Here is a 55969-nt window from a genome sequence, read left to right as displayed (position 1 = left end):
GTTCGCGTCGTCTGCGGGTAGCGTTGACGCAACGGGAGGTCGATAACGGCGATGGACGTGGTACGAGACGAAAATACGGCTCTTGAGGAAACGTGGCACGACCATTACGGCCGTATTCGGCTCCAGGTCGAGCACCGCGACTCATGCCTTCTCATCAAGGTAGGCGGCGAAATCGACCATCTGACGGCGCACGCGTTCCGCGACCGTGTGATCTCCCATTGCGGCAGTTCTCGGCGCATCATCGTGGATTTGCAGGACGTGACCTTCTGCGACTCCTCCGGACTCGGGGCGCTGGTCGGCATCTGGAAGGCCGCGACGGCGCGCGACCGCCGGCTGGTGGTCAGCCGTCCGAGCCCGCTCTGCCACCGGATCCTGCAGCGGACCGGTCTCGACGAGCACATCGCGATCAGCGTCACCCTCCGGCACGCCTTCGCGAGACTCTCCGCCGACCACGCTGATCCGCGAGCCGCGGGGACGGGCCTCACGGCGCGCCGGCGCGTCTCTTGACCGGCGGGGAGCCGGGTAGGGTGGGACCAGGTTCCGCCCTGTGTCCGCGGATCGATGCAAAGGATCTGCGAGAGGACCATTGTGGCGATTGACGGCGGCGAGCCCGGAGACGGCCGGGTGCCGGGCCTTCCGGCCGGCCCCGCGTCCGACCACCTCCCCACCGAGACACGTCGGCGGCTGGCCTCGGCCGCCGGAAAGCTGTCTCGCGCGCTGCGCTCGATGGCGGCGCTCTCGGCGGCGGACGGTGCGGCCTTGATGCTGGCCAACGAGGCGAACGGGCTGCATGCCGTAGGCGGGTCCACCGCCGAAGGACTGGAGCTGGAATACGCCCAGGAGTTCGAACGGGCCGGCCCCGCCCGGGAGTCCGTGGCCGCCGATCAGCCCGTGGCGGTGAACGATCTCGCGGACGGGGCCGGCCCGGCATACGCGCAGCTGGCCCGCCGGGCGGCACCGGTGCGCGCCGTGCTGTCGGTTCCCGTCAGGCTCGACGGCACCGTCATCGGTGCGCTGGACTTCTACCGGCGCACGCCCGGCACATGGACGGACGAGCAGATCGCGCTCGGCGAGCACCTGGCCGGCACGGCCGCCGACCTGGTCGTCAGGCTCGCGGCGCACCCGCGAGCGCACGATCACGGTCTGCCGTAGTGCGTCCGTACCCCAGTGACCCCGGGCCCGCCGTCCAAGGATGTGGATCATGATGCATATCGACGTCGAAGCGTTGGGCGCCAGCCTTGAGCGGCTGCGCGAGACCCCGCACGAGACCGACGTCGCGCGGGCCCTGCAGCACGTGGTCAGCTCGGTGAACCGGCTGTTCGGCTACGACGGGGCCGGCATTATGCTCATCGACCAGAAGGAGCAGCTGCTCTCGATCGCGGCCTCCGACGAGGCGGGCCGCTCCCTGGAGGAGGCCCAAGCCCAGGCCGAAGAGGGGCCGTGTTACGACACGTACGTCCTGGGCCACCCCGTTCACACCAAGGACGTGCGCTCGGACGCCCGCTGGCCGCACCTCCCGGAGGTCCTGGACGCACGGGTGCGGGCGGTGGCGGGAGTGCCGATCCTGCTGGGCGGCAGCCCGGTCGGCACCCTGAACGTCTACCGGTCCCAGCCCTACGGGTGGGACGACTCCGACATGTCGGCGCTGCGCGCCTACGCCGGCCTCGTCGGTGAGCTGATGGCGGCCGCGCTGTCGTCCGAGGAGCACAGCGTCACCGCCGCCCAGCTGCAGTACGCGCTCGACTACCGCGTCGTCATCGAGCGCGCCATCGGCTACCTCATGGCCACCCACGGCGTGGACGCCGTGGCGGCGTTCAACCGGCTGCGCAAACAGGCGCGCGACAGCCGCCGCCGTGTCGCCGAACTGGCAGCAGAGATCCTCGGCGGTGACACCTAACACCACCACGACCGATCGACCCGATCTGTTTCACCGGCGCGTCCGCTCGGACGGTCGCGCCATGTTCGCTCCACCTCGGTCCGGCCCCTGACCCTGCCCGGTCCCGGAGATCCCCGCGCCCTTGGAGGCTCTGTGACCCCGGCAAACGATCACTTGTTCACCTCGGCATCGCCGCCCGGCGGACCGACGCCATCGGCCACGGCCGCCCCCGGCACCGTCTCCTGCGCCGGGGGCGCGTTGCTGGTGGCGGTCGACGTCCGCCCGCACGACTCCACGGCCGAGCTGCGCCTGCGCGGTGAACTCGACGTGGCCGCCTCCGAGGACCTGCGCCGCCACATCGGCGCGGTGATCGACCGGCACGACCCGCACCGGCTGCTGCTCGACCTCTCCGAGCTGAGCTTCGCCGACTCCAGCGGCCTGGCCGTCCTGGTGTGGGCGCACCAGGTCATGGCCGGCCACGGCCGCCAGCTGCGCCTGCACCACCCGCAGTCCCGGGTGCTGCGCATCATGAACATCGCCGGGCTGCACAACCGCCTGCACATCACCGAGGCGAACGCGGCCGTTCGCCGGCGTCCTCCCGGTTCCCACCGGACGCACGCCTGACGGAGCCGGTCCGCTCCGGGCGGATCAGGCGGTCGGCAGCCGGGCGTCCAGCGCCGCGTCGGTGGCCTCGCTCAGCTCCAGGCCGTTGCGGACGTGGTTGTCGAAGCTCCCGTAGGCCCGGTTTCAACGCGGACAGTGACCGCCCGTCACGCCGTGTCCGGGGTCCGTGTGGTCTCGCCGGCCGCTCCCGTGATGAGGGCGGCGGGACGGAAGCCCTTGATGAGGAGCCAGATGCCCAGCGACGCTTCCCAGACGATCTCTGGCGCCGTGAACAGGAAATTCACCGGGGACTGCTGCTCATAGGCGCCGAAAAGAACAGCGGTCGCGGTGGCGCATGCGATGGGACCTCCGACGAGGCCGATGAGGGCCATGGGGCGCGGCACCAGGCCCGACCGGTACATCAGGTAACCCAGCAGCAGGCCGTTGCCCAAGCCCGCGCAGAAAGCAGGACCGAGCAGGAACGTCTGATTCTTCAACGCCACCAGTGACTGGCCGATCCCCACGGCGTCCGCGCCGCCCCCGCCCGCCACATCCTGCCGCAACGCCACCACGGCGAGCACGCTGGCGATCCCCATCACGATGACGGTCGATTCCACGATCCGCAGGCCGATGTAGCCGAGGGCGATGCTCTCGCTCTGCCGTTTCAGGACCGGGAACAGCACGACCGCAGTGGCGATGTTCGCGACGGCGGTCAGGATCTCCAGGAGGGCTCCCGCCCGGACCTGCGCGTCCGCGCCCGCTCCCAGGATGTAGTTCGCGTCGTTGAGGACCGGGTCGTACAGCAACACCGCCGGGATCGAGAAGACGAAGGTGAGGATGAACCAGACACCCGCGATCCTGGCGGTCCGCTGAACGGCGTCCACCTCCACCGAGGTCGCCGGCATCCGGGATTCGGTCGCGTCCACGTCACTCCCCAAGGCTGTGATCGGCCCCGCCCGACTGCCGGGATAGTCGTAGACAACCACGCTCACCGCACGCTGTCCCCCACCCCCGGTGGCCGGATCAAGCCGCACAGAAGAACAGCCCTCCGCGATGGGACATGCGCGGGGCTCAACTAGACACTTGTCCAGGTCCGTCTGATCGTCTATTTTCGGCTCATGCGAACCCCGGCTCCGCGGTGTCGTGGACGTTCGATTGAGGCGCTTGCGGCGTAAATGTTGTTCTATCGATCGTCCATCGAGCAGGACGGAGGTAGTGGTCAATGGCGGCGTGCGCCGACATTGGCCCGATAGCATGGGCTTTCTTCAACCGGACTTTCCGCAGTTCGATCGTGCTGAATGGCAGGGCGGTACGCGTATCGAGCGGATGCGGCCGCTGATCCGGCACCTGTGCGAGGTCGGATTCGGCACTCCCGACGTGGTGTACCTCCTGTACACGGTCAAGATCGGGCTGTACGTGCTGGGTGCGATGGGGTTCGCGCTCGCGACCGAGGGGATCGACGGGTTCACCTCCGTCGGCCAGTGGTGGGCTGCGCCGGTCGTGTTCGAGAAGCTCGTGTTGTGGTCGATGCTGTTCGAGGTGCTCGGCTTGGGCTGCGGGTTCGGGCCGTTGAATTCGCGTATTCTTCCCCCGCTCGGGTCGTTTCTGTACTGGCTTCGGCCCGGCACCATTCGCCTGCCTCCCTGGCCCGGCCGCGTCCCTTTCACCCGCGGTGACGCGCGCACGCCGTTGGACGTGCTGCTGTACGGGTGCTGCTGGCCGCGCTGCTGCTCGCGCTGCTGTCGGACGCCGCCGCCGACGGCCTTCTACCGGACTGGAAGCCGGCCTTGGTCCTGGCCGTGCTCGGAGTCCTGGGGCTGCGTGACCGCACCGTGTTCCTGGCCGCCCGTTCGGAGGTGTACGCGGCGATCGCCGTGCCCTTCCTGTTCTCCGGGGTCGACGCGATCGTCGGTGCCAAGCTGATGATGCTGGTGATCTGGTGGGGTGCGGCCGCCTCCAAGCTCAACGGCCATTTCCCGTTCGTGATCCAGGCGATGCTGAGCAACAGCCCCGTCCTGCGGTTCGGCCGGTTCAAGCACCGCTTCCACCGGTCGTTCCCCGGGGACCTGCTGCCCTCACATCGGCGTCCTGTTCGTCGACAAGGCGTCCTACGGCGTCGGCGACCTGACACAGCCGTGGGTGCTGGCCGTTCCGCTTGTGAGCGCGACGTTCGTCGTGCTGGGCAATCTGTTCCCCGAGAAGATCTCGTTCCTGCCGGGGATGCGCTACTACGCCGGAAACTGGGACACGTCAGTGTGGTGCCTCACCGAATCGGCTGTGGACAAACTCGACAGGGGCACGAAGCGGGCCGCGATGCTGCCGCACCATCAATTGGAGAAGGTCTACGGCAGTGCCGCAGAGGCCGAGATACCGCTGTACAGCGGCTATGCGTTCCGGGCGCTGCACCCTCACGGCCGAGCACATTTCGCGCTCATTCCCAGGGCGTGCGGGCCCGCCCACGATACCGACTACCTGGTCCTGGACGGTGAAATGGTCGCAGGCGTCCTCCTGGGCTGGAACTTCGGCGACGGACATATGCACGATGAACGTCTGATCGCCGCGTTGCAGAAGCGCTGCCGTTTCGAACCCGGCGAGTTGCGGGTGATCATTCTGGACGCCCAGCCCGTTCACAAGCGGACCCAGGCCTACCGGCTCGTCGACGCCGCCACCGGAGAGTTCGAACGCGGCACGGTGGCCGTCAAGGACATGATCGCGCGGCAGCCGGGGGACGACGGCCTCCCGGTCACCATCGCCGCCCGAGCGGCCTCATGAGGCGCTACCTCTTTCCAGGGTTTTGAGGGCTTCGATGAGGTAGCCGCGGAACGCGGAGTGGTTCTCGCTCATCGGGAAGTGCCCGATCTTCTCCATCTTGACGAAGGTGCCGTTCTGGATCGCGTTCGCGGTGCGGGCGCTGTCCTCCGGGGTCGTCAGGTAGTCGTACTCGCCGGTGAGCATCACGACGGGGCACCGGTCGCCGTCGATCTCCTGGAGGCGGTCCCGCAGATCGTGGTCGACGGAGTAGAAGTACAGGTCGCCCTTGAACGCCTCGGAGCCCTGGGAGTAGTAGAACCAGGTCTTCCAGCGGTCGGCGTCGGGCGACTGGGGCGCCATCAGGTCCCATACGCCGCTCGCGCAGACCTGGGCGGCGTTGGCGTGCGGGTGCTGCCACCAGTCGAGGTAGAACCCGGGCGAGTAGTCGGCGCCCTCGACCGCCAGGACGCCCGCGAACCGGTCGGGCCGGCGCAGCGCGAGCTGCAGCGCGACGTTCCCGCCGAACGAGGAGCCCATGAAGATCGGGTCTTCGAGTCCGAGGGCGTCGCACAGGGCGACGATGAAGTTGACGAAGTGGTCCGCGGTGAGCCTGTACTCCTCCTTCCACCATTCGGCGTTCTCGGGCGGGTCGGACTTGCCGTGGCGGGGCAGGTCGTAGGCGATGACCCGGTAGTTCGCGGTGATCTCCTCGTCCTCCAGCAGACCGCGCCACTGGTGGTTGTGGCATCCGGCGGTGTGCTGGCAGACCAGGGGCCGCCCGGTGCCGTTCTCCAGGTAGAAGACCTTGTACTCCAGGCCGTCGACCTCGATGCTCACGTAGTGCCCGGTGACCGGGGATATGGCGCTCACGGTGGTCTCCTCCTTCAGACGGGCGAGCCGACGGTCCGGAGCAGTTCGATCTGCCGGGTGATGCAGCGCAGGTTCTGCATGAGGATCAGCACGTTCCCGTCCAGCCGCATGTCGCGCTGGAAGGTGGCGGCCCAGATCCCGTGGTGCATCGGAGGCGGTACCGGCTCACCGAACCCCCGCCACGTCTCGGGGCTCGCCCGGATCGCGAACTCGTACGGGACGTCGAGCGGGCCCGGATCCACCGTGACCTCGGTGACCCGCCCCGACTCCACCTTGATCGCGTAGGTGCGGTCGGCGGCGTCCAGCAGGTAAGTGCAGGTGAAGTACGTGCCGTGGGCCTGGATCTCGGGATCGTCGTTGCTGGCCGCCGCGAAGGCGTCGGCCCATTCCCGGGCCGGCGCGGCCTCGGTCGATGCAGTCATGATCTTCCTCCCCGCACTGGGCGCTTCGGCGATACCGCCCGCTCTACCCGGCGTCGGGGAACCCATCGCCCATGACGGCCAACATCAGGTCAAATCGGCTGATACCTGACGTTCGGGGGGACGTGCTGCCGAGCGCGTCGGTGATCAGCGGATCAGGCAGATCCGGGTGCCGGGGGTCACCGGACGGCCGGGGTCGGCGTTGAGGGCGGAGATGGTGCCCGCTTTGTGGGCGGTGAGGGGTTGCTCCATCTTCATCGCCTCCACCACGACGATGGTGTCGCCGGCTTCGACGGTGTCGCCCTCTTCGGCGAGGACCTTCACGACGGTCGATTGCAGCGGGCAGATCAGGGCGTCGCCGTCCTCCTCCTTGGCCCTGGCTCTGCGCGGCCTGGGCCTGGACGGTGCCGGGGCCGCGGATTCCGCGGCCGTGTGCAGGACGACCTCGACCCGCTTGCCGTCCACCTCGGCGATGACGGCCTTGCGGGCGGACGTGGCGGGGTCGGCCGAGGCGTCCGGCTGGGGCGGGATCGAGGGCGCGCGGTCGGACTCGATCCAGGCCGTGTGGACGTCGAAGGGCTCGGCGGTGAAGGCGGTTTCCTCGACGACCGCGCGATGGAAGGGCAGGACGGTCGCGACGCCGGCGACCTCGAACTCGGCGAGGGCGCGGCGGGCCCGCTGGAGGGCGATCTCGCGGGTCGCGCCGGTGACCACGAGTTTGGCGAGCATGGAGTCGAACTGCGGCGGGACCTCCTGCCCCTCGGCATAGCCGCCGTCCAGGCGGACGCCCGGCCCGGACGGCGGACGCCAGGTCGCGAGCGTCCCGGTCGAGGGGAGGAAGCCGCGGCCCGGGTCCTCGGCGTTGATCCGGAACTCGATCGCGTGTCCGCGCGGCTCCGGGTCGCCGTAGCCGAGGGGCTCGCCGTCGGCGATGCGGAACATCTCCCTGACCAGGTCGATGCCGGTGACCTCCTCGGTGACCGGGTGTTCGACCTGGAGCCGGGTGTTGACTTCGAGGAACGACACCGTGCCGTCCGCGGCGAGGAGGAACTCGCAGGTGCCCGCGCCGACGTACCCGGCGGCGCGCAGGATCTTCCGCGACGCCTCGTACAGCGTCCGCCGCTGGTCCTCGGTGAGGAAGGGCGCGGGGGCCTCCTCGACGAGTTTCTGGTGGCGGCGCTGCAGGGTGCAGTCGCGGGTGGACACCACGACCACGTCGCCGTGCCGGTCGGCGAGGCACTGCGTCTCGACGTGCCGGGGGCGGTCGAGGTAGCGCTCGACGAAGCACTCGCCGCGTCCGAAGGCGGCCTCGGCCTCCCGGACGGCCGACTCGAACAGCGCGGGGATCTCCTCGAGCGACCGGGCCACCTTCAGGCCCCGGCCCCCGCCGCCGAACGCGGCCTTGATCGCCACGGGCAGGCCGTGCTCGCGTCCGAACGCGGCGGCCTCGGCGGCGCCCGGCACCGGCCCGGCGGTGCCGGGGGCGAGCGGGGCGCCCTGCTCGCGGGCGATGCGGCGGGCCCGCACCTTGTCGCCGAGCACCTCGATGGCGGACGGCGGCGGACCGATCCACACGAGGCCCTGGTCGATCACCGCCTGCGCGAACTCGGCGCTCTCGGAGAGGAACCCGTAGCCGGGGTGCACCGCGTCGGCGCCGGCGTCCGCCGCGGCCTTGAGCAGCTTGCCGATGTTCAGGTAGGTGTCCGCCGGCGTCGCGCCGCCGAGCGCGTACGCCTCGTCGGCCATCCGCGCGTGCGGCGCCGACACGTCCGGGTCGGCGTACACCGCCGCGCTGGACAGGCCGGCGTCGCGGCAGGCACGCGCGACGCGCACCGCGATCTCGCCCCGGTTCGCGATCAGGATCTTGTGCACGGTCTCCTCCGGATCAGGCGCGGCAGGGCAGCGGGCCGCCGTGGTAGTCGATCATCTCGCCGAACATCGCGGCGACGTCCATGCGCTCGCCGGGCGGGGCGCCGGCCTCCTCGGCGCAGGCGCGCCGCAGGTTCGGGACGAGGCGTTCGGGGTCGAGCAGCCGCCCGTCCGGCTCGGCGCGGTGCGCGATCTCCAGGGGGTCCAGGCCGTCGGCGAGCCCCCGCCTGGCCTCGTCGCGCACCCAGCGGAGGTAGCGCTCGGCCTCGTCCAGGAGCCCGGGTCCGCCGACCGGCCCGTGCCCGGGGACGACGACGGCCGGGTCCAGTTCGCGCAGCCGCCCGATCGCGCGGAGGGAGCCCTCGACCGAGCCCATCATGCAGAACGGGGTGACGCCCGACATGACGAGGTCGCCGGCGAACAGGATCCGCTGGTCCGGCAGCCACACGACGGTGTCGTCGCGGGTGTGCGCGGGGCCGAGGCGGAACAGTTCGGCGCGCAGGTCGCCGGCGTGCAGCGTCATCCGCCGCTCGTAGGTGAGGCCGGGCGGCTCCAGCCGGAGGTCGCCCCACTCGACGTCCGGCCAGAGGCCCGTCAGGTGCAGGTCGGCCTGGATCGCCTCGGCGCGCGTCCCCTCGTGCGCCACCACGACGGCCTCGGGTGTGAAGACGCAGTTGCCGAACGTGTGGTCGCCGTGGAAGTGGGTGTTCACGACGAGGCGCGGCGGCGCGGGCGCCACCTCGCGCACCGCGTCCCGCAGGGCCAGCGCGCGTTTCATGGTCGCGGCCGTGTCCACCACGATCGTCGTGCCGCCGGAGGCGATGACGCCGGCGTTGTTCAGGCACCATCCGCCGTCCGGTTGCACGTAGGCGTGCACGCCGGCGGCCAGCCGTTGCAGGTGCGGCTCGGTCATCTCGGTCTCCTGGGGATCTGGTCGAGGAAGAACGCGCGGAGGTCGGCGGCGAGCAGGTCCGGGGCCTCCAGCGCGGGGAAGTGGCCGCCCCGCTCGAACTCGGTCCACCGGACGATCGTGTGCGCGCGCTCGGCGAACGGGCGGATGGCGTGGTCGGTGGGGAACACGGCCACCGCCGTGGGCACCGGGGAGCGGCCGCCGCGCTCCCACCCGGCCCGGTCGTGGAAGCGCTCGTAGTAGCTGTGCGCCGCCGACCCCGCCGTGCCGGTGAGCCAGTAGACGCTGGCGTTGGTGAGGACGGCGTCCGTGCCGACGGCGTCGTCCGGCAGGTCGGCGGTCCCGGTGAGGTCGCGGTAGCGCTCGGCGAACCAGGCGAGCAGCCCGGCGGGCGAGTCGTGGTGGGCGTGCGCGAGCGTCTGCGGGCTGGTGCCCTGGACGCGCAGGTACGCGCCCTCGTTCTCCTGCCACCGCCGCAGCGCGTCGAGCCTCGCGCGGTCGGCGTCGTCCAGCGCGTCGACGTCCTCGTCTCCGCCGGGCACCGTGACCAGGGCGTTGACGTGGACGCCCAGGACGCGGCCCGTGGCGTCCCGGCCCATGAGCGGTGCCACGAAGGCCCCGACGTCGCCGCCGTGCACCCCGTAGCGGGCGTAGCCGAGCCGGTCCATCAGGACGTTCAGCGCCCGGGCGGTGCGGCCGTCGGTCCATCCCGTCTCCGGCGGCGGCCCGGAGAAGCCGAAGCCGGGCAGGGAGGGCACCACCAGGTGGAAGTCGTCCCGGAGGGCGCCGATCAGGGCGTGGAAGTCGGCGACCGACCCCGGCCAGCCGTGCAGCAGCACCAGCGGGACGGCGTCCGGGTTCGCGGAGCGCACGTGCAGGAAGTGCACGCGGGTCCCGTCGATCTCGGTGGCGAACTGCGGGTGCGCGTTCAGTTCCGCCTCATGGCGCCGCCAGTCGTACGCGTCGGCCCAGTGGCCGGCGAGGCGCCGCAGGTAGGCGGTGGGGACACCGCGCGACCAGCCGGTGCCGGGCGGGTCGGGCGCCCACCGGGTGGCGCGCAGCCTGCACCGCAGGTCGTCGACCTCGGAGTCGGGGACGGCGACCCGGTACGGCCTGATATCGGACATGCGCACTCCTCGGTCGGACGGCGGCCTGAACACGGCGCGGCCGCACGGCGCGGCCGCACGGCGGGCCCGGACGGCGGCTACGGCGCGGTGAGCACCGCGGCCGACGCGAACCCGCCGCGCCCGCGGGCCAGGACGAGCGCGGTGCCGATCCCGGCCGGGCGCGGCTCCGCCACGACCAGGTCGATCCGGTCGTCGGCGCGCCCGGGACGGGTGCCGGTGGTCGGCGGGATCACCCCGTCGCGCAGCGCCAGCAGGGCGGTCGCCAGGTCCAGCGCCGCGCCGCCGGACAGCAGCCGCCCCGTCATCGACTTGGGCGCGGTGACCGGGACGGAGCGCGGCCCGAACAGCCGGGTCAGCGCCGCGACCTCGGCGTCGTCCAGGTCGCGGCGGCCCGCGGCGTCGGCGAACACCACGTCGACCGCGGCGGCGGGCCGCCCGGCGTCGTCGAGCGCGGCCAGCGCCGCGCGGTACAGCCCGTCGGCGCAGCCGGGCTCCGGGTCGAACGCGGCGCCGTGCCCGGCGACGGCGCCGTAGATCTGCGGGGCGCCGCGCTCCTCGGCGCCGGCGCGGTCCTCGACGATGAGGACGGCCCCGCCCTCGCCCGGGACGCAGCCCCCGGCCTCGGCGTCGAACGGCAGGTAGGCCGTCCCGGGGTCGGCGCACGGGCTCAGTTCCCCGCCGGCGGTCTGGATCGCCACCCCGTACGGGCAGAGCGTGCCGTCCACGCCGCCGGCCGCCATCGTGGTGGTGCCGGCCCGGATCTTCCGGCGCGCGAACGCCAGCGTGTCCAGCCCGCCCGACTGCTCGGACGCCAGCACCCCGCCGGGCCCGCGCATGCCGTTGTGGATGGAGATCTGGCCGGTGTGCACCGCGTAGTACCAGGCGAACGACATGTAGGCGCTCACGTCGCGCCAGCCGCTCCCCCACAGCTTCTGCAGCTCCCGCTGCCCGAACTCCAGGCCGCCGGACGTGCTCGCCGTGACGACGCCCATCTGGTACTCGGGCACGTCGCCGGGCTTGATCGCCGCGTCCCGCAGCGCCTCCCCGGCGGCGACGAGCGCCAGCCTGGTCACCCGGTCGCTCTGCGGCAGGAGCCGTTCCGGCAGCTCCCGCTCGGCCGGGCACTCGGGGATCTCCCCCGCCACGGCCACCGGGTAGCCGGACGCGTCGAACCTGGTGATCGCGCCGAGGCCGCTCCGGCCGTCCCGGACGGCGTCCCAGTACTCGTGGACGCCGATCCCGTTCGGCGCGGTCACGCCGAGGCCGGTCACCACCGCCTGGCCGCTCATGCGCTCCTCCCTTCCGAGGCGCTCTCCGGGTCGCGGAACACCATCGCGCTCTGGAACCCGCCGAACCCGCTGCCGACCGTCAGCGCCCCGCGCACGCGGTGCTCGCGCGCGTCCAGCGGGACGTAGTCCAGGTCGCATTCGGGGTCGGGCTCGCGCAGGTTGGCGGTGGGCGGCACCACGCCGTGCTCCATCGCCAGCGCGCACGCGGCGATCTCGATGGACCCGATCGCGCCGAGCGAGTGGCCGACCGCCGCCTTGATCCCGCTGACCGGCACGCGGCGGGCGTGCTCGCCGAGGGCGCGCTTGAACGCGGCGGTCTCGTGCCGGTCGTTCTGCTTGGTGCCCGAGCCGTGCGCGTTCACGTAGTCCACGTCGCCCGGGTCCATCCGGGCCTCACCGAGCGCGGTGGTGATCGCCTCGGCCATCTCCCGGCCGTCCGGTTTGAGGCCGGTCATGTGGAAGGCGTTGCACCGGGACGCGGCGCCCGCGAGCTCGGTGTAGATCCGCGCGCCGCGCCGCCGGGCGTGCTCGTACTCCTCCAGCACGAGCACGGCGGAGCCCTCGCCGAGGATCAGGCCGCGGCGGGTGCGGTCGAACGGGCGGCAGGCGCGGGCCGGGTCGTCGTTGTGCACCGACTGCGCCTTGATCACGTCGAAGCAGGTGACGGTGATCGGCGAGATCGGGGCGTCGCTGCCGCCGGTGACCACGACGTCGGCGGCCCCGTCCCGGATCACCTCGGCGGCGTGCGCCACCGCGTCGATCCCGGACGTGCAGCCCGTCGAGACGACCGTGGCCGGGCCGCGCGCGCCCGTGGTCAGCGCGACCTCGGCGGCCACCGAACTGGGCAGGAAGTAGTCGTACATGTGCGGGCTGACGTAGGCGGGGTCGACGTTCCAGTGCGCGCCGCCGTCGCTGAGCACGACGTACTCGGCCTCCATGCTCTTGGTGCCGGCGACCGCGCTGCCCATCGCGACGCCGGTGCGCGCGGCGAGCCGGTCGTCGACGGTGAGGCCGCTGTCGTCCACGGCCTCGCGCGCGGCCACCTTCGCGAGCTGGACGAACCGGTCGGTGCGCCGGATCTCGCGCGGGGTGAGCCCGGCGGCGGCCGGGTCGAAGTCGCATTCGGCGGCGACCTGGCAGCGGTGCCCGGACGGGTCGAACTGGGTGATGCGGCGCGTCGCCGTCCGCCCCGAGGTGACCAGCTCCCAGAAGGGCCCGGTGCCGATCCCGCCGGGGGCGACCACGCCGATCCCGGTGATGACGGTTCTTCGTCGGGACATCAGGCGGCCTCCCCGAGTGCCTCGGCCAGCAGGTCCAGCTGCTCGGGCCCGGACGCGCAGGGCACCAGCACCAGTTCGTCGCATCCGGCCTCGGCGAAGGCGCGGGCCGTGTCGCGCAGCCGGGCGGGCCCGGTCGGCGCTCCCTTGATCATCATCTCGGCGAGCCTCCCGGCGAAGGAGTAGTAGTCGCCGAGGTGCTCGCGGACGGCGGCGTCCGCGTCCGGGCCGAGGGCGTAGTACGCCTGCGCGACCATGCGCGGCTTGCCGCGCCGTCCGGACTCGCGCCAGCGGCGGCGGACGTCGGCGGCCCGCTCGGCGAACGTGTGCGGCGGTCCGGCGGCGGCGAAGTACCCGTCGCCGTGCGCGGCGACCCGGCGCAGCGCGGCCGGCGCCCGCCCGCCGACGAGGACCTCGGGATCGCCGCCGGGCGGCTCCGGCCCGATCTCGCAGCCCGCCCAGACCTTGCGCATCTCGGCGAGCATCGCGTCGAGGCGGCGGCCGCGGTCGCCGAACTCGGCGCCGGCCGCGGCGTAGTCGTCGGGCCTGGCGCCCGCCGCGACGCCGAGGGTGAGCCGCCCGCCGGACAGGTGGTGCACGGACGCGGCCTGCTTGGCGACCAGCGCCGCGCTGCTCCGGTACGGGGCGATGAGGATGCCCGTGGTCAGCCTGATCCGCTCGGTCGCGGCCGCGGCGGCGGCCAGCGTGACGAGCGGCTCGTCGTTGCCGTACACCAGCCGGTCGAGCACCGCGAGGTCGGCGAACCCGGCCGCCTCGGCCCGGCGCGCCCACTCCAGCAGGTCGCGGCCGCGCACTCCGCGGACCATGGTCGGCAGTGCCACTCCGTATTCCATCGTCGTCTCCTCTCGGGCTCCGTCAGGTCCGGACGCGCTCGGCGAGCGCCTCGACGAAGCCGGGCGCGGCGCGTTCGGGGCGCAGCGCGGCGTGCGAGCAGCCGACGGTGACGTCCCGCCAGCAGCGCTGCAGCGGGTCGCCGCGGTCCTGCGCGGCGGTGCCCGCCGACCTCATCAGCGTGTTGACCGCCTCCACCAGCAGGGACGCCGCGTAGGAGGCGCGGTTGGCGTTCTCGAACGCGCGGGCCCGGCCCTCGCCGGCGTCCAGCGCCGACACGACCCGGTCGACCAGCAGCCCGGCCGCCTCGATCCGCGCGGCGGACGTCGCGATGTCCAGCGAGGCCGCGTCGCCGGCGGGCGGCGGCCCCCCGGTGCGCGGCGCGGCGGCGGGCGGGGCCGCCGCGCGTTTGGCGGCGGCCGTGCGGGTCGCGGCGGCCAGCGCGCCGCGCGCCGCGCCGAGCAGCGCGGTGATGCAGGTCAGGCCGCCGACCGCGGGCAGCGGGACGTTGTGCTGCGGTGCCTGCGAGGTCTGGTTGAGGCCGCCCATCACCTCCTTGAACAGCACCGTCCGGTGGGCGGGCACGAAGACCTCGTCCACGATGAGGGTGTGGCTGCCGGTGGCGCGCATGCCGACCGCGTCCCAGGTCCGCTCGAAGGTGAAGTCGGCGCTGGGCACCGCGAAGAAGCGCGGCTCGATGCCGCCCGGCGCGGGTCCGGCGATGAGCGCCCAGTCGGCGAACTCGACGCCGCTGACATAGCGCCAGCGTCCGCGCAGCAGGAAACCGCCCTCGGTCTCCTCGGCGGACCCGGCGGGCACCAGGCCGGGGACGAGCAGCGCGCCCGGCGTGCCGTCCCACAGGTCGCGCTGCCCGTCGATCGGCAGATGCGCGGCGAACCGGCCGGTGTAGGCGAACATCGCGGCGCACCAGGCGGTGGACGCGCACGCCTCGCCGATCCGGGCGACCGCGCCGGTCAGCTCGTGGAACGTGGACTCCGCGCCGCCCCAGCGGGCGGGCGTGAAGTGCCGGGGCAGGGGGGTCGCGGCCACGGCGGCGACCGCCGCGCCGTCCAGCCGCCCGGTGCGGTCGGCTTCTCCGGCGTGCTCGGCGGCGGCCCGCACGGCGGCGTCGAGGGCCGTCCGCTCGTCGGTGGTGGTCATGGTCATGGGTTCATCACTCCAGCCGGGTCACCAGGTCACGGGCAGCGTCTCGACGCCGTACACCAGCCCGCCGTCCTTGAAGGACAGCTCCTCGAACGGGACGGCGAGCCGCAGCTCGGGCAGCCGGCGGTAGAGCGTGCGGAAGACGACCTCCAGCTCCAGCCGGGCCAGCTCGGACCCGAGGCAGAGGTGCCGGCCGTGGCCGAACGCCAGGTGCTTGCGGGACCCGCGGGTGATGTCGAGCTCGTCGGGGCGGTCGAACGCCTCGGGGTCCCGGTTGGCGGCGGCGGTGAGCGGGAAGACGCCCTCGCCCTCCCGCACCTCGGTGCCGGAGATCGTCAGGCCGGTCCGCGCGACGCGCGCCGTGGTGAGGTCGGTGACGCTGAGGTAGCGCAGCAGTTCCTCGACGGCGGACGGCGCGAGGTCGGGGTCGCCGCGCAGCAGGTCGAGCTGCTCGGGGTGGCACAGCAGCGCCAGCGTGCCGAGCGCGATCATGCTGGCGGTGCTCTCGTGCCCGCCGTTGAACAGCAGCCGCGTCAGGTGGACCAGCTCGTCGAAGTCGTCCTCGCGCGGGAAGGCGCCGGTGAGCTTGGAGACCAGGTCGTCGCCGGGCGCGTCGTACTTGGCCGCGACGAGGGCGCGGAAGTAGGCGTCCAGCTGGTTGACGGCCTCCTTGCGCTCGGCGGCCGTGGCCGTCCCGCCGAACATGGTGCGGGTGCGGACGTGCAGGAAGTCCTTGTCCTTCGGGGGGATCCCGAGCAGCTCCATGATCACCGAGATGGTGACCGGCAGCGCGAGGCCGGCGAGCAGGTCCCCCGGCGGGCCCGCCTCCAGCAGCGCGCTGGTCTGCCTGCCGACGATCTCCTCGACGCGGGGCCGCAGCAGCTTGACGCGCCGGACGGTGAAGTCCTTGGCGACCCGCTTGCGGTAGTCGGTGTGCCGGGGCGGGTCCATGCCGAGCAGGGACGAGTTGAGCGTGAAGTCCTCGGGGATCGGGAACGGGGCGGGGAACCCGGGGTGGCCCCGGTCGTTGCCGAGCCGTTCGTCGTTCAGCGCCTCCCGGACCTCAGCGTACCGGGTGACGACCCAGGTCGGTTCGCCGGCGGAGCGCGGGACCCGGGTGAGGCCGGGCCGCGCGCGGCACTCGCCGTGCCGGTCGGGCGGGGCGAACGGGCCGGGCCGGCGCCAGGGGAAGGGCGCACCGCGCGCCTCGTTCTGCTGCTCGTGCTCGTAGGGGCATTCGCGGTCAGGCATGGTCGCCTCCTGAGGTGAGGGCGGCGGCGAACCGGGCGAGCGTGTCGCCGGGGCTCGGGCCGTCGATGGCCGCGCGGACGCGCGCGGCGCCGCGGCCGTGCCGCGCCAGCTCCACATGCGCCAGTTCCACGCGGGTCGACCCGGGCCCGTCCGGGGTGAAGGTCACCTCGACGCGGCTGGCCCGCTCGTCGTCGCCGATGGGTCGGAAGTCGCCGTCGATGCGCCACGTCAGCACGAGGCGGTGCGGCGGCTCCCAGGCCAGCACGCGGCCCCAGTCGAGCTCGCGGCCGTCGGCGGAGCGCTCGTACCAGCGGCCGCCCGCGCGCGGCTCGAAGACCACCCTCTCCCGGGCGGCGACCAGTGCGTGGCTCTCCGGCCACCACTCGGTCGGCCGCCCGGTGAAGTGCGCGAAGGCGCGCTCCACCGGCACGGGGACGTCGACGGACTTGCGGACGGGAGGGACCGCGACCGGGGTCGCTCGCTGGCTCGCATCCATGGGGCCCACTCTCGCCCGCGTCCGTCGACGTCCTGTCGGGATGCTGTCGAGAGGGCTCAGCCGCGCGCGTCCCGCTCCTGGTCGGGCCGGACCTTCGGGACGGCGAGGGCCGCGGCGACCCCCAGCAGCGGGAACAGCGCCGAGACCAGCAGGGCGCGGTCGAAGCCCGCGGCGAGCGCCCGCTCGGTGGCGTGCCCGCCGTGCGCGACGGCGGAGGTGTGCGCGGCGGCCACGACCGCGAGGATGCCGAGCCCGAGCGCGCCGCCGACCTGGCGGCTGGTGTTGAGCAGCCCGGACACCAGGCCCTGCTCGCGGTAGCCGACCTCCGAGGTGCCCGCGACGGTCATGGACGCCGACACCAGCCCCTGGCCGATGCCGAGGACCAGCGTCGGCCCGAACAGGTCGGCGAGGAAGCCGGCGTCCGCTCCGGCGCGCGACAGCCAGGCGAGGCCGGCCGCCGACAGCAGCAGCCCGGCGACCAGCAGCGGGCGCGGGCCGGTCTTCGGCACCAGCGGGGCGATGCCGCGCGCGGCCACGACGATGCCGAGCGACAGCGGCAGGTACGCGAACCCGGTCTCCAGCGGGCTGTAGCCGAGCACGAGCTGGAGCAGCAGCGTGAACAGGAAGAACGTCCCCCACAGGGCGGCGGTGCTGGTGAACGCGACCAGGTTGGCCGCCGTGACCGAGCGGTTGCGGAAGATGCCGAGCGGCACCAGCGGGTGGCTCTCGCGGCGGCGGGCCTCGTTCACCGCGAACAGGGCCAGCAGGACGACGGCGAGGCCCAGGCTCACGATGATCTGCGGCGAGCCCCAGCCCTCCTTCTCGGACCGGACGATCCCGTACACGAGCAGGATCAGCCCGGCCGTGATGGCGAGGGCGCCGGGCAGGTCCATCCGGCGGTCGCCGTCGTCCTTGCGGGACTCGGTGACCGCGTACGCCGCGCCCGCCGTCAGCAGGACGCCGACGGGGACGTTGACGAGCAGGATCCAGCGCCAGGACAGCCACTCGGTGATGGCTCCGCCGACCAGGGCGCCGATCGCCCCGCCGCCGGCGGCGACCGCGCCCCAGAGCCCGAACGCGCGGGCGCGCCGCTCCCGGTCGGTGAAGGTGGTGCCGAGGACGGTCAGCGTCGCCGGCGCCATGATCGCCGCGCCGAGGCCCTGCGCGCCCCGCGCGGCCAGCAGCGAGGCCGGGTTCCAGGCCAGGCCGCCGGCCAGGCTCGCGAGCGTGAACACGCCGATGCCGCCGAAGAACACCCGGCGGCGCCCGTAGATGTCGGCGAGCCGCCCGCCGAGCAGCAGGAATCCCGCGAACACGATCGTGTACGCGTTGATGATCCATTGCAGTGAGCCGGTCTGGAAGTGCAGCGCGGTCTGGATGGAGGGAAGCGCGACGTTCATCACCGAGGCGTCCAGCACCACCAGGAACTGGCCGGCGCAGCAGACGGCGAGAACGAGCCCGAGCCGCTCCGACGTGCCCTTCTCGGCAACCGTCATTTCTGTCGTCACCGAGGTCACTCCTCTTCGGTCGACGAGGGGGTTCTCTGACGTCGCGCTTGATAACCGGCGGCGGTCGCGGGAAACGCGTTCGCCCAGACCGCGGAGTACTCCTTTCGACACCCCCCGCCGACCGAAAGGCGCACCCGGCGGTGGACGTTCGGGGACCCCGCGCCGCACCGAACGACGATGCGGCGCTTAGAGCGCGCCTGCACGGCTAAAAGCGGCGAATGTCATGAACGACCACGACCAGATCCACGGAGGTCGAAACTCGTATGCTCCACTTCAAGCTGCTCGGCCCGCTGGAGGTCGCGGGCGGCGGATCCGCGTTCGCACCGACCGCGCCGCGCGTGCTGAACACGCTCGCGCTGCTGCTGGTGCGCGGTGGTCGCGTCGTGCCACTCGACACGATCATCGAGGAGCTGTGGGGGGACGACCCGCCGCGCAGCGCGGCCCGCACCGCTCAGACGTACGTGTACCAGATCCGGCGCTGGCTGACCGCCGGCGCCGCCCCGGCGGGGGACGAGGACGTCCTGCTCACCCGCCCGCCCGGCTACCTGCTGCGGGTCGCGCCCGAGCAACTCGACCTCAGCCGGTTCGACCGGCTGCTCGCCGAGGGCCGCGCGCTGCTGCAGGACGGCCGCGCCGCCGACGCCGTGGATCCGCTGTGCCGCGCGCTCGACCTGTGGACGGGCCCGCCGATGGCCAACGTCGAGCTGGGCCGGGTGCTGGAGAGCCACGCCGCGGCGCTGGACGAGCACCGCGCCCACGCGCTGAACCTGCGCATCGAGGCCGACCTGCGGCTCGGCCGGCACCGCGAGCTCATCGGCGAGCTGCGGTCGCTGGTCGCGCTGAAGCCGTACGACGAGTGGTACCACACCCTCCTGGTGTGCGCGCTGGCGCGCTCCGGCCGCCGCTACGACGCCCTGGAGGCGTTCCACGCGGCCCGGCACATCCTGGCCGAGGACCTCGGGCTCAGCCCGTCCCCCGAGCTGAGCGAGGTGCACACCGCCGTCCTGCAGGGCGAGCAGCCGAGGACGCCGCTGGCCTGCACCGAGGGCAGGGCGGCCGCGCCCGCCGGGCCCGGCGCGGTGAAGCGGGCCGTGCCGGGGCCCCGGCCGCCGCGGCGCACCGGGCTGCCGTCCGCGCAGCCCGTCCACTGACCGGAATCCGACTCACCGAAGGGAAGCACCCGTGCCGACCACCATCGCGCCCGCCGAGCTGCGGGCCGCCATCGACGACTTCTACGCCTGGCACATGCAGCTCCTCGACGCCGGAAGGGTCGAGGAGTGGGCGGACGCCTTCACCTCCGACGGCGTGTTCGACGCCCAGGGCCACCCCGAGCCCGTCCGCGGCCGCGACCGGATCCGGTCGGCGTCCCGGGCGGTCGCCGACAAGCTCGCGGAGGCGGGGATCGTCCGGCGGCACTGGCTCGGCATGAGCCGCATCGTCCCCGAGGACGGGACCGTCCGGGTGATCAGCTACGCCCTGGTGCTCCAGTCGGACAAGGAGAACGGGACCGCACTGCATTCCAGCACCACCTGCGAGGACGTGCTGGTCCCGGACGGCGATTCCTGGCTGATCCGGGAACGGGTCGTCCGGGTCGATGGGATGTCCTGACGGTACATCCCGAACAAGCGTTTCCTGAACGTCCGTAAAAACGCCCAGGAAAACGCGCCGAAAAGAGCCGGCGACCCGCATGGGCCGCCGGCTCTTTCGCCGTTTCCGTCCTTACACGGTCTGCCCGAGCCTGGCGTTGACGAACTCCAGGTATTCGCGGGGCGTCTTCAGTTCCGCGGTCTCCTCCTCGGGCAGTTCGACGCCGAACATGCGCTCCACCTGCGCGGTGGTCTCCATGACGGCGAGCGAGTCGTAGCCGAGGTCGGAGAACGGCACCTCCAGCAGGTCGGCCGAACCGTCCTCCAGGGTCTCCGCCTCACCCGCCGCGGCGCGCAGCGCGTCCTTGAGGCCGTCCAGTGTCAGTTCCCTCATCTTCCGCTCCTCTCGTCCTCCGCGTACCGCTTGGCCGCGCGCAGGGTCGCCCTGCTGTTGGCGCCGAGCGTCTCGCGGATCTTCTGCCGCACCGCCGGCAGGTCCATCCCGCCGGCGGCCCCGGGCAGCGCCTCCGGGTCGATGACCACCGTGTGCCGGGACGTGACGCGGACCGCGCCGTCCCCGGCGGGCTCGAACAGCCACTCGCCGTTGTGGGTCCGCATGACGGGCGGCGTGGTGGTCTGCTTGTAGACGATGCGCTCGCCCGGCACGCACACCCGCCCGGAGGCGGTGGTGTGCGCCGACCCGTCGGGCGACCGCGTGTCCATCTCCATGAACTGGAGGCCGGGCTCGTCCTCGGTCAGGGCGACGCGCAGCACGTGCGGGAGCCGCTCGGGCCACCGGTCGCACTCGTTGACGAAGTCGTAGGCCGCCTCCAGCGGCCCGTGGACGGTCTCGCCGTCGCTGAACTCCAGGAACAGGCCGGTGTCGGCCCCGCTCTCGGTCGCAGTCTCGGCCGCGCGCCTGAGCGCGTCCAGCTCCGCGCCGCTGTTGGCGTCGACGGCCCGGTCGATGAGCGCGAGGGCGCCGGGGTCGCCGTCCACGGCGGCGTAGTCGTGGACCAGGACGACGCGGGAGCCGCCGTCCCCGTCGGGCTCGATCCGCCAGGTCCCGCGCATCGCGGCCACCGGGGCGCTCGGCTCGGCCTGCGCGAACTCGACGGTCCGCGCGCCCGGGTCCAGGGCGCGCTCGGACACCCAGGTGCGCAGCGCGCCGTTGGCGAGCGCCCAGATCCGGATGCGCTCCGCGCGGTCGTCGCCGGAGAGCCGGACGGCGCGCACGGTCGGCGGGAAGTGCACCGGCCAGGTCGTCACGTCCGCCACGATCCGGTAGACCGCGTCCGGCGGGGCCTTGATCCGGGTGGCGTGCTCGGTGTGCCGGGTCGCCGGCGCGGTGTCCTCTCCTACGGTCATCGGAACTCCTCAGAAGTCGCGGGTCCTCGGAAGTTGCGGGTCCTCAGAAATTGCCCAGGCCGCCGCACACGTTCATCGCCTGGGCGGTGACCGCCCCGGTGTCCGGGCCGGCCAGGTAGGAGACCATCGCGGCGACCTCGCGGGGCGCCGTGTAGCGGCCGAGCGGGATCTTGGCCTCGAAGCGGGCCAGCACCTCGCCCTCGGTGACGTCCCAGTAGTCGGCGTAGCCGCGCCGGATGGTCTGCGCCATGGGCGTCTCGACGTAGCCGGGGCAGACGGCGTTCACGGTGACGCCGCTCTTGGCCAGCTCCAGGCCGAGCGCCTTGGTGAAGCCGACGACGCCGTGCTTGGACGCCGAGTACGGCGCGCCCAGGACGACGCCCTGCTTGCCCGCCGTGGACGCGATGTTGATGATGCGCCCCCACCCGGCGTCCTTCAGCCCGGACGCCAGGAACGCGCGCGTCACACGGAAGACGCTGGTCAGGTTGGTGGCGATGACGTCGTCCCACAGTTCGTCGGGGATCTGCGCGGTCTGGCCGCCGCCGCCCCGCCCGACGTTGTTGACCAGGACGTTGACCGGGCCGGCGGCGTTGGCCTCCTCGACCAGCGACCGGACCTGGTCCGCGTCGCGCACGTCGCAGGCGGTGCCGTCCACGTCGCCGCCGGCGTCCCGCAGCTCCTTGATCGTGCGGGCGACGGCCTCGCCGTCGCGGGCGCAGATGAACACCCGCGCGCCCTCCCCCGCCAGCCGCTCGGCGACCGCGCGGCCGATGCCGCTGGTCGCCCCGCTCACGAAGGCGTGCCGGTCGCGCTGCTCACTCATCGTCGTTCTCCTTCCGCTCGGCGGTACCGTCACCGGGCGGCAGCGCCGCCCGGATGACCCCGGCCAGGTCGGCGGGGGTCGGATTGTCCATGACCGCGGTGGTCGGCAGCTCGATCCCGAGCTCGCGGTTGACGCGGTTGCGCAGGTCGACGCTGAGCAGGGAGTCGAAGCCGAGTTCCTTGAACGCGTCGTCCGGTCCGACGGCGCCGGGCTCGGGGTACCCGAGGATCTCCCCGGCGGTGTCGCACACGGCCGCGGTCAGGACGCGCTCCAGGTCCTCGCCGGAGGCGCCGCGCAGGCGCCCGGCGAGACCGGTGCCGGAAACCTCGCCGTCCTCGGCCGGCTCCGGGGCGGGGCGGACGGCGTCGGCGAGCATCGGGACCGTGCCCGGTCGCACGTCGCGGACGTCCAGGTCCATCGGGACGAGGTGCTCGCGCGGCGACCGCAGCGCCGCGTCGAACAGGTCGAGGGCGCGTGCGGCGGCCAGCGGCGCGATCCCGGTGCGGCGCAGCCGGCCGACCTGCTCGCCGGACAGGTGCCCGGTCATGCCGCCGCGCTCCTCCCAGAGGCCCCAGGAGAGCGAGACGGCGGGCAGGCCCCGGGCGCGCCGGTGGCCCGCGAGGGCGTCCAGCCAGGTGTTGGCGGCGGCGTAGTTGGACTGCCCGGGGGCGCCGAGCACGCCGACCGCCGAGGAGAACATGACGAACGCGTCCAGGTCCATGTCCCGGGTCAGGTCGTGCAGGTGCCAGGCGGCATCCGCCTTGGGGCGCAGGACGCCGTCCACGCGCTCACCGGTCAGCGTCGCGGCGAGCCCGTCGTCCAGGGCGCCGGCGGCGTGCACCACGGCGGTCGGCGCGTGCTCGGCGAGGAGGCGGGCCAGCGCGTCCCGGTCGGCGGTGTCGCAGGCCGGGAAGGCGGCCTCGGCGCCGAGGCCGGTCAGCTCCGCCTCCAGCTCCGGGACGCCGTCGGCGGCGCGTCCCCGGCGGCTCGCCAGGACGAGCCTGCGCACGCCGTGCTCGCGGACGAGGTGCCGCGCCAGGAGGGCGCCGAGCCTTCCCGTCCCCCCGGTGATGAGCACCGTTCCGCGGGGGCCGAAGGGAGCGGGCGGCGGGACGGTCAGGACGAGCTTGCCGATGTGCTCGGCGTGCCGCAGGGTCCGCAGCGCCTCGGGGGCCCGCCGTATGTCGTAGGTGTGGAGCGGCAGGGGCCCCAGCGCACCGTCGTCGTGCAGGGCGAGCACGGCCCGCAGGACCTCGCCGACCCGCTCGGGTTCGACGCTGAGCAGGTCGTACACGGCGTACCGGACCTCGGGATGCGCGGCCCGCACGGCTGCGGGGTCGCGGACGTCGGTCTTGCCGATCTCCACGAAGCGGCCGCCGGGGCGCAGGACGCGCAGCGAGGCGTCCACGGTCTCGCGGGCCAGCGAGTTGAGGACGACGTCGATCCGCCCCTGGAACCGCTCCTCGAACTCCAGGTCGCGGGACGAGGCGATGTGGTCGTCGTCGAGGCCCAGCTCGCGCAGGACGTGCTGCTTGGGCGGGCTCGCCGTGGCGTACACCTCGGCGCCCAGGTGCCGGGCGAGCCGGAGGGCCGCCAGCCCCACGCCGCCGGTCGCCGCGTGGATCAGCACGCTCTCGCCGGGGCCCAGCTCCGCGATCTCGACCAGGCACTGATAGGCGGTGGCGAAGACGATGGGCACCGACGCGGCGCGGGCGAACGTCCAGCCCGGCGGCATGGGGACGACCTTGCGGGCGTCGGCGATCGCGACGGGCCCGTGGGAGCGTTCGAACACGCCCGCCACCCGGTCCCCAGGCCGCAGCGCCGTGACGCCGGAGCCGGTCTCGGTGACGATCCCTGCCCCTTCGCCGCCCATGGTCCGCTCGGTGCCGACCAGGCGCAGCGCGACGGCGACGTCCCGGAAGTTGAGTCCGGAGGCGCGGACGGCGATACGGACCTCGCCCTCGCCGAGCGGCCGCCCGGACTCGGGGGCGGGGACGAGCGCCAGGTCGTCCAGCGAGCCCCGGCGGGTGACGTCCAGCCGCCAGGGGCCCTCGTCCGGCGGGACGAGCCCGTCGTCGCCGGGCCGGGCCAGCCGGGGGACGTACAGGCGGCCGCGCCGGACGGCCAGCTCGGCTTCTCCGGTCGCGAGAGCCCTGGTCAGCGCCTCTTCGGAGCGCCGGTCGCCGTCGCCGTCGATCAGGACGAGGCGGCCCGGGCGTTCGGAGCGGGCGGAGCGCACGAGCCCGGTCACCGCCGCCTGCGCCAGGCCGGCGACGTCGTCGCCGGGGAGGACGCGTTGCGCGTTCCTGGTGACGACGGCGACGGTGTCGGAGTCCGGGATGCTCTGGAGTTCGTCGAGGACGGCTCGTGCCGCGCTGTGGGCGTCGTCCGGCATGGGTCCGTCCAAGTCGCAGACGGGCACGATGTGCGCCTCGGGTGGTGCGCCGTCCGGTTCGCCGGTCAGCTCACGCCATGCCGTTTCGTAGAGGCCGCCGGGGGCGGCGCCGGCGAGCGGGCGCAGTTCGAGCGACTCGACGACGGCGACCGCGCGGCCTTCGTCGTCGGCGGCCTCCAGCCGCGCCGTCCCGCCGCCGTCCCGGGTCAGCCGCACGCGGAGCGACGAGGCGGCGGCGGGCTCGCAGGAGACGCCCTTCCAGGCGAACGGAACCTCCGGGGGTCCTTCGCCGGGCAGGAGCAGCGGGTGGAGGGCGGCGTCCAGCAGCGCGGGGTGGACGCGGTGCGCGCCCCGGTCCTGGTCGGTGCCGACCTCGGCGTAGAGGTCGTCGCCGTCCCGCCAGGCGCGGCGCAGGCCGCGGAAGGCGGGGCCGTAGCCGTAGCCGCGTTCGGCGAGCCGGTCGTAGGCGCCGTCCAGCGGCAGAGGCTCCGCGCCGGGCGGCGGCCACGTCCCGGCGGGCGCCGCCGGCAGGGATCCGGCGCCGTCCTCCAGGGTCCCGGTGGCGTGCCGGGTCCAGTCGCCGGCGTCGCGGGGGCGGGACTCGATGACGACCGACCGGTCCGCGCCGGCCAGCAGGCGGACCTCGACTTCTCCGTCGGCGGGGATCGGCAGCGGGCGTTCCAGCACCAGTTCGCGCAGGCAGGGGCGGCCGGTCCGGGCGCCCGCCGCACAGGCCATCTCGACCTGGGCCGTGCCGGGCAGCAGGATCTCCCCCGCGACCTCGTGGCCGGCGAGCCACGGGTGCCGCGCGACGGACAGCCGCCCGGTGCGCAGGACGCCGCCGCCGGGCAGCTCCACCTCGGCGTCCAGCAGCGGGTGCCCGGCCTTCGCCGCGCCCGCGAGGCCGGCCGCGCCCGAGGACCCGGCGGACAGCCAGTAGCGCCGGCGCTCGAACGGGTAGGTCGGCATCGGCACGATCCGGCCCTCGGGAGCGAACGCGGCCCAGTCCACCGGCATGCCGTCGGCGTAGGCGGCGGCGACGCCGGTGAGGAACTGCGCGAGCCCGCCTGCGTCCCGGCGCAGCGTGCCGAGGACCGTCACGTCGCGGTCGCCCGCCGTCCCGGTGATCGCGCGGGTCAGCACCGGATGCGGGCTCACCTCGACGAACCGGGTATGGCCGGCGTCGATCAGCGCGTCCACCGCGTCCTGGAACCGCACGGTGCCGCGGATGTTGTCGAACCAGTAGCGCTCGTCCATCGGCCGGTCGAGCGGCCCGCCGGTCAGCGTCGACCACAGCGGGACGGCAGGGTCGGCCGGGTCGAGCCCGGCGAGGTCGGCGAGCAGCGGGTCGCGCATCGGTTCCATGGCCTGCGTGTGCGAGGCGTAGTCGACGTCCACGCGCCGCGCGTCGACGCCCTCGCCCTGGAGCCGGGTGACGAGGTCGTCGAGGGCGTCGGCGTCCCCGGCGACGACGGTCGAGGACGGCCCGTTCACCGCCGCCGTCCACACCCGGCCGGGCAGCTCGATCGCGTCCGCCGGGAGCGGCACCGAGGCCATGCCCCCGCTGCCCGCGACCTTCCGCAGCGCGCGGCTGCGCAGGCACGCCACCCTGGCGGCGTCGTCCAGGGACAGGGCCCCGGACACGCAGGCGGCCGCGATCTCGCCCTGCGAGTGCCCGACCACCGCCGCCGGGCGGACACCGGCCGACTCCCACAGCCGGGCGAGCGACACCATCACGGCGAACAGCGCCGGCTGGACGACGTCCACCCGGTCCATCGGGTCGTTCTCCAGCACGTCCCGCAGCGACCAGCCGCAGTGGGCCGACAGCGCCCGCTCGCACTCGGCCATCCGCTCGCGGAACACCGGGGACTCGCGCAGCAGGTCGAGGGCCATGCCGCGCCACTGCGCGCCCTGCCCGGGGAACACGAACACCGGCTCGGAGGCGTCCCCCGCCTCGGCCCGGACGACCGCGGGCGACCGGTAGCCGCGCACGGCCGCCGGCGCACCGGCCCCGTCCGCCAGGGTCCGCAGACCGGCCATGAGGTCGTCGCGGTCGTCGCCGACGACGACGGCGCGCCACCGCATCGGCGTGCGGGCCGCCAGCGTCCGGGCGATGTCGGCGGGCCGCGCCTCCGGGTGCCCGGCCAGGAACGCGCGGGCCTGTTCGGCCTGCGCGCGAAGCGCCGTGCCGGTGCGGGCCGACAGCGGCAGCGGAACGGGACCCGGGCCGTCCGGCTCTCCGCCGGGCGGTGCCGGGGCCTCCTCGACGATGACGTGCGCGTTGGTCCCGCTGATCCCGAACGAGGAGACGGCGGCCCGCCGCGGGCGGTCCGCGCGCGGCCACGGCACCGGGTCGGTGAGCAGGGCCAGGCCGCTCCCGGCCCAGTCGACGTGCCCGGACGGCTCGCGGACGTGCAGCGTGCGGGGCAGCCGCCCGGCGCGCAGCGCCTCCACCATCTTGATCAGGCCGCCGATGCCCGCCGCCGCCTGGGCGTGCCCGATGTTGGACTTGAGCGAGCCCAGCCGGACCGGGTCGTCCGCCGCGCGGGCGGCACCGTAGGTGCGGGCCAGCGCGCCGGCCTCGACGGGGTCGCCCAGCGCGGTCCCCGTGCCGTGCGCCTCGATCGCGTCCACGCCGGCGGGGCCGATCCCGGCGCGGTCCAGCGCGTCCCGGATGACCTGCTCCTGGGCGGTGCCGTTCGGCGCGGTGAGCCCGTTGCTGGCCCCGTCCTGGTTGACGGCGCTGCCGCGCAGGACGGCCAGGACCGGACGCCCCTCCCGCCGCGCGTCGCCCAGCCGCTGCAGCACGGCCAGCCCGGCGCCCTCGGCCCAGGCGGTGCCGTCCGCGTCGGCGGAGAACGCCTTGCAGCGGCCGTCGGAGGCGAGCCCCTGCTGGCGCCCGAAGTCCAGGAACATGCCGGGCGTCGCCAGCACGGTGACGCCGCCCGCGAGCGCCGTGTCGCATTCGCCCTGCCGGATCGCCTGCGCCGCCATGTGCACGCTGACCAGGGACGCCGAGCACGCGGTGTCCACGGTGACGGCGGGGCCGCGCAGCCCGAGGACGTAGGCGATGCGGCCCGAGGCGACGCTGGGCGTGGTACCGGTGAGCCGGTGGCCGCGCGTGCCGTCCTCGGGTTCGGCGAGGCGCGGGCCGTACTCCTGCGCGGTGGCGCCGACGAAGACGCCGGTGCGGCTGCCGCGCAGCGCGTCGCGGCCGAGCCCGGCCCGCTCGCACGCCTCCCACGCGGTCTCCAGCAGCAGCCGCTGCTGCGGGTCGATCCCGGCGGCCTCGCGCGGCGAGATCCCGAAGAACGCGGCGTCGAACTCGGCGGCGCCGCCGAGGAACCCGCCCAGGGCCGGGACGCCGGACAGCTCGCCGAGGTCCCAGCCGCGGTCGTCCGGGAACGGCCCGATCGCGTCGGTCCCGGTGTCCACCAGCCGCCAGAGGTCCTCGGGCGAGCGGACGCCGCCCGGGTAGCGGCAGCTCATCGCGACGATCGCGATGTCGTCATCGCTCTCGCGGCGTTCGCGGGCGGGCGCGGGTGCGGGCGTGGCCGTCCGGGCGCCGGGCTCTTGCCGCAGGGCGTCCGCGAGCTCCGCGGCGGTGGGGTGGTCGAAGAGCAGGGAGCCGGGCAGATCGCGGCCGAGCGCGGCCGACAGCCGGTCGCGGATCACGACGGACATCCGCGAGTCGACGCCCAGTTCCCGGAACGGCACGCCGGGGTCGGCGGCCGCGCCCGTCCCGAGGGCCTGTTCGAGGGTCTCGGCGACCAGCCGCCGGGTGTCGGTCCCGGCGGCGGGCGGCGCCGTCTCGTCCGGGACGGCGCCGAACCAGTGGCGGTCGCGCTGGAACGCGTAGGTCGGCAGGTCGGTCAGGCGGGCGTCCGGCCCGAAGAAGGCGCGCCAGTCCGCCTCGCCGCCGGCGAGGTGGATCCCGGCCAGGGCCGCCGCGGCGCCCTCCGCCTCGTCCCGCCCGCCGGGCAGGCAGGGCAGCGCGGTCACGGCGGGGTCGGCGACGTTCGCCGGGAGCAGGTCGGTCAGCGCGGTGCCGGGACCGGCCTCGACGAACCGCCGCGCGCCCAGCGCGTGCAGCGCCCGGAGGGCGTCGCCGAACCGGACGGTCCGGCGGGCGTTGCCGGCCCAGTGCCCGGGGTCCGCGAGCCGCCCGGCGTCCAGCTCGGCGCCCGTCACCGAGGAGACGATCGCCGGCCCGCCGGACGGGCGCCGCCAGTCCAGCCCGGCGGCGACGGCGCGCAGCTCGTCCAGGATCGGCCCGACGAGCGGCGAGTGGACGGCCCGGCCGATGCGCAGCCGCTTGGTGCGCCGCCCGGACCCGGCGAAGTGCTCGGCCGCCGCCGCCACGACCGCCTCGTCCCCCGCGATCACCACGGACCGGGGGCCGTTGACGGCGGCGACGCCGGCGCGGCCCGGCCGGTCCGCGAGGACGGCGCGGGCCTCGTCCTCGCCCGCCTCCACCGCGACCGCCGCGCCGGCCGGCAGCCGCTCGAACAGCCGCCCCCGCGCCGCGACGAACTCCGCCGCGTCGCCGAGGGGAAGCGCCCCGGCGACGTGCGCCGCGGTGATCTCCCCGAGCGAGTGGCCCGCGACGGCGTCCGGCCGGACGCCCCACGACTCCAGCAGCCGGAAGAGCGCCGTCTCGACGGCGAACACGGCCGGCTGCAGCAGCTCCTGGCCGTCCAGCCGGCCGGCGCGCAGCACCTCGATGACCGGTGCGCCGATCGCCGGTTCCAGCGCGGCGCCGACCTCGTCGAGCGCCCGCGCGAACGCCGGATACGTCTCGTAGAGGCGGCAGCCCATGCCCGGGTGCTGCACCCCCTGCCCCGGGAACAGCAGGGCGGTGCGGCCGTCGCGCCTCCTGACCCGGACCACTCCGGGCGCGTCGCGGCCCGCCGCCAGCTCCCGCAGCCCCTCCAGGTGGTCGCCGGTGACGACGGCGCCGTGCTCGAACGCCGTCCGCGAGACCGCGAGGGAGAAGCCGGCGTCCCGCTCGTCCGGTCGTGTCGCGGCCAGGTCGGCGAGGCGCCCGGCCTGGGCGCGCAGTGCCCGCTCCGAGCGTCCGCTCACCACCCAGGGGACGGGCCCGGTGGCCGCGTCGGGGGCCGCGTCGGGGGCCGCTCCGGAGTCCTCGCCGGGCGGCCCCGCGAGGACGAGATGGCAGTTGGAGCCGCCGAGGCCGAACGCCGAGACGCCCGCGACGCGGTCCCCGTCCGGCCAGTCGCCGGCACGGTCGCAGACCCGCAGGTTCAGGCCCGCGAGGTCGATCTCGGGGTTGGGCTCGGCGAAGTTCGGCGTCGCGGGGAGCCGCCCGCGCGCCATCCCGGCGGCGGTCTTGATGAGGCCGGCGATGCCGGCCGCGCCCTCCAGGTGGCCGATGTTCGGCTTCACCGAGCCGACCAGCAGCGGGTCCCCCGGCGGGCGGGCCGCGCCGAGCACCCGGCCCAGCGCGGCCGCCTCCACCGGGTCGCCCCGCCGCGTTCCCGTGCCGTGCAGCTCGACGTACTGGACCGCGCCCGGATCGACGCCGGACCGTTCGCAGGCGAGCCGCAGGACCTCCTCCTGCGCGTCCCGGCTGGGGGCGGTCAGCCCGGGCGTGGCGCCGTCGTTGTTGACCGCGCCGCCGAGGATCACGCAGTGCACGCGGTCGCCGTCCCGCAGCGCCGCGTCGAGCGGCTTGAGCACCACCGCGCCGCCGCCCTCGCCGCGGACGAAGCCGTTGGCGCCCGCGTCCAGCGGACGGCACCGCCCGTCCGGCGACAGCGCGCCGAGTTCCCGGAGCGCCTCGTGGCTCTCCTCCGCGAGGTTCACCTGCACGCCGCCCGCGACGGCCAGCTCGCAGTCGCCGTCCCGCAGGCTCTGCGCCGCCTGGTAGACCGCCACCAGGGACGACGACTGGGCCGTGTCGACGGTGACGCTGGGGCCGCGCAGGCCGAACACGTGGGAGACGCGTCCGGAGATGAAGCCGCGCCGCGTTCCGGTCAGCGTGAAGGGCGACGCCTCGGCGGCGGCGTCCCGGGCCTGGAGGAGTCCGTAGTCGTCGGCCATCGCGCCCACGAACACGCCCGTCCGGCCTCCGCGCAGCGACGCGGGCAGGACGCGGGCGTCCTCCAGCGCCTCCCAGGCGAGTTCGAGCATCAGGCGCTGCTGCGGGTCGAGTTCGGCGGCCTCCGCCCGCGGGACGCCGAAGAAGGCGGCGTCGAAGCCGTCCACCTCGTCGAGGAAGCCGCCGGGGCCGCTGGCGCGTCCCTCCGGCGCCGGGCGGATCGCCTCGCCGCCGCGGCACAGCAGCGACCAGAACTCCTCCAGGCCCGGTCCCCCGGGGACGCGGGCGGACATGCCGATGACGGCGATGGGCGTGCTCATTGCGGTACCAGCTCCTCCGTCGTCCCGAGCACCCGGCTGCGCCCGGCCAGGACGCGGGGGTGGCGGCGGGCGAGCATCGTGAGGCTCTGCCCCGGTCCGGTCTCCAGCAGCAGGTGGTCGCCGTCGTCAAGGAGCCGGTCCAGCGCGCGGGCGAAGTGGACGGTCCGGGCGGGCTGCCCGATCCAGAAGGCCGGGTCGCACGCCCGCTCCGCGGTGAGCGGGGCGGCGTCGTAGGCCGAGTACAGCGGGACGGACGGCGGCCGCAGCGCGACGCCGGCCCACCCGTCCCCGGCCCGGTCCGACGCCGCCGCCACGAGCGGGCTGTGGAACGCCTGCCGCGCCGGGACGCGCCGCACCGTCCTCCCGTCCGCCTTCAGCCGGGACATGGCGCGGCCGAGCGGCTCCTCCGCCCCGGCGAGCAGCAGCTGCCGGGGCGCGTTGACGGCCGCGAGGTGCACGTCCCCGCCGAGCAGGGGCTCCACCTCCCGGACCGAGGCCGCCACCGCGAGCATCCCGCCCGGCTCGGTCGCGGCCAGCGCCGGCAGCCGCGCCATCATCAGGCGCATGCCGTCGGCGAAGTCGAAGACCCCGGCGAGCGCGCCGGCGACCATCTCCCCGGCGGAGTGCCCGAGCAGCGCGCCGGGCGGCCCGTGGCGGTCCGCCATCGCGCGCCCCAGCGCGTACCCGACCGCGTACAGCAGCGGCTGCGCCACCGTGACGTCGTCGAACTCCGGCGACGGCCGCTCGGCGAGCCACTGCGCGCGCAGGTGCGGGCCGCGCGGGCCCATGAGCGCGAACGCCTCGTCCATCGTGCGGGTGAAGCCCGCGTCGGTTCCGTACAGGGACGCGGCCATCCGCGGGCGCTGCGCTCCCTGGCCCGGGATCAGCAGCGCGATCGGCAGCGGACGCCCCCCGCCGGCTCGGTGGTCCTCAGTCATGCCTTCTGTCTAGGCCGCCCGCGTCGAGATCCGGCCTAGGGTCATTCGCGCCCGGCGCCTCGGCGGGGGCGCGACGACCCGTCCTCGACGGCTCCCTGACGGGCGGCTGCGACGCTCACCGCATGAGGTACGACGACATCTACGTGGCGGGGACCGGACGTCACCTGCCCGAAGCGATCGAGACGGCCGACGCGGAGAAGCAGGGCCTGTGCGCCCGCAAGGACGTGTGGCGCACCGGCATCGAAGCCGTGTGCGTCGCCGAGGAGGCCCCGCCGGAGATGGCGGCGGACGCCGCCCGGCAGGCGGTGGAGGACGCCGGCGCGGACCCGTCCGACGTCGAGCTGCTCCTGCACGCCAGCGTCCACTACCAGGGGCACGACCTGTGGGCGGCCGCCTCCTACGTCCAGCGCGAGGCGCTCGGCAACGACTGCCCGGCCGTCGAGGTGGGGCAGCAGTCCAACGGCGGCATGGCGGCGATCGAGCTGGCCGCCGCGTATCTGGCGGGCCGGGCGGCGGGGAGCAAGGCGCTCGTGTCGACCGGCGACCGGTTCGCGCTGCCCGGCTTCGACCGCTGGCGCACCGACCCGGGCACGATCTGCGGCGACGGCGGCACCGCGATGGTGCTGGCGCGCGGCGTTCCGGACGGTGGAGGCGACGCCGTCCGGCTGCGCAGCGCGTTCTCGGTCTCCGACCCCGGCCTGGAGAAGCTCGGCCGGGGCGCGCGCCCGTTCGCGGACGCCCCGCTCGCCGCGGCGCGCCCGATCGACGCCGAGGCGCCGCGCGAGGAGGCGGTCGCCGAACTCGGCTTCGCCGAGGTGCTGCGGCGGCTGCGGGACGGTCAGGTCCGCGCCGTCGAGGGCGCGCTGTCGGAGGCCGGCGTCGAGCGCGCGGACGTGGACTGGTTCGTCCTGCCCCACCTGGGCCTGCCGAAGATGGACGTGCAGTTCTTCGAGCCGCTCGGCATCGACCGGGCGCGGACCACGTGGGACTGGGGCAGCCGGATCGGCCACCTCGGCGCCGGGGACCAGATCGCCGGGCTCGGGGAGCTGATCGGGACCGGCCGCCTCGCGCCCGGCGAGCGCTGCCTGCTCGCCGGGGTCGGGGCGGGCTTCACCTGGTCCGCGGCCGTGGTGGAGCGGACGCCGGGCGCGGCGGGCTGAGCCCCTCGGGGTCCCAGCGCGGCCCGGGCCGCCGCTCCGCCCCGTGCGGAGCGGCGGCCTCCGCCGCGCGGCCGCCGCCCTCGTGCAGGAGCACGGCGACGAGCGCCGCCAGCTCCCGCTCGTCCAGGCGGCCCCGCACGATCTCGATGCCGGCGCTCACTGCGGCTGGTTCCCGTGCTTGCGGCCGGGCCGGGGCGCGTACTTGCCGGCCAGCATGTCCAGCGCGTCGATGATCCGGACGCGGGTCTCGGCGGGGTCGATCACCTCGTCCACCAAGCCGCGCTCGGCCGCGTGGAACGGGCCCATCAGCTCGCGCCGGTAGTCCTCGACGCGGGCGCGGCGCTCGGCCTCGGGGTCGTCGGCGGCGGCGATCTCCCGCCGGTACACCACGTTCACCGCGGCCTCGGCGCCCATCACGGCGATCTCGTTGGTCGGCCAGGCGAGCGACACGTCCGCGCCGATCGACCGCGAGTCCATCACGATGTAGGCGCCGCCGTAGGCCTTGCGCAGGACGAGCTGCACGCGCGGCACGGTCGCGTCGCAGTAGGCGTACAGCAGCTTGGCGCCGTGCCGGATGATGCCGCCGTGCTCCTGGTCGACGCCGGGCAGGAAGCCCGGCACGTCCACGAGGGTCACGAGCGGGATGTTGAACGCGTCGCAGAACTGGACGAACCGGGCAGCCTTCTCCGCGGCCGTGATGTCCAGGACCCCGGCCGTCTGCGCGGGCTGGTTGGCCACCAGCCCGGTGACCCGGCCCGCGAACCGGACGAGCGCGCACACCACGGTCGTCCCCCACATCTCGTGGATCTCGAACGTCTCGCCGTCGTCCACGATCTCCTCGATCACGGCGCGCACGTCGTAGGCGGCCTTGGGGTCGGCCGGCACCAGGTCGCGCAGCAGCGGGCAGGAGCGGTCCGGCGGGTCGGCCGTGGGCTGCTCGGGCGCGAACCGGGTGTTGTCGGACGGCAGCAGCGACAGCAGGTAGCGGACGTCGGCGAGGCACTCCTCCTCGCCGTCGTACATCGCCTCGGCGACGCCGGTCCGGGCCGCGTGCACCTCGGCACCGCCCAGTTCCTCATGGGTGATCGTCTCGCCGGTGACGGCGCCGACCACGTCCGGGCCGGTGATGAACATCTGCGCGGTGCCGCGCACCATGAAGACGAAGTCGGTCAGCGACGGCGAGTACGCCGCCCCGCCCGCGCACGGGCCGAGCATCACGCTGATCTGCGGGATCACCCCGGAGTTGCGGACGTTGCGCTGGAAGATGCCGCCGTACCCGGCGAGCGCGGTCACGCCCTCCTGGATGCGCGCGCCCGCCCCGTCGCACAGCCCGACGAGCGGCGCGCCCGTCTTCGCCGCCAGGTCCATGATCTTGTGGATCTTGCTCGCGTGCGCCTCGCCGAGGCTGCCGCCGAAGACCCGGAAGTCGTGCGCGTAGGCGAACACCCGGCGGCCCCCGACCAGGCCCCAGCCGACCACGACGCCGTCCGTCGGCGGGCGCTTGCGCTCCATCCCGAAGCCCTGCGCCCGGTGCCGCCGCAACGTCTCGATCTCGGTGAAGGTGCCCTTGTCGAACAGCAGGTCGAGCCGTTCCCGCACCGTCAGCTTTCCCTTGGACCTCTGCGCCCGCAGGGCCCGGTCTCCGCCGACCTCGGCGGCGGCGCGGCGCTCGGCCTCCAGGCCGGCCATGCGGTCCCGCATCTCAGACACTTCCGTAACCTCCGTCGGCGAAGACCAGCGGGCGGGCGTCGCGCAGGCAGCCCGCCGCCACGACCAGGCCGACGACCACCCGGTGGTCGCCGAGTTCGATCGCGTCCACGAGCGTGCAGTCGACGAAGCCCGCCGCGTCGGCGAGCACCGGCGCGCCCGTCGCCGCGGTCGCGATCTCCTGGCCGGCGAAGCGGTCCACGCCGCGCGCCGCGAACCGGTGCGCGAGGGTCTCCTGGCCCGCGCACAGGAAGCTGACCGCGAAGCAGCCCGCCCGCCGCACCACCGGCCACGTCCGCGACCCGGATCCGATGCAGAACAGGACGAGCGGCGGCTCCAGCGAGACGGACGTGAACGAGTTCATCGTCGTCCCGGCGGGTCCGTCCCCCGAGTCGGCGGCGGCCACCGTCACTCCGGTGGCGAAGCCGCGCATCACCGTCCGGAACTTGCTGGCCTCCACGGGTTCGATCTGGCGAAGCACGGCGGTCCCTCCGCTGGGCGAACGGTCGCCGCCAACGTAGGGCGGCCGCGTCGAGCCCGGTTCGCGTCCCGTCAGAGCCGCGCCGCGCCGTGTCCTCTACAGCGCGTTCCGCGGCGGCTCGATGAGGCCGGCGAGGGCCGCGCGGTTGACCGCGTCCAGCCGCGACCCCGCGCCGAGCTTGGCGAAGATGTTGCGGAGGTGGCGCTTGACCGTGGCCTCGGTGAGCGAGAGCCGGTTCCCGATCTGCCGGTTGGTGAGCGCCTGCGCGGTGAGCTCCAGCACCTGCCGCTCCCGCTCGGTGAGCTGGACGGGCTGCGCCCCGTCGTCCTCGGGCAGGCTGCGCCGCGAGACGCTGAGCACGATGCGGTCCGGGTCCTGCACCGCCTGGATCGCCGCGACCAGCTCGTGCCGCGTCACCGTCTTCAGCAGGTAGCCGCGGATGCCCGCCTCCAATAACGCGCGCAGCAACTCGGGGCCCTCCTGCATGCTGAGGATGATGACCTTCGTGTCCGGTGAGTGCCGCCGGATGCGCCGCACCGTGGTGACGGCGTCCCGGCCGTGGCCGCCGACCTCCAGGAGGACGACGTCGGGACGCTGGTCGGCGGCCACGGCGACGGCCTCCTCGCCGTCACCGGCCTCGCCCACCACCTTTAACCCGTCGTCCTCTTCGAGGATCTCCCGCACGCCCTGCCGGACGAGGGTGTGGCCGTCGACGATCAGAACGGTCCGCGGCGTCAAGCCCGCCCCCGGAATCCGGCGGCCCCCCGCTTCGGACGATGGCTGCTGCACGCGGGGAATCGGGCGGCATGCTGTCTCGGACATTCACTCATGAAGGCTCCGATCGGCGCGGTCAGGGGGGCCGTTCGAGTCCGGACGCGCCCGCCCCGCGTTCCATACCGCCGCATTGCGATATTCAAAGATCGACCGGCTTGAGTTACTCGCCCCGTTACCAGTCTGAGACCTCACGGTAACATGTGCCGTTCGAGCCCGCCAGTGCCGATTGACAGACCGGGCCCACCTGGCGAAATGCTGCCGCCGATTGTCACTCCACCGCATTTCTGGCACTGAAATCGCGGATCGCCCGCCACACCTGCGCGGGAGTTTCCTCTTGGGCGAAGTGACCGGCTTCCGGCAATACCCCGGCGATCACGTTCCGGACTCCCGCGTCCCGCAGCCCCCGCTCATAGGCGGCGATGTCACCGCCCTCATGGGCTCCCCGCAGGTAGAGCAGCGGAGTGTCCGCCGGCGGCCCTTCGGCGAATGCGGCATTGTCCCGGACGTCCTGGTCGAAGCCCCGGTACAGGTCGAATCCCGCGGTCAAGGCGGCGTCGTCCCGGTAGGCCGCGACGTGGGCGCCTCTGGACCCGCCGGTGATGCGCGCCGGATCCGCCGAGAGCACGTCGTAGAAGTAGTCGAAGTACTCGGCCTGGCGCCCCCGGACCAGGGTCTCGGGAAGCGACGCCACGGAGTGCAGGCCGAAATGCCAGACGCGGGGATCGCCCACCACGTCCCACCACGGGGCCACCCCCGGGATCACGGTGTTCATGATGACGACGCGGCCGGCCCCGTACCGCCGCAGGTAGGCGTAGGCCACCATGCCGCCGGCATCGTGCCCGACGAGCGTCAGGTCTTCGAGCCCCAGCTTCTGGACCAGCCCGTGGACGACTTCCGCGATGCGCAGCTTCGCTCCCCCGGCCACGCGCCCGGCCGACGCGCCGATGCCGGGCAGGTCGATGGCGATCAGCCGGCCCCCCTGCCGCGCGGCGCCCATGACGCCCGTCCAGGTGCGCCACGACTCCGGCCAGCCGTGCAGGAGCAGAAAGGGCCGCCCCGCCGGATCGCCCGCCTCGGCGACGTGCAGCACGACATCCCCGACGGCGACCTGGTCGTGACTGAGTGTAGTAGTCATGAAACATGTCTACCAGATCAACATGAACCATGTCGATGTACTAGCCTGGCGCCCATGAGCGGTATCGCCTACGAACGCGGAACCCCCTTCCTGCTGGCGCGCCTCGGCTCCCTCGCCGCCCGCTCCTGGACGGCCTTCCTGGCCGACCGCGGGATCACCCAGAACCAGTACGCGGTCATGGTCGTGCTCAGGGAGCAGGGCCCGCTCGGCCAGCGCCGCCTCGCCGAACTCGCCGCCATGGACGCCCGCAACCTCGTCGCCGTCCTCGACTCACTGACCGCGGCGGGCCTGGCCGAACGCCGCCCCCACGCCACCGACCGGCGCCGCCGCGTCGCCACCCTCACCCCGTCCGGGACCCGCCTCATCGACACCGCCGCCCAGGCCGCCGCCGAAGGCCAGGACGAGTTCCTCCGCTCCCTGTCCCCCGCCGAACGCGACCGTCTCAACGACCTGCTCCAGCGCCTCTACAACGCCCACGTCCACGCGTGAACCCGGTCAGCGGCCACGGCCGGACGCCGTCAACCAGACATCCTTCAGAAACACCAGCGAACTCCAATAGCCGCTCCCGCCGACGGCGAGCGGGTTCGCAGGCCGGCCGGACGACGGAAGGTATCAGGAACGCACGGTGACCCGCCGGATAAGGTGCACGTCGGTGAGCGGGCCTGTGGATGCGGCGAATCCGAACTTCACGGTGTTCGGGACGGGCTGGGGAGCGGGGAAGCGCAGGACCTGACGGAAGCCGTCTCCGTCCTGGAAATCGACGTCGACCGTCACTATCGGGTCGGGCTCGCGCGATATCGCGACACGGACGACCCGCTTGTCTGGTTCAAGCAGGGTTTCGGCTCGCCTCGGCGTGACGCCGGCGGGCATGGTCTCCAATTTGCCGTGGAGTCGGCCTGGCAGTGTCGACCGCCAGAGCCCGAGCGAGGGCTTCTTGCTTATCGTGGCGGCGAGGAAGCAGTACCCGTCGCTGCCGTTCCCTGGACCGCGGGCGGTCACGATGTTGGGTCCGGGAGGAGGCGGCTGAAACGAGGTCCCGGCTGGGGAACGCCGCTGGCAGCCGTTTCCGCGCTTTTCTCCGTCGCCGACGTAATCGCCCAGCACGTCGAGTCCGATGCCGAGGTAACCGCCGGCGACGCCGGGAACGAAATGGGCGTCCGGGCTGTCGTCCGGCAGTTTCTGGGCGTAACCGAGGCTTCCACCGAACGCACCCGGCGTGGTGAGCCGTGCGGCGCCGTCGGTGAGGAAGAAGGAGATTCCGTCGGCGGGCGTCCCCGTAGTGCTGCCGTACTGCCACTGCTCGAAGGTCACCTCCAGACCGTCACGTACCGGGATCGGCGAGTCGAACAGCACGGCGCCGGTCTCTTCGACATGCGCATCGGTGAGCTGGAGGTAGCCGTGCGGCGCCGCACCCGCCGGCGGGACGGGGCCGGCCGGATCCGGGTGACAACCGCCCAGCGGATGGTTCGTGGCCTCCGCGACCTTCCCACCGCGCGGAGCACCCGTCAGGCAGGCGGCTCCGTACCCGAGGAAGCGGGCGTCCGCAGTGGCCGCGGTGAACGACTCGCCGACCGCTACCGATTCAGGACGCCGCTCTGCCGCCGCAGGACGTCCGGCCACCGCCGCCACCGCGACCACTCCGATCGCCGCGACGGCGCGAATCACCCCATGCCCCATGTCACCAACCTTCTCCGCAAGTTCGAGGAATCTCCTCCTGCCACATTCATCTGACCACGAGGTCACGACCAGCGCGCCGGGTTGCCTCAATCAAGTCGGCACTACCGTCAAATCTTTACGAGAAGGCGTGTCATCTTTTCGATCGGCCACGTCGTCGTCATAACCAGGTCATCGATCAAGACCCGGCTTATTCGAAGCAGCAGAGACACATTGCCACGACCACCGGGGCTCGGGGATCTGATCGTCGTTGTACCGGTGTGGGCGTCCTCTTCTGCCGCTTGACAGCGGTGGCGATTCCCGTCGGTTGTTCGGCTCGGTTCGTCAGTGCTGCCGGGCTTGCCCGCCCCTGTGCGGCCAGAGGAACGGCTGGACGCCGATCCAGATGGCGCCGAGGAGCAGGAGTGAGCGGAAGAGGGAGTCGTCCAAGAACGAGTCGTTCAGGATGTCCAGGCCCGATCCTGCGAGTCCGTAGACGGGCCCGGGCCAGAGGAGGGCCACCATGCCTTCGACGAGCACGGCCACGATGATCAGGACGTTGCGGGCCGGCGGGGACGTCACCTTTCCGAGGAGCGATGGGTTCATCGCGGTGAATGCGAGCATCAATGCGAGCGTGCCCAGGATCCAGGAGAGTTCGAATACGTCGTTGGGGTCGATGGCCTCGGCGGTCCTGTTGTTCTGGTAGCGGTACACGACGAGGGCTTCCAGATGAAGGCCGTTGAGGATCGCGGCAACGAGACCGACGACAAGTGTCGGCCGGCGGGGACGAAACCACATGACGCACAAGAGGATGAGCGCCGCGATCCAAGGCAGCGGCAGAATCAACAGCGTCTCTGGCGAATAGAACGTCAAGGTGCGCGTATTACCGGGGCCCGGCCACGGCCCGACCAGGTAGGTCAGCATGGACAGCGCCGTGCACACAAGGGCGGCTCTGACGAGAAGGAGCCGGCTGCGCTCCCGGGGCGACGCGCGGAGGAGCACGGTGCGGAGCGGCCCGCGGGGGCTGCGCGGCCCCACGTCGGTCGCGCTTCCACCGGTGCCGCCGGTGGGATCCACGACGGTGCCGGGGTTCGAGTCGGCGGTGGGGACGAGGGCGGCATCAAGCAAGTCGCGGACCTGTGCGGGCTGGAGCCGTTCGTCGGGATTCTTGCGCAGTAGCCCGTCGAGTGCTTGGGCGAGTGGGCCGCCGCATCGAGGGGCGGGCGGCTGCCGGGTGGCGATCGCGACGAAGACGGCGCCGTGGCCGGGGCCCTCGAAGGGGCGGCGCCCCTCGACCGCCGCGTACAGGGTGGCGGCCAGGGACCACAGGTCCGAGGCCGGGGTGACCGGCTTGCCCTCCACCTGCTCGGGTGACATGTAGGCGGGAGTCCCCAGCACCATGCCCGAACGGGTGATGGTGGCATCGCCCTCCAGCGCGGCGATGCCGAAGTCGGTCAGCAGTACCCGGTCACCTTCCAGCAGCACGTTGGCGGGCTTGACGTCCCGGTGGACGACGCCCTGGGCGTGCGCGGCCGACAAGGCGTCCAGCATCGCCAGCCCGATCATCGCGACCTGGTGCGGCGGGAGCGCGCCCTGCTCGGCCAGCACGTCCCCGAGGGACCGGCCCTCGATGAGTTCCATCACGATCCAGGGACGGCCGTCCTCGCCCGTCACCCGGTCATGGACGGTGACGATGCCGGGGTGCCGCAATCGCGCGGCGGCGCGGGCCTCCCGCTCCATCCGCGCGTACCAGTCCAGCCGTTGCCGGTCGGTGACCTGCTCGGGCACCAGAAGCTCCTTGACGGCGACCGCACGGTCCAGGTCGATGTCATGCGCCCGCCACACCGACCCCATCCCGCCCTGGCCGATCCGGCCGAGCCTGCGGTACCGGCCCGCCAGCACCCCGTCACCGTCCCAGGTCATGATCAGAACTTATCGATGCGGAGCTTGGAGAAGAAGACGAACCAGGCAACTCCACCCGCTCGCGCGGGACACCGCGGTAGTCATGCCCGCGGGAGGAAATGGGGCCGCAGCGCGCCTGCGCCATTCTGTCCGGGGGGCCAGTGCCGCTCGCCCTGCCGCGTCGCCCGGTCGTGCCGGCAGAGACCAGGCTGCCTCCACGAACACCGCGCCCCGGAAGGCGCGCGGCTTCAGGTGCCTGCGGGGGCGAGGACGATGTCGAACCGGACCCGGCTCCACGTCCCCTCGATGGGCCGCCCGTCCGGGGTCGGGGTGCCGGCGGGCTGCTGGGCGAACGGCTTGATGAGCGACTGCTTGACCCCGAAGACGGTGTCCTTCCAGCCGATCGGGTCGCCCTCGGGGAAGATGTGGGTGACCAGCGTCCGGGCGCTCTCGGGGAGACCATGAAGTGCAGGTGAGCGGCGCGCAGCGGGGAGCGTCCGACGGCTTCGAGCATCTTGCCCACGGGGCCGTCGTCCGGGATCGGGTACGGCGTCGGGGTCAGCCCCCAGAACCGGTAGGACCCGTCGGGCTCGCTGAACAGGTGCGCCCGGGCGGCACGCCTACCGGGGTCGTACTGCACGTCGTAGCGGCCGTTCTCGTCGGCCTCCCACACCTCGATCCGGGCCCCGGCGAGCGGGTCGCCGCCGGAGTCGGTGACGGTGCCCTCGACCCAGCACGGCTCTCCACCGGCACCGAAGGCCATGTCCCCGCCGACCTCGATCTCGGGTGAGTCCTCGACGAAGAACGGCCCGAACACGGTCGCCTCGGTGGCGTCGGCGTAGGTCTGGTTGTTGACGTTGATCGTCTGCATGGACGCGCCCAGTGCGTCCGAGAGGAGGATGAACTCCTGGCGGACGTCGTCGGTGATCTGCCCCGCTCGCGTGAGGAACTCGATCGCGGCGCCCCACTCGTCCTCGGTCAGCCGGGTCTCCCGGATGAAGGCGTGTACATGCGTGGCCAGCGCGACCATCAACTCCTTCAGGCGCGGGTCCTCACACGCGTCGAAGCTCGCCACCACCTGCTCGACCAGCGCCTGCTCGACCGCCTGCTGCTCGGGACCGGCCGCGCGGCCGGCCCGCCCGTGCGCGCCGGCCTCGACCGACGCTGGATTCTCGGCGCCGGGACGGCTCTCGGGACGGTCGGCGGTCGTCATGGCAGGTCTCCTTCCCGGGCCGCGCGCAGCAGCGCGGTCAGGCTGTCGGCGTTGACTGGCGTCGGGTTGTTCGCGGGTACGGCGGCCCGCACAGGGGCCACCGCCTTGGCGATGCCCTCCTCGGGCATCCAGAAATCCTTGAGGGCGCGCGGGTCGTCCAACTCGTCCAGCACTCCCAGCCTGCGCAGCTGACGCGCCGCGTTCGGAGCCACGACCAGGCCGGCCCCGACCTCGCTGATCTCGGACGCCTGCTCGTAGACGGTGACGCCGAGTCCCTCGCGCCGCAGGAAGGCCGCGGCGGGCCATACCCCCGATGCCTCCGCCCAGGATCCCGATCCTCGGCGCGGCGGTCGTACGTGCGGCCATCCTCGAACTCCTCGCCTCCTGATCCGGCGGTCGCGTCCGGTGGCCCCATGGTGCCCCGGTCACAGGCGCGATGGCTGGAACTCACCAAGGCGGGCGCGCGCGGCGCGCGGTTCCAGCGGCCCTTCGGTGTCGGACGAGCCGGGTTCGATGATCACCCGGGTTCGCTTGAGATGTTCCTACTCCAGACGCGCCACCTCGCCGGACATGGCGGGCTGGGTCACGCCGTTGGCTCGGGCGGCCGCGAGCGCGGGGGCGGCTCCGGGCCAGACGCTGAAGCCGGTCAGCCGGTGAAGGCCGCCGGGCCGAAGCGGCCCCACATGATGAACACCGCGAGCATGAGATAGATCAGGTTCAGTACCGCGAAGCGGAACTCGCCGCGGCGGCCGTGAGTGATCATCGCGCCGATCATCAGCAGAGCCCAGCAGAGGGCGGTCGCCGGCACCAGAACCGGTGCGACGCCGGCCACCGCGGGCACGATCAAGCCCACCGCGGCGAGGATTTCAAGGGCGCCGAGAATCTTGACGGCGCCTGCGCTGACGTCCTCCGTCCATTGTCCGCCGGGGGTCGCGGCCAGCTTCTGCCGGGGGACGAAAGTCTTGATCATGCCGCCTGCCAGGGCCACTGCGGCCAGCAGTCCGGCGCCGATCCACAGGGCGAGGTTCACGAGGTGCTCCCAAGGCTGATCACGAGCGCGAACGTGCCGGACGCGCCCTTGTGCGGAAGAGGAGGGGAAGGTCGCTGCGGCATGGCAGCGTGATCGGTGATGTGCTGGGCGGTGGCCGTCCGGCCTCACCGGTGACACCGCGTCTGCGGCCGGGTCGGGCTGGTGGCGCCGGCGCGGCCGAAAGGTCAGCCTTCGTCGCCGGATCGGCGAGCCGAGCGCACCAGGGCGCCCAGGTCGCCGACCCGGTCGAAGTGCTGGAGCTTGTCGGGGTTGACGATGGAGTGGACGGTCTGCACCTCGCCATCGGCGATGATCAGCGCCATCACCCCCACGAGCAAGCCGCGGGTGTCGAACACCAGGGCGCCCGGCTGGCCGTTGACCTTGGTGAGGTGGAGGCGCACGCCACCGGCACGCGCCAGCATGGGCGCCGCCGCCGCCAGGACGCGCGCCACGCGCTCCCGTCCGTTGACCGGCCGCCCCAGCGCGGGGACCTTGCCGCCGCCGTCGCCGTGCATCGCCGCGTCCTGCGCCAGCAGCTCTTCGAGCGTCGACAGATCGCCGTGCTCGACGGCGGCGAAGAAGCGCCGGGCCAGCTGCTCGTGCTGCGCCCGGGTGGCGTGGTAGCGCGGCCGGCGCTGCCGGAGGTGCTTACGGGCCCGCGCGACCAGGTGCCGTGTGGTGTCCACATCGGTGTCGATGATCTCGGCCACCTCTGGATACGGGTACTGGAACACCTCGCGCAGCAGGAACGCGGCCCGCTGCTGCGGCGACAGACTCTCCAGCAGCACCAAGACGGCCAGTGAGAGTGTGTCGGCGGTCTCGGCGTGCTCGCTCGGCGAGGGTTCGTCGGCCAGTGGCTCAGGGAGCCATTCGCCGACGTACCGCTCGCGCCGTGCCCGGGCCGAGCGCAGCTGGTCGATGGCCAGCCGGGTCACCAGGGTGGAGACGTAGGCCCGCGGCGAGGCGATCGTCTCGCCGCGCCGCCGGGTCTGGTGCAGCCGCAGGAACGCCTCCTGCACCACGTCCTCGGCCTCGCCGACGCTGCCGAGCATCTGGTAGGCGATGGCGAAGGCCCGCGGCCGCAGCTCGCCGTACAGTTGCGCCGCGGCCACCGAGTGGTCGGTCCCCTCGGTGCGCGGCCGGTTGGTGGAGGCCGCCATTCGCGTGACATCTCGCATACTCGACCGTCCGCCCATCGCAGCGATGAGGATTCTCACGTCGTCTCCGTTCATCGCGCTCCCCAACAGAGCGCTCACCCCCTAGAGACGAAACGCCGCTCCCGCCCATGACCGGCAGTGACCCACTTCACAACCATCATGGCTCAGCCGCTACCGGACGATCACGGCTCTTCTGTCGTGGTGCCGCCCGCAGGGCCCGCCTCCTCCATGGCCCGGCGGAGCAGGGGGGTGATGCGGTACTCCACCAGTTCGCGCATGACCAGGGAGGTGTTGGTGCGCTCGACGCCCGGGACCGCGAGGATCTCCCCGGCGATCCGGTAGAGGTCGTCGGCGTCGACGGCGACGCTGTGGACGAACAGGTCGGTGGAGCCGCTGACGCCCTGCACCTGGAGGATCTCCGGGATGTCGGCCAGTGAGGAGGCCACCTCGTCCAGTCTGCGCTGGGCGACCTGGACGGTGATGAACGCGGTCAGCGGGTAGCCGAGGGCCGCCGGGGAGATGCGGTGCTCGAACGGGCGCAGCGCCGCGCCGTCCTCCAGGCGGGCGAGCCTGGCCTGGACCGTGTTGCGCGACAGCCCGGTCCGCTGGGCCAGCGCGATCATGGTGGCCCGCGGCGTGTCGTTCAGGGCCGTGAGCAGCCGTGCGTCGGTCTGGTCGATGCGGTCGTCACTTCGCATGATGCTCACTTTCCGCGCTGGGGATCACATGAGAGCGTGCATTCTGCTCAACATTCTTGCCGCATATTGTGCGGCACTGGCCTTCATGCTCTGCTCTTGGCAGTTGTGTGCACGGTCAGGAGAACCTCGATGGAACAGATGACGAGCGCGCCGGTGGCCGCGCGGCGGCACGGCGGGGACGCGCTGCGGGAGATCGAGCGCCGGGTGCTGTGGCTGGCGAGCTCGATGGTCCACGAGGCCAACCGGGTGCGCCCGAACCCGTCCGGTCTCAAGGTCGGCGGCCACCAGGCCTCCTCGGCGTCCATCGTGTCGATCATGACCGCGCTGTGGTTCGGCCACCTGGGGCCGCAGGACCGGGTGTCGGTGAAGCCGCACGCCTCCCCGGTGCTGCACGCGATCAACTACCTGCTCGGCGAGCTGGAGGAGTCCCGGCTGCCGGGGCTGCGGGCGTTCGGCGGGCTGCAGAGCTACCCGAGCCGCACCAAGGACCCCGATCCGGTGGACTACTCCACCGGATCGGTCGGGATCGGCGCCACCGCCCCGGTCTGGGGCGCGCTGGCCCGCCGCTATGTCGAGCACGCGTTCGGCGGCGCCGGGACCGGCCGGCAGTACTCGCTGGTGGGCGACGCGGAGCTGGACGAGGGCGCGGTCTGGGAGGCGATCGTGGAACCCGGCGTGCGCGAGCTCGGGGAGATCGTCTGGATCGTCGACCTGAACCGCCAGTCGCTGGACCGGGTGATCCCCGACATCGCCGCCGACCGGTTGCGCGGGATGTTCGCCGCCGCCGGGTGGCAGGTGCTGACCGTGAAGTACGGCGACCTGCTGGAGGAGCTGTTCGCCCGGCCCGGCGGGGACGCCCTGCGCGAGCGCATCGACCGGATGCCCAACCCCGAGTACCAGCGGCTGCTGCGCTGCGCGCCCGGCGAGCTGCGCGAGCGCCTGCCGGGAACCGGTCCGGGCCGCGAGCGGATCGCCTCACTGATCACCGCGCTGGACGACGCCACCCTGGCGGCCGCCGTCGCCGACCTGGGCGGGCACGACCTGGCGGCCCTGGACCGCGCCTACTCCGCCATCGACGACGACCGTCCCACGGTCATCTTCGCCTACACCGTGAAGGGGTACGGGCTGCCCACGCAGGGCCACCCGCAGAACCACTCCTCGCTGCTGACGGCCGCCCAGATGGAGGAGCTGGCGGCCGAGACCGGCGCCGACCCGGCCCACCCCTGGGCGCGGTTCGACCCGGGCAGCGCCGCGGGGCTGCTGTGCGCCGAGACCGCGCGCCGGCTGCGCCGCCCCGCCGTCCGGGCGCCCAAGGCGCCCGACCTCCCCCGCGACTTCGGCCGCACCCCGACCGGAACGGCGACGACCCAGGCGGCACTGGGCCGCGTGCTGATGGACCTCACCCGCTCGGCACCCGAGACCGCCCGCAGGGTCGTGACGGTGAGCCCGGACGTCAGCTCCAGCACCAACCTCGGCGGCTGGGTCAACAAGGTGGGCGTCTGGTCGGCGCGGGAACGCCCCAACTGGTTCGCCGACGACTCCGAGACGATCCTGCACTGGCGCGAGCGGCCCACCGGCCAGCACATCGAACTGGGCATCGCCGAGACCAACCTGGTCGGGCTGATCGGGGAGCTCGGCACCACCTGGAGCCGGTGGGGCGAGCCGCTGCTGCCGATCGGCGTGCTGTACGACCCGTTCGTGCAGCGGGCGGCCGAGCCGTGGTCGTTCGGGATCTACGCCGGCGGCCAGTCCATCCTCGTCGGGACACCGTCCGGGGTGAGCCTGGCACCCGAGGGCGGCGCGCACCAGTCGATCACCACCCCCTCGCTGGGCATCGAGCAGCCGGGCTGCGTCTCCTACGAGCCGGCGTTCGCCATCGACGTCGAATGGACGCTGCTGGCGTCCATGGCCCGGCTGGGGCGCCCGGACGGCAGCTCGGCCTACCTGCGCCTGTCCACCCGGCCGGTGGACCAGTCACTCGCCGGCGTCCCGCAGGACCCGGCCGCCCGCGAACGGCGCCGGGCGCACACGGTCGCGGGGGGCTACCTCCTGAGGCGCACCGAGTCCCCCGCGGTCACCATCGCCGCGATGGGCGCGGTGGTGCCCGAGGCCTTGAGCGCGGCGGACCGGCTGGCCGGCCACGGCGTCGACGCCGACGTGGTGTGCGTGACCAGCCCCGGCCTGCTCATGAGCGCGGTGCGCGCCCGGCAGGGCCACGAGGACGCGCCGAACTGGATCCTCGACCGCCTCTTCCCCGCCCACCGGGCCGCCCCGCTGGTCACCGTGCTGGACGGCCATCCGCACACGCTGGCCTTCCTGGCAACGATCAACCGGGTGCCGACCACCTCACTGGGCGTCACCCAATTCGGCCAGTCGGGATCCATCGAGGACGTGTACCGCCACCACCGCATCGACGCGGACGCCGTCCTCGGCGCCGCACTCGACCTGGCCGACGGCTGACCGGCCGTCCGGTGCGACCCGGCGAGCACGGCCGGCGGCGGCCGTAAATGGGTCCTCCGGCTGAGTCACAGCAGATCCCTCAGGCGTCGCATCCCGCGGGTGGTGCGCGCCTTGACGGTGCCGAGCGGGACGGCCAGCCGGTCGGCGATCTCCCGCTGGGTCAGTTGTCCGTAGTGGGCGAGCACGAGCGCCTGCCGCTGCGGGGCCGGCAGCCCGGCGAGCGCGTCACGGACGTCGCACGCGGCGTCCACGGCGGAGGCGGCGTCGGGCACGCCGATGGCGTCCTCGACGAGCGGGACCGAGCGGCGGGAGTGCCGCGCCTCGGCCCGCAACTGGTCGATGGCCCGCCTCCGGGCGATGGCCAGGACCCACGGCTCCAGCCCGCGTGCCGGGTCGAAGCGCCCGCGTGATCGCCAGACCTCCAGGAAGACCAGCTGGACGACGTCGTCCACGGCATGGGCGGGGAGCAGCCTGCCCGCGTGGCGACGGACCAGAGGACCGAGCGCGGCATAGCACTCGCCCAGCGCCGCCTCGTCGCCCTGGGCGAGCCGCTCCTCCAGTGTCATGCGGTCCGGATGCCCGCAAAAACCGCTTCAAAACTTGTTCATAGTTAAGGCGGGAGTGAAGCCGAGACAGGGCGGCGCAAAGCCAACGACCCCGCTCCCGGTGCGAGCGCGTCCCCGGCCGCCGGAGGCGGCGTCATCGGAACGTGCACGGCGGGCAAAATCCACTTCGGGGGCGCTTGTGCAGGTCAGCGGGGGGTACGGGCGGACCGACCAAGGAGGGAAGAAATGATCAACTCACTGCACAAGATGGGCATCCGGTCCAATTTCATGTACACGGCGGGCATCATCTCGGTCGGCCTGTCGTTCGCGTCCTGGGTGGCGTCCAGGCAACTCGAGGACGCGGGCCTGGAGCGCGCCGACCGGTGGGGCATCTTCGTCGGCGAATGGGCCCCGACCTTCTTCGCCATGGGCATCGCCCTCCGAATGGAGGAAACGCGAGACCAGGCCGTCCTCGAGGCTTCCGGGCGGCAGACCTCGGTGGATGAAAGGGTCTCCGCGTCACAATCCGCCGCCATGCGGTAAACCGCGGCGAAGCTCCAGCCCGGTCACGCCTCCGTGCACCGCGCAACCGATCGGCCGCCCGGCTCCGAAGAACGGTGCAGAACCTTTCGGACGATGATGGAGGAACAGTGCACTCCCGACATCGTGTGCACGGTCCGCACGGCGGGCGCTGATGGCGGCGGGCGGTCCGGTCGTCGTGATCGGGGCGGGCCTGTCCGGGCTGTCGGCGGCGATCCATCTCGCGGCGGGGGGCCGCGAGGTCGTGGTGGTCGAGGCCCGTGACGAACCGGGCGGCTGCTGCGGGTCGGCGTACGCCGGGGCCTACCGGTTCGACACGGGCCCTTCGGTGCTGACCATGCCGCAGGTGCTGGCGGACACGTTCGGCGCGGCGGGCGAGGACATGGAGGACCTGCTGCCGCTCCGGCGCCTGGACCCGTTCTACCGGCTGTCCTTCCACGACGGGTCGCAACTGGACGTGGTGGCGGGCGCGCGGCGGATGGCCGAGAACGTCCGCGCCCTGTGCGGGCCGGAGGAGGCGGCCCGGTACCTGCGGTTCCGGCGCCGGCTCGGCGCGATGTTCGAGGCTGAGTGGTCGTCGTTCATCGACGCGGACATGACCCGGCTGCGGAGCATGGCCCGTCCGGTCGCGCTGCTCAGGCTGGCGGCGGCGGGCGGGTTCCGGCGCCTGGACCGGTTCGTGGCGGGTCAGCTGACCGACGAGCGGCTCATCAGGGCGCACACGTTCCAAGCGCTGTACGTCGGGCTCCCGCCCGCCAAGGCGCTGGCGATCTACGCGGCCGTCGCGCACATGGACACCGTCGGCGGGGTGTACTTCCCGGCGGCGGGCGGTATGCACGCGATTCCGCGGGCGCTGGCCGCCGCGGCCGAGAAGGCGGGCGCCGCGATCCGGTACGGGATGCGCGCCGAGCGGGTCGAGGCGGACTCCTGCGGGGTGGCGGCGGTGCGGCTGGACGGCGGCGAGCGCCTCGCCGCCGGGGCGGTCGTGGTCGCCTGCGACCTCGCGGAGGCCCATCGGGGGCTGCTGCCCGGCGCGGCGGGCGACTGGCGGCTGCGCCGTCCGCGGTACTCGCCGTCCTGCCTGGTCATGCACTTCGGGACGGACCGCCGCCCGCCCGGCCGGGCCCACCACACGCTGCACTTCGGCCGGGAGTGGGCCGGCGCCTTCGCGGCCCTGGCCGCCGGACGTCCGCAGCCCGATCCGAGTCTGCTGGTCACCTGCCCCGAGGGGGACGGCACCGCGGCGCCGCCCGGCCACTGCACGCTGAGCGTCCTGGAACCCGCCCCGAACACGGTGAGCGGAGCCGACTGGGACCGCCTCGGGCCGCGGCTGGAGCAGCGCCTGCTCGGCCGCCTGTCCGACCTCGGGTACGGCGACCTGTCGGCGGCGCCGCGGCGGACCTTCGATCCGCGGGTCTGGGCCCGCCTGGGCCATTCGGCGGGCACGCCGTTCGCGCTGGACCACCGGTTCGCCCAGACGGCCTGGTTCCGGCCCGCCGGCCGCAGCCGCCGCGTCCCCGGCCTGCACTTCGCGGGGATGTACACCGCGCCCGGTGTGGGCGTCCCACCGGCTCTGATCTCCGGACGGCTCGCCGCCGCCCGCATCCTGGAAGGCCGCCGATGACGCTGACCGCGAGCTATGAACACTGCCGGCGCCTCAACGCCCGCCACGGACGCTCGTTCTACCTGGCCACCCTGCTGCTGCCGGCGTGGAAGCGCAGGCATGTGCACGCGCTGTACGGGTTCACCCGCCACGTGGACGACATCGTCGACGCGTGCGGCGAAACGGCCGCGGACCCCGGCGACCGGGCCGGCGCGCTCGACGAGGCGGCCCGGCGGCTCACCGCGGGCCTGGCGGGCGAGGTGGTGGACGACCCCGTGCTGCCCGCGTTCGTGCACACCGTCCGCTCCTTCGGCATCGAACGCGGCGACCTCGACGCCTTCCTGCGGTCCATGCGCACCGACCTCACCGTCACCCGGTACGCCACCTACGACGACCTGCTCGTGTACATGGAGGGCTCGGCCGCCGCGATCGGGCTGATGATGCTGCCCGTCCTGGAGACGGTGCCCGGCGCCGAGCGGCGGGCCCGCGAGCCCGCACGCGAACTGGGACGGGCGTTCCAGCTCACGAACTTCCTGCGGGACGTCGCCGAGGACCTGGCCCGGGGCCGCGTCTACCTGCCGCAGGAGGACCTCGCCAAGTTCGGGGTCACCGAGGACGACCTGCACGGCGGCGGGCGCGGGCGGGCGCTGCGCGAGCTGGTGGCCTTCGAGGCCGGCCGCGCCCGGGAGCACTACCGCCGCGCCCTCGACGGCGTGGAACTGCTGACCCCGTCGTCGCGTCCCTGCATCCGGGCCGCGCACGAACTGTACGGCGGCATCCTGGACGAGATCGCCGCGGCCGGCCACGACGTGCTGACCGCGCGGGCGCGGGTGCCGCGCCACCGCCGGGCCGCGATCTTCGCGCGGCACCTGCTGGCCGCCTCCGCCGCCGGCCGCGCCGAACGGCGGCGGCCCGCCGGGGTGCGGTGATGGGCGGCCGCGCCCAGGGCGGGGCGGGGCGTCCGGTGGTGCTGGACGCGATGGGCGGCGACCACGGGCCGGCGGAGACGGTGCCGGGAGCGCTGGCGGCGCACCGCGACCACGGCATCGAGGTCCTGCTCGTCGGACGGGCCGACGACGTGCGCCGGGAACTGCGGCGGCACGGCGGCGCCGGTGAAGTCGACGTCCTGCACGCCGACGACGTGGTGCCGATGGCCGAGCGCGGCTCGGGAGCCGCAGCGCGGCGGGACTCGAGCCTCATGGTCGGGTGCGCCCTCGCCCGGCGGCGGCGTGCGCCGCTGGTCTCGGCCGGGTCCACCGGCGCGGTCGTGACCTGCGCCGTCCGCGCCTTCGGGCGGCGGGAGGGCGTGCTGCGCCCGGCGCTGGCGGTGGCGCTGCCGACGCTGACCGGCTCCACCGTGCTGGTCGACGCCGGCGGGACCGCCGACCCCACCGCGGAGATGCTCGCGCAGTTCGCCCTGCTGGGCGCCTCCTACGCGCGGGCCGTGCTGGGCGTGGCCGACCCGTCGGTGGGCCTGCTGTCCATCGGCGCCGAGCCCGGGAAGGGCAACCGGCTCGTCCGCGAGGCCGCGGGCCTGCTGCCGGGGATGCCCGTCCGCTTCCACGGCAATGTGGAGGGGCACGATGTGCTGGCCGGAACGGTCGACGTGGTCGTGACGGACGGTTTCACCGGCAACGTGGTGCTGAAGAACATCGAGGGCTGCGTCCGGACGACCCTGGACATGGTCGCCGAAGCCGGCATCGCCCCGCCTGGGCGGCTGGCGGAGGTCGCGCGGCTCTACACGGCGGACACGCACGGGGGCGCCGCCCTGCTGGGGCTGACCGGCACGGTCGTCGTGGGGCACGGCTCCTCACGATCCGCGGCCATCGCCCGCGCGTGCGTGGTCGCGTCCGAACTGGGCGCAGACGACGAGCCCGTGCCGGCGGTCGGCCGCGCCTCTGTGGGGCCGGTCGCGTGAGGTGCTCACTCAGTGCCGCGGGCTTGCAGCGGGTCGCGCCCGTCCCAGGTGCCCCGGCTCGCAAAGGGAGCGAAGCGGGCGAACAGCTCCTCGGCGTACCAGTCCTCGCCGCGCACGCGGTCGATGACGGTGCGGTGCGCGTCCGCCCGGTAGGCGAACCGCGCGATCGCGCTCTCGTCCCGCCACAGCGAGAAGGTCGCCTGCCGGGCCAGCGGCCACTCCCCCGCGCCGATCGAGGCCAGGCAGCCGTCCTGGCGGCGCAGTTCCCGGTCCACTCCCGGCACCGACCGGTAGAAGGCCACCAACCGGCTGGGACGGATCGACGCCCTGGTCAGCACGGCCACCGGTCCGCCGCCGGCCCTCCCTGCCGGTGCGGCGGCGGCGAACGGGTCGCGCCCGCCCCAGCGGCCGCGGGAAGCCAATGGCGCGAGCCGGACATGCCACGCCTCTTCGGCCTCCTCGCGCCACCGCCCGGCCACCGGCGAGCGCGCGAGGAACTCCTCCAGCGCGGGCTCCCCGTCCCACACGGCGAACAGCGCCCAGCGGCGCAGATCGGCGCCCAGGCTCATGGACCGGCCGCGGCCCGTGCCCAGCAGCCGCCAGAACGACAGCCCGCCGGTGCGGCGCAGCAGCGGCCGGTCGAACGCCATGTGCCGCATGGCGTCCACACCCGCGTACCTGATGAGGTGGAACGAGGCGATGACCCTGGTATCGGCGGCTCCCGTGCTCGGCTCGGCCATCGGCGGCTACCTGCTCGGCTCGGTGCCGGTCGCGGTGCTCGTCGGACGCGCCCACGGCTTCGACCCGCGCGACGTCGGCGACCGCAACCCCGGCTTCTGGAACATGATGGAGCAGCTCGGCTGGAAGGCGGCCCTCCCGGTGTTCGCCGGCGACATGCTCAAGGGGACCGCCGCGGGCCTGGCCGGGCTGGCCGCCGGCGGCCGCCGGACCGGCGCGCTCGGGACGGTCGCCGGCGCGAGCGTCCTGCCGGTGTACGCGGCGGTCGGCGGCGCGATGGCCGGGCACGCCTGGCCGGCGTTCGCGGGACGGCGCGGCGGCCGCTCGATCCTCACGTTCGCCGGGGGTTTCGCGGTGATCTGCCCACCGGCCTTCGCGCTCGGCACCGCGCTGCTGACCGGGGTGAGCCTGGCCTCGGGTTCGTTCGCCCGGGGCACGCGCGCGGCGGTCTTCTCCCTGCCGGCGCTGCAACTGCTCTTCGCGCCCGCCGAGCACGTCGCGGCGACCGGGGCGCTGATGTGCCTCATCGGGCTGCGCTTCGGTCAGGCCGCCGTGGCGGAGCGCCGCGCCTGACCGCCGTCCGGCCGTAGGTCCGTCCCCGCCAGGTGCGCGCCGGGCGCAGCACCGACCACGTCAGGCGCACGGCCATCGGGACGTCGAGCAACGGCGAGATCGCCAGGCCCATGCCCGGACGTGCGTAACTGCCGCGCAGGGCCGCTGCCAGGAGCAGCCGCTGGACGAGCAGGCCGAGGTCCAGGGGCGTCGGGCGGCCCGCCGCCAGCCGCAGCATCGGCAGGGCGAAGGTCAGCCAGACGACCGCGAGATCGGCGGCCAGCCCCGCGTTCCCGGTCACGTCCCGCAGCGCGATCGACCGCCCCCACTCGCGCCACACATCGGCCGCCGACTCGTGCATGTCGACGTCCAGCAGTGCGCCGGCGTCCCGGAAGGCGATCCGCCAGCCGTCCCCCGCGAGCAGCCGGCCGAGGGCGACATCGTCGGTGAGGTGGCCGCGGACCCTCGCGAACCCGCCGGCCCGCACCATCGGGTCCTTGCGGAAGGCCATGCACTGGCCGTTGAGCAGGAGCCTGCCCGGGGACGCGGCGGCCGGGCCGATCGGACCGAAACGGTAGACGAGACCGGCCAGGAACGAGGCGTGCAACGCCTGCTCGGCCACACCGCCGCAGACGAACCGCGGCCCGGCCGACACCAGGTCGAACGTGTCGAGCAGCGCGGCGAGCTCCGCGCACAGCCCCGGCTTGGGGCGCGTGTCGGCGTCCAGCAGCACCACGATCGGCCCCGCGGCGGCGCGCACGCCCTGGTGCAGCGCCCACTGCTTGCCGACCCAGCCGTCCGGCAGCGGTGCCCCGGGGACGACCCTGGCGCCCAGCCGCGCCGCGAGCCGGGCGGTGCCGTCCCGCGACTCGTCGTCCACGACGACCACCTCGGACACGTCGGGGTCCGCGAGCAAGGGGCGCACGCAGCCCTCGATGCGCGACTCCTCGTCCCGCGCCGGGATCACCGCGGAGACCCGCTGCGGCGGCGGGCCGGAGCGGCCGGGCACGAAGGGCGCGGGACGGCTCCGGCCGCGCGCCAGCCGGGCGGCCGCCACCCCGGCGGCCACCGCCTGGAGAGGGGTCAGCGCTCTCATCTCGCCTGCGCCCCCGCCCGCACCGGAAGGTCCTGCTCGACGAGCGAGGCGACGATGCGGCCGCCCATCGCGACCAGCGGCAGCCCGCCGCCCGGATGCACCGACCCGCCCACCAGGTACAGCCCGCGGCGCGGCCCCCTGTTGCCCGGCCTGCGGAACGGCGCGAGCAGGCCCCGGTAGGCGGTCCCGTAGATCGCCCCGCCCCACGCTCCGTACCGGTCGCGCAGGTCGGCCGGGGTGAACGACTCGACGAACCGCAGCCTTCCCGACAGGTCGTGCCCGCGCCGCGCCAGCCGTTCCAGGACGAGGTCGCGGTAGGCGTCCGGGGTCATCGGCCAGCGCCCCGGGTCACCGGCCGGGACGTTCACCAGCAGCACCCGGTTCTCCGTTCCGGCCGGCGCCTGCGACGCGTCGTCCACCGCCGAGCAGCCGATGTAGACCGTCGGGTCCTCCGGCGGCACGCCGCGTTCGAAGATGTCGCCGAACTCCCGCCGGTAGTCGGCCGAGAAGACGACGGAATGGTGCGGCAGCCCGGGTGTGCGCCCGTCCACGCCGGCGAGCAGCAGGAACGCCGACGAGGACGGGCCCAGGCGGCCGATCCGGCGCAGCCTCCGCCGATCCGGCAGCAGCCGGCCGTACAGAGCCGCGGCGTCGGCGTTCACCACCACCGCGTCGGCGTCCACCCGCTCCCCCGACGCCAGCATCACACCGGACACCGCCGACCGGTCGGCGACCACCTCCACCACCTCGCTGCCGGTGTGGACCTCGACGCCCGCCTCGATGAGCAGGCGGGTCAGGTCGTCGGCGAGCACGGACAGCCCGCCCGGCACGTACCAGCCCCCGTCGCCGTGCTCGATCGCCGGGACGCAGCCGAGCGCGGCCGGCGCCCGGTACGGGCTCGACCCCGCGTACGTCGCGTACCGGCCGACGTACTGGCGCAGGCGCGGGTCACGGAAGAACCGGCGGGCCAGGCCGTCCAGCGTCCGGCCCGGCGCGACCGCGGACAGGTCGCCGAGCCGCGCGTGCTCGGGACGGCGGCCGAGCGGCCCCGCGAAGAACGTCCGCCGGGACGCCTCCAGGCAGCGCGCGGCCCAGCCGTAGAAGGCGCGCCACGCCTCCCCCTCCCCCGGCGCCAGCCGCTCGACCTGCGCCGCCATCCGGGCCGGATCGCGGTAGGCGCGCAGCTCGGACCCGTCGGCGAAGCGGTAGCGGCACAGCTCGTCCAGCTCCAGCGGCTCGCGCCGGACGCCCAGCTCCCGGAAGATGCCCGGAAGGGTCAGCAGCGACGGCCCCAGCGAGAAGGCGAACCCGTCGCGCTCGCGTGCGGCGAGCTTCCCGCCGAGCCGGTCCAGCCGCTCGTCCACTCTGACGCGGTGGCCGCCCCGCGCCAGCAGCAGCGCGGCGACCATCCCGCCGACCCCGCCGCCGACGACGATCACCTCGGCCATCGGCGCCTCCACGCCAGGACGGCGAACGTCCCCATCGCCGCCCCGCCGGCCAGGGCCACCCCGCGGTCCGGCGGCTCGAACACCGCCGCGAACGCCAGCGTCTCCATCAGCGCCATCACCCCGTAGATCGCGACGAGCCCCCCGGACGCGGCCGCCTCCGCCCCTCCGGCGATCGCGTCGATCACCCCCATGACCACCAGCGACACCACCAGCCAGCCCGCGTAATTGCTGATCGGCACTCCGCGGTACGGGCCGTCGTCCGCCCACCTCCACAGGTCCAGCCGAAGCATCTGGGGATCCAGGAACAGATCCCACGCCGTCAACGCCGCGGCCCCGGTCACCCACCGCTTGAGCCCGGCGTCCGGGACGATCGCGGTGGCGACCGCGTGCGCCGCCAGCCCCATCC

50 protein-coding genes and 2 pseudogenes are annotated in these 55969 nt (G+C 73.9%); 17 read left to right on the top strand and 35 right to left on the bottom strand.

Translation table 11 applies throughout. The features are described from left to right. Positions 1-51: 51 nt before the first annotated feature. The 4 genes from E1284_RS02330 (at position 52) to E1284_RS02315 (ending at position 2500) form a co-directional block, all read left to right on the top strand. A complete protein-coding gene (locus E1284_RS02330) occupies positions 52-507 on the top strand; it encodes an STAS domain-containing protein (RefSeq protein ID WP_131936508.1) in 456 nt (151 codons plus the stop codon). Positions 508-588: 81 nt separating this feature from the next. Then, positions 589-1152, top strand: coding sequence for a GAF domain-containing protein (locus tag E1284_RS02325; protein ID WP_165965096.1), 564 nt, complete (start codon positions 589-591; stop codon positions 1150-1152). A 49-nt stretch (positions 1153-1201) separates the two neighbouring features. Beyond that, positions 1202-1897, top strand: a complete 696-nt coding sequence (locus tag E1284_RS02320; protein ID WP_165965095.1) for a GAF and ANTAR domain-containing protein — start codon at positions 1202-1204, stop codon at positions 1895-1897. A 243-nt stretch (positions 1898-2140) separates the two neighbouring features. Beyond that, a complete protein-coding gene (locus E1284_RS02315; protein ID WP_165965094.1) occupies positions 2141-2500 on the top strand; it encodes an STAS domain-containing protein in 360 nt (119 codons plus the stop codon). A 146-nt stretch (positions 2501-2646) separates the two neighbouring features. On the opposite strand, the gene E1284_RS02310 is transcribed toward E1284_RS02315, so the two are convergent. Further along, the gene (locus E1284_RS02310; protein WP_207923514.1) at positions 2647-3405 is read right to left on the bottom strand and encodes a DUF4386 domain-containing protein; all 759 of its coding nucleotides are present in this window, start codon (positions 3403-3405) and stop codon (positions 2647-2649) included. 328 nt (positions 3406-3733) lie between these two features. Here E1284_RS02310 and E1284_RS43915 point away from each other — a divergent pair. The 3 genes and pseudogenes from E1284_RS43915 to E1284_RS42355 form a co-directional block, all read left to right on the top strand. After that, positions 3734-4177: pseudogene (locus tag E1284_RS43915) on the top strand (DUF3556 domain-containing protein); the annotation flags it as partial. Positions 4178-4188: 11 nt separating this feature from the next. Next, positions 4189-4500: pseudogene (locus E1284_RS43910) on the top strand (DUF3556 domain-containing protein); the annotation flags it as partial. Between the two features lie 58 nt (positions 4501-4558). After that, entirely contained in the window at positions 4559-5251 is a 693-nt protein-coding gene (locus E1284_RS42355; protein ID WP_207923516.1) for a DUF3556 domain-containing protein, read from the top strand. On the opposite strand, the gene E1284_RS02300 is transcribed toward E1284_RS42355, so the two are convergent. From E1284_RS02300 to E1284_RS02245, 12 genes are all read right to left on the bottom strand, one after another. Beyond that, entirely contained in the window at positions 5246-6100 is an 855-nt protein-coding gene (locus tag E1284_RS02300; protein ID WP_131936500.1) for an alpha/beta fold hydrolase, read from the bottom strand. The genes E1284_RS42355 and E1284_RS02300 overlap by 6 nt on opposite strands. 14 nt (positions 6101-6114) lie before the next feature. Next, positions 6115-6522 (bottom strand): hypothetical protein, encoded by a 408-nt coding sequence (locus E1284_RS02295; RefSeq protein ID WP_131936499.1) that lies wholly within the window; start codon positions 6520-6522, stop codon positions 6115-6117. Between the two features lie 144 nt (positions 6523-6666). Further along, positions 6667-8391 carry an acetyl/propionyl/methylcrotonyl-CoA carboxylase subunit alpha gene (locus E1284_RS02290; protein WP_131936497.1) on the bottom strand — a complete coding sequence of 575 codons (1725 nt, stop codon included), beginning with the start codon at positions 8389-8391 and terminating at the stop codon, positions 6667-6669. A gap of 13 nt (positions 8392-8404) precedes the next feature. Beyond that, entirely contained in the window at positions 8405-9301 is an 897-nt protein-coding gene (locus E1284_RS02285) for an MBL fold metallo-hydrolase (RefSeq protein ID WP_131936495.1), read from the bottom strand. Then, on the bottom strand, positions 9298-10425 hold the full coding sequence (locus E1284_RS02280) for an epoxide hydrolase family protein (protein ID WP_131936493.1): 1128 nt from the start codon (positions 10423-10425) through the stop codon (positions 9298-9300). Before E1284_RS02280 ends, E1284_RS02285 begins: the two co-directional genes overlap by 4 nt. 77 nt (positions 10426-10502) lie before the next feature. Continuing rightward, the gene (locus tag E1284_RS02275) at positions 10503-11714 is read right to left on the bottom strand and encodes a beta-ketoacyl synthase N-terminal-like domain-containing protein (protein WP_131936491.1); all 1212 of its coding nucleotides are present in this window, start codon (positions 11712-11714) and stop codon (positions 10503-10505) included. Next, complete coding sequence (locus E1284_RS02270) at positions 11711-12994, bottom strand: beta-ketoacyl-[acyl-carrier-protein] synthase family protein (protein WP_131936489.1); 1284 nt, start codon at positions 12992-12994, stop codon at positions 11711-11713. The genes E1284_RS02275 and E1284_RS02270 overlap by 4 nt, the downstream gene beginning before the upstream one ends. Next, positions 12994-13845, bottom strand: coding sequence for an LLM class flavin-dependent oxidoreductase (locus E1284_RS02265; RefSeq protein ID WP_131936487.1), 852 nt, complete (start codon positions 13843-13845; stop codon positions 12994-12996). The genes E1284_RS02270 and E1284_RS02265 overlap by 1 nt, the downstream gene beginning before the upstream one ends. A gap of 22 nt (positions 13846-13867) precedes the next feature. Then, complete coding sequence (locus E1284_RS02260) at positions 13868-15010, bottom strand: acyl-CoA dehydrogenase family protein (RefSeq protein ID WP_131936485.1); 1143 nt, start codon at positions 15008-15010, stop codon at positions 13868-13870. Between the two features lie 21 nt (positions 15011-15031). After that, entirely contained in the window at positions 15032-16258 is a 1227-nt protein-coding gene (locus E1284_RS02255; RefSeq protein ID WP_165965093.1) for a cytochrome P450, read from the bottom strand. Next, a complete protein-coding gene (locus E1284_RS02250; RefSeq protein ID WP_131936481.1) occupies positions 16251-16754 on the bottom strand; it encodes an SRPBCC family protein in 504 nt (167 codons plus the stop codon). The genes E1284_RS02255 and E1284_RS02250 overlap by 8 nt, the downstream gene beginning before the upstream one ends. 56 nt (positions 16755-16810) lie before the next feature. Then, complete coding sequence (locus E1284_RS02245) at positions 16811-18262, bottom strand: MFS transporter (RefSeq protein WP_131936479.1); 1452 nt, start codon at positions 18260-18262, stop codon at positions 16811-16813. Positions 18263-18525: 263 nt separating this feature from the next. On the opposite strand from E1284_RS02245, the gene E1284_RS02240 reads away from it, so the two are divergent. Both E1284_RS02240 and E1284_RS02235 read left to right on the top strand, forming a co-directional pair. Further along, positions 18526-19413 carry an AfsR/SARP family transcriptional regulator gene (locus E1284_RS02240; protein WP_131936477.1) on the top strand — a complete coding sequence of 296 codons (888 nt, stop codon included), beginning with the start codon at positions 18526-18528 and terminating at the stop codon, positions 19411-19413. Between the two features lie 31 nt (positions 19414-19444). Beyond that, positions 19445-19870, top strand: a complete 426-nt coding sequence (locus E1284_RS02235) for a nuclear transport factor 2 family protein (RefSeq protein WP_207923512.1) — start codon at positions 19445-19447, stop codon at positions 19868-19870. A 111-nt stretch (positions 19871-19981) separates the two neighbouring features. On the opposite strand, the gene E1284_RS02230 is transcribed toward E1284_RS02235, so the two are convergent. Genes E1284_RS02230 through E1284_RS02210 form a run of 5 tightly spaced genes read right to left on the bottom strand, consistent with a single transcriptional unit; the run spans position 19982 to position 31753 of the window. Beyond that, positions 19982-20242, bottom strand: a complete 261-nt coding sequence (locus E1284_RS02230) for an acyl carrier protein (protein ID WP_131936475.1) — start codon at positions 20240-20242, stop codon at positions 19982-19984. Continuing rightward, positions 20239-21216 carry an aromatase/cyclase gene (locus E1284_RS02225; RefSeq protein ID WP_131936473.1) on the bottom strand — a complete coding sequence of 326 codons (978 nt, stop codon included), beginning with the start codon at positions 21214-21216 and terminating at the stop codon, positions 20239-20241. Before E1284_RS02225 ends, E1284_RS02230 begins: the two co-directional genes overlap by 4 nt. Before the next feature lie 43 nt (positions 21217-21259). Then, on the bottom strand, positions 21260-22039 hold the full coding sequence (locus E1284_RS02220) for an SDR family NAD(P)-dependent oxidoreductase (protein ID WP_131936471.1): 780 nt from the start codon (positions 22037-22039) through the stop codon (positions 21260-21262). Next, positions 22032-30815, bottom strand: coding sequence for a type I polyketide synthase (locus tag E1284_RS02215; protein WP_131936469.1), 8784 nt, complete (start codon positions 30813-30815; stop codon positions 22032-22034). Before E1284_RS02215 ends, E1284_RS02220 begins: the two co-directional genes overlap by 8 nt. After that, positions 30812-31753, bottom strand: coding sequence for an acyltransferase domain-containing protein (locus E1284_RS02210; RefSeq protein ID WP_131936467.1), 942 nt, complete (start codon positions 31751-31753; stop codon positions 30812-30814). The genes E1284_RS02215 and E1284_RS02210 overlap by 4 nt, the downstream gene beginning before the upstream one ends. 122 nt (positions 31754-31875) lie before the next feature. Between E1284_RS02210 and E1284_RS02205 the strand changes: the two genes are divergently transcribed. Beyond that, positions 31876-32913, top strand: a complete 1038-nt coding sequence (locus E1284_RS02205; protein ID WP_131936465.1) for a ketoacyl-ACP synthase III family protein — start codon at positions 31876-31878, stop codon at positions 32911-32913. On the opposite strand, the gene E1284_RS02200 is transcribed toward E1284_RS02205, so the two are convergent. From E1284_RS02200 to E1284_RS02180, 5 genes are all read right to left on the bottom strand, one after another. Next, complete coding sequence (locus E1284_RS02200) at positions 32864-33073, bottom strand: acyl-CoA carboxylase epsilon subunit (protein ID WP_131936463.1); 210 nt, start codon at positions 33071-33073, stop codon at positions 32864-32866. The genes E1284_RS02205 and E1284_RS02200 overlap by 50 nt on opposite strands. Further along, positions 33070-34614, bottom strand: coding sequence for an acyl-CoA carboxylase subunit beta (locus E1284_RS02195; RefSeq protein WP_131936545.1), 1545 nt, complete (start codon positions 34612-34614; stop codon positions 33070-33072). Before E1284_RS02195 ends, E1284_RS02200 begins: the two co-directional genes overlap by 4 nt. Before the next feature lies 1 nt (position 34615). Further along, entirely contained in the window at positions 34616-35101 is a 486-nt protein-coding gene (locus E1284_RS02190) for a flavin reductase family protein (RefSeq protein WP_131936461.1), read from the bottom strand. A 96-nt stretch (positions 35102-35197) separates the two neighbouring features. Then, positions 35198-35839, bottom strand: a complete 642-nt coding sequence (locus E1284_RS02185) for a response regulator (protein ID WP_243714204.1) — start codon at positions 35837-35839, stop codon at positions 35198-35200. Between the two features lie 304 nt (positions 35840-36143). Continuing rightward, a complete protein-coding gene (locus E1284_RS02180) occupies positions 36144-37010 on the bottom strand; it encodes an alpha/beta fold hydrolase (RefSeq protein WP_131936457.1) in 867 nt (288 codons plus the stop codon). Positions 37011-37064: 54 nt separating this feature from the next. On the opposite strand from E1284_RS02180, the gene E1284_RS02175 reads away from it, so the two are divergent. Further along, a complete protein-coding gene (locus E1284_RS02175) occupies positions 37065-37499 on the top strand; it encodes a MarR family winged helix-turn-helix transcriptional regulator (RefSeq protein ID WP_131936455.1) in 435 nt (144 codons plus the stop codon). Positions 37500-37622: 123 nt separating this feature from the next. Here the strand turns inward: E1284_RS02175 and E1284_RS02170 are convergent, their stop codons facing one another. From E1284_RS02170 to E1284_RS02140, 7 genes are all read right to left on the bottom strand, one after another. Further along, positions 37623-38687 carry an L-type lectin family protein gene (locus tag E1284_RS02170; RefSeq protein ID WP_131936453.1) on the bottom strand — a complete coding sequence of 355 codons (1065 nt, stop codon included), beginning with the start codon at positions 38685-38687 and terminating at the stop codon, positions 37623-37625. A gap of 321 nt (positions 38688-39008) precedes the next feature. Beyond that, positions 39009-40586, bottom strand: a complete 1578-nt coding sequence (locus tag E1284_RS02165; protein WP_131936451.1) for a serine/threonine-protein kinase — start codon at positions 40584-40586, stop codon at positions 39009-39011. Next, the gene (locus tag E1284_RS02160; protein ID WP_243714203.1) at positions 40570-41778 is read right to left on the bottom strand and encodes a dioxygenase; all 1209 of its coding nucleotides are present in this window, start codon (positions 41776-41778) and stop codon (positions 40570-40572) included. The genes E1284_RS02165 and E1284_RS02160 overlap by 17 nt, the downstream gene beginning before the upstream one ends. Next, positions 41775-41951 (bottom strand): hypothetical protein, encoded by a 177-nt coding sequence (locus E1284_RS42350; protein WP_207923511.1) that lies wholly within the window; start codon positions 41949-41951, stop codon positions 41775-41777. The genes E1284_RS02160 and E1284_RS42350 overlap by 4 nt, the downstream gene beginning before the upstream one ends. Before the next feature lie 473 nt (positions 41952-42424). Further along, positions 42425-42808 carry a DoxX family protein gene (locus tag E1284_RS02150; protein WP_131936449.1) on the bottom strand — a complete coding sequence of 128 codons (384 nt, stop codon included), beginning with the start codon at positions 42806-42808 and terminating at the stop codon, positions 42425-42427. Positions 42809-42993: 185 nt separating this feature from the next. Then, positions 42994-43968: an RNA polymerase sigma-70 factor gene (locus E1284_RS02145; RefSeq protein ID WP_131936447.1), complete on the bottom strand. Its 975-nt coding sequence runs from the start codon at positions 43966-43968 to the stop codon at positions 42994-42996. A gap of 179 nt (positions 43969-44147) precedes the next feature. Then, positions 44148-44663: an Lrp/AsnC family transcriptional regulator gene (locus E1284_RS02140; RefSeq protein ID WP_131936445.1), complete on the bottom strand. Its 516-nt coding sequence runs from the start codon at positions 44661-44663 to the stop codon at positions 44148-44150. A gap of 129 nt (positions 44664-44792) precedes the next feature. Here E1284_RS02140 and E1284_RS02135 point away from each other — a divergent pair, with 129 nt between their 5' ends. Next, positions 44793-47123 carry a transketolase-like TK C-terminal-containing protein gene (locus E1284_RS02135; RefSeq protein ID WP_243714202.1) on the top strand — a complete coding sequence of 777 codons (2331 nt, stop codon included), beginning with the start codon at positions 44793-44795 and terminating at the stop codon, positions 47121-47123. Positions 47124-47188: 65 nt separating this feature from the next. Here E1284_RS02135 and E1284_RS02130 read toward each other — a convergent pair whose 3' ends face one another. Continuing rightward, a complete protein-coding gene (locus E1284_RS02130; protein ID WP_131936443.1) occupies positions 47189-47689 on the bottom strand; it encodes an RNA polymerase sigma factor in 501 nt (166 codons plus the stop codon). 225 nt (positions 47690-47914) lie between these two features. Here E1284_RS02130 and E1284_RS02125 point away from each other — a divergent pair, with 225 nt between their 5' ends. The 4 genes from E1284_RS02125 to E1284_RS02110 all read left to right on the top strand — a co-directional run bounded on the left by E1284_RS02125 (position 47915) and on the right by E1284_RS02110 (position 51729). Continuing rightward, positions 47915-48211: a hypothetical protein gene (locus E1284_RS02125; RefSeq protein WP_243714201.1), complete on the top strand. Its 297-nt coding sequence runs from the start codon at positions 47915-47917 to the stop codon at positions 48209-48211. 151 nt (positions 48212-48362) lie between these two features. Further along, complete coding sequence (gene crtI / locus E1284_RS02120) at positions 48363-49832, top strand: phytoene desaturase family protein (RefSeq protein ID WP_131936441.1); 1470 nt, start codon at positions 48363-48365, stop codon at positions 49830-49832. Further along, positions 49829-50740 carry a phytoene/squalene synthase family protein gene (locus tag E1284_RS02115; RefSeq protein WP_131936439.1) on the top strand — a complete coding sequence of 304 codons (912 nt, stop codon included), beginning with the start codon at positions 49829-49831 and terminating at the stop codon, positions 50738-50740. Before crtI ends, E1284_RS02115 begins: the two co-directional genes overlap by 4 nt. Then, entirely contained in the window at positions 50740-51729 is a 990-nt protein-coding gene (locus E1284_RS02110; protein ID WP_131936438.1) for a phosphate acyltransferase, read from the top strand. The genes E1284_RS02115 and E1284_RS02110 overlap by 1 nt, the downstream gene beginning before the upstream one ends. 5 nt (positions 51730-51734) lie before the next feature. Here E1284_RS02110 and E1284_RS02105 read toward each other — a convergent pair whose 3' ends face one another. After that, positions 51735-52469, bottom strand: a complete 735-nt coding sequence (locus E1284_RS02105; protein WP_243714200.1) for a spheroidene monooxygenase — start codon at positions 52467-52469, stop codon at positions 51735-51737. On the opposite strand from E1284_RS02105, the gene E1284_RS02100 reads away from it, so the two are divergent. Further along, a complete protein-coding gene (locus E1284_RS02100) occupies positions 52429-53040 on the top strand; it encodes a glycerol-3-phosphate acyltransferase (protein WP_131936436.1) in 612 nt (203 codons plus the stop codon). The genes E1284_RS02105 and E1284_RS02100 overlap by 41 nt on opposite strands. On the opposite strand, the gene E1284_RS02095 is transcribed toward E1284_RS02100, so the two are convergent. From E1284_RS02095 to E1284_RS02085, 3 genes are all read right to left on the bottom strand, one after another. After that, complete coding sequence (locus E1284_RS02095; protein WP_131936434.1) at positions 52991-54115, bottom strand: glycosyltransferase family 2 protein; 1125 nt, start codon at positions 54113-54115, stop codon at positions 52991-52993. The two genes, E1284_RS02100 and E1284_RS02095, sit on opposite strands and share 50 nt — an antisense overlap. Beyond that, positions 54112-55563, bottom strand: a complete 1452-nt coding sequence (locus E1284_RS02090) for a phytoene desaturase family protein (protein WP_131936432.1) — start codon at positions 55561-55563, stop codon at positions 54112-54114. The genes E1284_RS02095 and E1284_RS02090 overlap by 4 nt, the downstream gene beginning before the upstream one ends. Beyond that, positions 55551-55969, bottom strand: a 419-nt coding sequence (locus tag E1284_RS02085; protein WP_131936430.1) for a carotenoid biosynthesis protein, incomplete at its 5' end; no start/stop codon positions are given. The genes E1284_RS02090 and E1284_RS02085, both read right to left, overlap by 13 nt.

Source organism: Actinomadura bangladeshensis (genome assembly GCF_004348335.1).
Classification (GTDB): Bacteria; Actinomycetota; Actinomycetes; order Streptosporangiales; family Streptosporangiaceae; genus Spirillospora; species Spirillospora bangladeshensis.
This window is presented reverse-complemented; position numbering and strand designations above follow the sequence as displayed.

What these genes read in the sequence shown, in the direction of transcription:
- E1284_RS02330 (WP_131936508.1), top strand. Translation starts at nt 52, where the DNA reads ATGGACGTGGTACGAGACGAAAATACGGCTCTTGAGGAAACGTGGCAC.
- E1284_RS02320 (WP_165965095.1), top strand. Translation starts at nt 1,202, where the DNA reads ATGATGCATATCGACGTCGAAGCGTTGGGCGCCAGCCTTGAGCGGCTG.
- E1284_RS02295 (WP_131936499.1), bottom strand. Translation starts at nt 6,522, where the DNA reads ATGACTGCATCGACCGAGGCCGCGCCGGCCCGGGAATGGGCCGACGCC.
- E1284_RS02285 (WP_131936495.1), bottom strand. Translation starts at nt 9,301, where the DNA reads ATGACCGAGCCGCACCTGCAACGGCTGGCCGCCGGCGTGCACGCCTAC.
- E1284_RS02280 (WP_131936493.1), bottom strand. Translation starts at nt 10,425, where the DNA reads ATGTCCGATATCAGGCCGTACCGGGTCGCCGTCCCCGACTCCGAGGTC.
- E1284_RS02275 (WP_131936491.1), bottom strand. Translation starts at nt 11,714, where the DNA reads ATGAGCGGCCAGGCGGTGGTGACCGGCCTCGGCGTGACCGCGCCGAAC.
- E1284_RS02270 (WP_131936489.1), bottom strand. Translation starts at nt 12,994, where the DNA reads ATGTCCCGACGAAGAACCGTCATCACCGGGATCGGCGTGGTCGCCCCC.
- E1284_RS02265 (WP_131936487.1), bottom strand. Translation starts at nt 13,845, where the DNA reads ATGGAATACGGAGTGGCACTGCCGACCATGGTCCGCGGAGTGCGCGGC.
- E1284_RS02260 (WP_131936485.1), bottom strand. Translation starts at nt 15,010, where the DNA reads ATGACCATGACCACCACCGACGAGCGGACGGCCCTCGACGCCGCCGTG.
- E1284_RS02255 (WP_165965093.1), bottom strand. Translation starts at nt 16,258, where the DNA reads ATGCCTGACCGCGAATGCCCCTACGAGCACGAGCAGCAGAACGAGGCG.
- E1284_RS02250 (WP_131936481.1), bottom strand. Translation starts at nt 16,754, where the DNA reads ATGGATGCGAGCCAGCGAGCGACCCCGGTCGCGGTCCCTCCCGTCCGC.
- E1284_RS02240 (WP_131936477.1), top strand. Translation starts at nt 18,526, where the DNA reads ATGCTCCACTTCAAGCTGCTCGGCCCGCTGGAGGTCGCGGGCGGCGGA.
- E1284_RS02230 (WP_131936475.1), bottom strand. Translation starts at nt 20,242, where the DNA reads ATGAGGGAACTGACACTGGACGGCCTCAAGGACGCGCTGCGCGCCGCG.
- E1284_RS02225 (WP_131936473.1), bottom strand. Translation starts at nt 21,216, where the DNA reads ATGACCGTAGGAGAGGACACCGCGCCGGCGACCCGGCACACCGAGCAC.
- E1284_RS02220 (WP_131936471.1), bottom strand. Translation starts at nt 22,039, where the DNA reads ATGAGTGAGCAGCGCGACCGGCACGCCTTCGTGAGCGGGGCGACCAGC.
- E1284_RS02215 (WP_131936469.1), bottom strand. Translation starts at nt 30,815, where the DNA reads ATGAGCACGCCCATCGCCGTCATCGGCATGTCCGCCCGCGTCCCCGGG.
- E1284_RS02210 (WP_131936467.1), bottom strand. Translation starts at nt 31,753, where the DNA reads ATGACTGAGGACCACCGAGCCGGCGGGGGGCGTCCGCTGCCGATCGCG.
- E1284_RS02205 (WP_131936465.1), top strand. Translation starts at nt 31,876, where the DNA reads ATGAGGTACGACGACATCTACGTGGCGGGGACCGGACGTCACCTGCCC.
- E1284_RS02195 (WP_131936545.1), bottom strand. Translation starts at nt 34,614, where the DNA reads ATGCGGGACCGCATGGCCGGCCTGGAGGCCGAGCGCCGCGCCGCCGCC.
- E1284_RS02180 (WP_131936457.1), bottom strand. Translation starts at nt 37,010, where the DNA reads ATGACTACTACACTCAGTCACGACCAGGTCGCCGTCGGGGATGTCGTG.
- E1284_RS02175 (WP_131936455.1), top strand. Translation starts at nt 37,065, where the DNA reads ATGAGCGGTATCGCCTACGAACGCGGAACCCCCTTCCTGCTGGCGCGC.
- E1284_RS02170 (WP_131936453.1), bottom strand. Translation starts at nt 38,687, where the DNA reads ATGGGGCATGGGGTGATTCGCGCCGTCGCGGCGATCGGAGTGGTCGCG.
- E1284_RS02165 (WP_131936451.1), bottom strand. Translation starts at nt 40,586, where the DNA reads ATGACCTGGGACGGTGACGGGGTGCTGGCGGGCCGGTACCGCAGGCTC.
- E1284_RS02160 (WP_243714203.1), bottom strand. Translation starts at nt 41,778, where the DNA reads ATGACGACCGCCGACCGTCCCGAGAGCCGTCCCGGCGCCGAGAATCCA.
- E1284_RS02145 (WP_131936447.1), bottom strand. Translation starts at nt 43,968, where the DNA reads ATGGCGGCCTCCACCAACCGGCCGCGCACCGAGGGGACCGACCACTCG.
- E1284_RS02140 (WP_131936445.1), bottom strand. Translation starts at nt 44,663, where the DNA reads ATGCGAAGTGACGACCGCATCGACCAGACCGACGCACGGCTGCTCACG.
- E1284_RS02135 (WP_243714202.1), top strand. Translation starts at nt 44,793, where the DNA reads ATGGAACAGATGACGAGCGCGCCGGTGGCCGCGCGGCGGCACGGCGGG.
- E1284_RS02130 (WP_131936443.1), bottom strand. Translation starts at nt 47,689, where the DNA reads ATGACACTGGAGGAGCGGCTCGCCCAGGGCGACGAGGCGGCGCTGGGC.
- E1284_RS02125 (WP_243714201.1), top strand. Translation starts at nt 47,915, where the DNA reads ATGATCAACTCACTGCACAAGATGGGCATCCGGTCCAATTTCATGTAC.
- crtI (WP_131936441.1), top strand. Translation starts at nt 48,363, where the DNA reads ATGGCGGCGGGCGGTCCGGTCGTCGTGATCGGGGCGGGCCTGTCCGGG.
- E1284_RS02115 (WP_131936439.1), top strand. Translation starts at nt 49,829, where the DNA reads ATGACGCTGACCGCGAGCTATGAACACTGCCGGCGCCTCAACGCCCGC.
- E1284_RS02110 (WP_131936438.1), top strand. Translation starts at nt 50,740, where the DNA reads ATGGGCGGCCGCGCCCAGGGCGGGGCGGGGCGTCCGGTGGTGCTGGAC.
- E1284_RS02100 (WP_131936436.1), top strand. Translation starts at nt 52,429, where the DNA reads ATGACCCTGGTATCGGCGGCTCCCGTGCTCGGCTCGGCCATCGGCGGC.
- E1284_RS02105 (WP_243714200.1), bottom strand. Translation starts at nt 52,469, where the DNA reads ATGGCCGAGCCGAGCACGGGAGCCGCCGATACCAGGGTCATCGCCTCG.
- E1284_RS02095 (WP_131936434.1), bottom strand. Translation starts at nt 54,115, where the DNA reads ATGAGAGCGCTGACCCCTCTCCAGGCGGTGGCCGCCGGGGTGGCGGCC.
- E1284_RS02090 (WP_131936432.1), bottom strand. Translation starts at nt 55,563, where the DNA reads ATGGCCGAGGTGATCGTCGTCGGCGGCGGGGTCGGCGGGATGGTCGCC.